This window comes from Vibrio sp. B1FIG11 (assembly GCF_905175335.1).
Lineage (GTDB): Bacteria > Pseudomonadota > Gammaproteobacteria > Enterobacterales > Vibrionaceae > Vibrio > Vibrio campbellii.
Map to the genome: position 1 here is coordinate 2,189,336 of NZ_HG992751.1, position 57,671 is coordinate 2,247,006.

Sequence of the window (57,671 nt, forward strand, 5' to 3'; positions counted from 1 at the left end):
TGACGGAAAATACTGGTACTTCCCTTGGCCAACAGAGGAAAATCCAAATAACGCTGATTGGCAATATCTCGGTCAGTTCTAACTCGTAAAAATGTTCGTAGCATGATCATTTAACGTTAACGCCCTACCTAAGCTCAGACTTGTGTAGGGCGTCTTTCTATTTTATTGCTGCGGTCTTTTTGGCGTTGCCCTCAAACCGAGTTACACTACGCCCTCTTTTCCTTTTCTAACGCATTCCCATGACTGACGCTGATATCGAGCTGCAACACCTTTGGTTAGAAGTCCAAGCTGAGCGCTGGCAGAACCTGTCACGCTTTTTGTTTAGCTATTACTGCTACAAACACAACCTCGTGAGTAAAACCAATAAAGTGTGTTGGGAAACTGCCCGTGCTTCACTACCTTGTTCTAAGAGAATTACCGAGCGCAAACATGCGGTTATCGAACCATTGATACCGGAAGATACGGTCGTTGGACTATTAAAAACCATCAGTAAAGATGGCGACATGAGCTTTGAAATAATGACGAGCACACTCGACACGTTTTTGCGCTATGTTGTGATCAGTAAACAAGAAAAAGCCCAGCTTAAACCCAACATGCCAGCAAGTTGGTATCAGCAAGAGAGCAAGCCATTAATGGCACGTTTTGAGCTCGCAGGTATTGTCATTTAAGGTACGTCGATGCAATTACAAACCCTAGGTAAAGGACGCTTTGAGGCGCAATGGAGTGAAGATAAACATCTCATCGAAAAAACGATCCGAGATTGCATCTGTACGCGCCGAATTTTTGATGAAAACGAAAAGCTCCTTACCCAAGGTGAGCATGTCGAAAACTTATATCTGGTCGATTCCGGTCGCATTTCCATGGGCGTCACGGCGAGAAACGGCAAAACCTTTCTGCTTGGCACGCTTGAGTGCGAACAACAAGTCTTTGGTGAAATGGAGTTCTTTACCGGCTATCGTTGCCAAATGGATATTATCCCAGTTGAGCCAGTTGAAGTTGCGATTATTGACGCGCAAAAGCTGCAAAAGTGCCTGTTAGAGCAGCCTCGACTGTCGCTTTACTTTGCCAGTGCTATCGCGATTGATTACCAAGATACGGTGGAAATTCTCTCTCGTCGGTTACTCTACCCGATCACCTATAACGTGGCGTACGACATTTATCATCAGTATTTAAATGATCTGCCAGTGGATGGGTTCCAGAAGAACTATTTGGAAGCGGAGCGATTTGCCACCTCTGACCGTGTTTACCGTCGCGCTGTGAAAGAGCTTGAAAACAAGGGTTTTATCGCCAAAGAAAAGAAAGGATTACGTATTCTCGACTTGGACGGACTGCGTAATCTTGTTGAAGAATAGTTTAATTCTTCACTTATAAACGAGAAAAGGTCTGCATGGCGCAGACCTTTTTAGTTCGCTCGCTTTCATTAAGCGGTTTGTATTTGGTTAGCTGTCTTCAGCTTCATAGACGCGAGCAGCATAACGACGACCACTGCGTAGATAACAGGAATAGCGTACATCACGGTTTGCAGACCAACCACGCTTTCCATTACCGAACTGATGGCTGGGCTAAACATCGCACCTGCACTACCGCTGATTAAGATGTAAGACACGTTCTTACTGGTTGCATTACGCACAAAGGATACACCATAAGCGATGAAAGCATTGTAAAGCGCAGCACAAGCAAAGCCGTAACCGTAAGTCAGGTATGACAGCCATTCAAGTTTATCCGTGGTGACGATAACACTGGTGATCACCATAGCAACAGAGATGATAGTCAGTAGGAAAGTTTGAATCTTCATGCGCGAAACAATCACGGTAGAAACCAATGCACCGACCAGAGCTGCAGACCAGTATTGAGTGATGATGTTGCCCGCTTGCTCAAATGGGATATCAAACTTCTCTTTCACGAACATTGGTGCCCAAGTTAAGAAGGTGTAAAGCGCCAGCATACCTAGGAACAAACCTACGCCACCGCTGATGATGCCGAAGTTCCATTCAGATTTTGCTTCTTGCTCAGAGCCGCTTTCACCACCGCATTGGTTAAAGTTAGTCAGCAAAGCAACAAACATGGTTGCCAACGCCACAACGCCCACGCTTAGGTAACTGATGCTCCAGTTCATTGCGTTAGTTAGCGCGTAAGTGGTGATCAATGGGAAGACGACGCCAGCAATGTTAAAGGTCGCGTCTTGAACCACCAGCATGGTGCTTTGAATTTTGTCTTTCCACACCGATACCACGATAGTACCCGCAATACAAAGACCGACACCGCCGCAGAAACCAATCACAGTCATGCCAAGCATCACTATAAACAGAGATGGTGCGACGTATAGACTCAGTGCAGCGGCGGCAATCGCGCCGTAACACAATACGGTCATGCGTTTGATGCCGACTTTTTCAATCAAAAAGAAAGCCGCGATAGTACCAGCAAGTGCGCCGCCGTTTAACAGCGAGAAAATCGATGCGACTTCGTTAACGTTCGCATCAAAGGTATTGGCTAGCGGTTCAACCAACATACCAAATTGGGTCGCAAAACCCGCCATAATGAAGTTAGCGAGAAAGCTAATTGCGGTGAGTGTTATTTTATTTTTCATAATTCACTCCAAAGGCTCATGAGATAGATGTTCTTAGTATTAGAGAGAGCCAGCGAGCCAGCTCTCAAAGATAACTTAATTGTAGGGTTAAGCTTTAATCGCAGTTTCTAGCGCAATTTCAATCATGTTGTTGAAAGAAAGCTGACGCTCTTCTGCTGTGGTTTCTTCGCCAGTAATGCAGTGATCAGACACGGTCAAAATCGCCAGCGATTCAATGCCGAATTGGTGTGCTAAGCCGTACAAGCCCGCCACCTCCATATCCACACCAAGCACGCCAAAGCGCTCTAGGGCTGGGATCATGTCTTCATCCGGATCGTAGTAAAGATCGCCAGTGAAAATGTTACCCACTTTGACATCAATGCCCTTCTCTTTCGCAGACATGTAAGCATTGTGCAGCAGTTCAAACGTTGCAGACGTTGCCATGTGGTAGCCACTGCTGCGCTTAGCATTCGTCGGTGAATCGGTGCCTGCTGCTTGGGCTAGAATAACGTCACGCATGTGAACGTCTTTTTGCGTCGCGCCGATGCTGCCGATTCGGATGATGCGTTTCACACCAAAGTCATTAATCAGCTCGTGACCGTAAAGCACCATTGATGGAATACCCATGCCGTGCCCCATCACTGAAATACGCTGGCCTTTGTAGTAACCGGTGTAACCCAGCATGTTACGAATGTCCGTAACCAGTTTGGCGTCATCTAGGTAGGTTTCAGCGATGTATTTCGCGCGTAGCGGATCACCCGGCATGATAACAGTTGAAGCAAAATCTTCTGCAGAACCTGCGATATGAGCAGTCATAATGTTTTCCTCGTTTGTTCTGATGGCGCAATCATAATGAGGAAGCAGGACAAAGTTTCAGGACAAAAGTCCGGTTTGAAAGTACGAGCTCTCATAACTGAGTAAACAGTAAATATTTGCACAGTTGTGTGAATAGTGCCTAGCCCATGTGACTGCATTTCGGCACTAACATCTGATGTCGATTTCGAATCGAAGGTAAATGGTGTAACAGGAACAGGGAGCCGCTCACATGATTGCAAGAGATGCTCGCCATTCACGGGATTTTAGACATTGAAATACGTGTAATCGAAAGGATGCAGATTTAAGACATAAAAAAGCCCCTTTCGGGGCTTTAATGTTAAGCAAAATTGGTTCTCTACAAATCTAATTCGCTCAGTTCGACAATGCCATCGATACTACGAGCATCAAGCGCTGAAATTATGTAGATAAGTCGAACAGGCTGCGCATCACCTGCAAACCTCAACGCTAATTTATTCCTCGAGGCCCGTTCTGCCTCTTCAATCACGACATATGTACTGTTAGCGATCACCAATTTCAGCCGGTTTCCTTCGTGTTGAATGACAACTTGGTCACGATCAAAGTCAGATAAGTCAATAAACGAAGCATGGCTGTTATCGTTGATAAACACTTGTTTGTACCGACCAATAGCATCATTTATGTCGTAACCATTACTGCGGCCCGATGTCGAAAGAACAATAGCATCTGCCCCTTCAAGTTTGACCACTTCAATCAGCTCACCACGAGTAGGCTCCGAAATGAGTGACCAAGCATCGCCAGTTCTAAACACATCTTGGTAGCTTCCTAGCGAGATACTACCTTGTTGATCATCGGATTGAATCAGCTCATTGGTTTCTGGTACGAAGAACAGTTCACGCACTACAGGGCCTTCCACCGAGCCAATCCAAATCGCTTGTCCTGATTTGCCAAGACGAATCTCTTTGCCCGTTTCGACCACAAGCCAGCGATCACTGTTTTTGCCTAAGTGAATCACGGCCCCCGTTTCAAAACGTTCTGATAAAGTGTTAAGCATCCCCTCGTTCTCTATCAGCCAATGTTCACTGACTTCGACGAGCTTTGGCGGTTCATTCGCCGTCAACTCAAACACCAATCCGCTCTCTGTTTCTGCTCGATAACCATCACGACTCACATAAACATCAGTCAAAGCCTCGCCAATCAAGTCAGACTCAACGGGCTCAGTCAGTTGTCCGTCGGCAATGAATCGGAAGTCCGGTGTAAAGTTATACATTTGTTCTAAAGAGAAAGAAGGCTGAGCATATAACTTGCCTGTCATTGACTCAAACAACCAAACAGATTGGTCGTCTTTCTTACCAACCAGTTTTAGTTGCTTATCGCTCCATTGGTTTGGTATTAAAACAAACTGCTCACTTGACGGCAGATACCAGGCTTTTAGAGCTTTACCATCAAAATCTGACAATCCAAAAATCATAAGCTGATGTTTGGCGCCGTTAAATTTGGTCACCAACGTATCTTGCCAGTTGTACTGATACTGCTCCATCCATTGCTGGTTAATTGCGATCAGGCTTTTCGTACCTTCAGGCGTTAACACATGAATTTCGCCATTGTCACTCGCGATATAGACATGCTCGTGGGCAGTAACCTTGTCACCTTCTTTTAGAGTAACGTTTTTAATTCGTCCCTCTTTTTGAAGGTAAATAGATTGTTCTTTCTCACTATAGAAATACGCGACATCCTCATCGACAAGCAGCAGCTTTAGCTCTTCCATAGCAGGCAACGTACTCACGACTGTTGCCTTTTCTTTACCAACAATGCTCCATACTGGCGTTTCACCTTCAACGGCAACTTCAACGGTATCAGCCAGTTGTGTTGACATTTTCTCGTAAGCCGAAAGATCAAATGGTGCAAATTCGCTCGAGCTCATGGAATCCGAGATTAAGCGTCTGTGATCCGAATCGACTGGCGCAACAAGAGCTTGGTACAACCGCTCATTGCCATGAATGTCTGTCAGCATTAACCCGCCTTCCGTTAAACGGTACAGGTATTTAATTTGCGACTGATCAGGCATATGATACGTGGCAGCAACATGAACAACGTTCGCCTCCGTCCAAGCATTGAAGCTGACAGAGATAGAAGGCCTAGACGGCTGGAATAACGTGTAAAAGCCCGTCATCTCGCCAGTGGCAATATCAACTTTCCATAATAAGCCATACTGCTGATTAAACAGCCAAGCTTCATCACTGGTTGCCGTTAGCAATTGCGCTTGCTGCGAGAGTTCAACAGAAACATCGCGGCTCACTATCACACGATCATTATTAATGTCGTAATAAGCGGTGCCAAGAGGTTCTCCGGCTTCTTCATAATTATTGATAACAACATAATCACCTAGAAGCTGATGCTTTTCAGCTAACGTTTCAAGGTGCTCAATCACATGAGAGCTGCTCTCTTCTTTTTGAGCGTCTGTTGCGATCAACGACAGTGTTAAGTCTTCCACTTGCCAGATTTCACCTTGGTCTGTAAACACTTCGACAACTGACTCGCTCAACGAGGAGATATCAAGGGTGACGGTGCCAATTTTCAACACACCATTCGTCACTTCAGGTGTGGCTCCCTTAATAGCTCTTGCGTCAACTACCCACTTGATCGATGCTGCAGAGTCTTCTGAAAGCACGAACTTCGCGTGCGGCTGTACAATCAATTCTTGTTTACCCGATTCAGCACTCAGATGGTAAGTCAGCTTTCTCAAGCCAAGCTCTTTAATCTCTGGCGTGACAACAACACGCTCCATAGCTCCCAGCTTTACGGATACCGTGTGCGGAACGAACTGCTCTCGCATAGTGCGTATGACATATTCCGATGGGAAAACGTAAAAGTCGAAGTCGAAATCAAGATGCGTTTCAAGCGATCTTAATATACTAAATCCTTGGTCGTTCCTAGTGGTCGAGCCTGGTAGGATTTCATAGTCATAATCGATGTACGACTTGCCTGTTGCGGGAAGCACTAATGTGGAGCTGTGGGCATCGATACCAGAGTACGAGCCATAACCTAGGCGCTCTCTTAGCGGTAAAGCCTTAGACTTGTCTCTCAATGCTTTTGGTAGATCGCCCGCCCAAAAGAAGTAGTTCAACCAACCGGACCCGGTTTTACCGTGCTTAGAAGAGTAAAGGGCTTGGCTACCAAGCTCTATTTGCCCGTTTGATAAATCAATTTGGTTAATGACCGCGCCAGGAATTGGCAGCAAAACGTTCTTCTCCGCATCATAACGGTATCCACCTTCACGGTAAGCATTGTCGACTTGATAGAAGTAGTGCCCTACTTGTTGCGCATCCATCGCAATATCACCAAACGCTTCAGCTAATGCAGTAAAGCCCACCGCTAAACCACCGACGATGGCTCCAGCTTCTCCCAGTACTAAAGCAGTCGTAGAAGCTCCCGCAATACCAGCGCCCAAAGCGGCCCCGCCGATAGCAGTGCCGACCGCATTGAAACCAAGCTGAGTCCCGAAGATTGCTTGTTGTTGAGCATTTTGCGCATGGGCCAATTCATAAGCGCTCAAACTGACATTCACAGCCCCAAATACCAATCCAACGCCCTGATTCGCAATACCTGATAGGCTGTTTACTGTAGCGTTAACAAGCTCAGCATCGGTAGCAGCGGCAACTTTAAATAAATTCACCATGTGCTGAGCATCCATCAGAAGGCCGTGGGAGATTTGTCCTGCCATGACGTAGCTGTGAACCTCAAGCGCTTTCTGTAAGGCACTGCTTTTCTCGCCCGAGATTTGGCTTCTTTTTTCGTTTTGAAACCAAGTGATAACCGACTGAACCGCAAAACCTGCATTCAAACCATCGAATCCTTGCACGTCTTCAAATTCAAAGGTTGGAACACGTTGGCCAGTACGAAGATCAAAGCGAGCCTTAACGTTGGCATATTGCTCATGGAGATACTCACTCACTTGGACCAACTCTCGCCCTTGAATTTGTACCCTTTGTTCCATTGCCCCATCTGGTGAAACAAAAGTGATAGCGGAATATCCGGGAGATGACTCCTCGATGCTCCCTATCACTGGTAACCACTCTTCTGGCAATCGATACTGAGTTCTCGCACGTTCTACAGCGTTAGATAATAGGCTGGCATGCTCATAAGCTTTAACTTTGGTTAGATTCATTCTCAGAGCGAGATCCTGTTGTACTCTGCTCTCTGAGTTTTCTAAAACGATAATAGACTCATCATCGTCAATCGTCATGATCGATGCATCATCATCAATAGTGACAATGGAATCCTCGTCGCTCACAGTAACGATAGAATCTCCATCTCCCACCGGGCTAAGCGGCTCTGAAGAAGAGAGGTCGAAAACCTGCTGACCGGGTAAAATTTCTACTAGAGACATTTTGGATGTATCAATCGCTAACACATTGAATTCAGGGTTTGCCTTGGTCCCCATTGATAGATAGTACTCCGCCATCTCATGCATCACGAAATGTGCTTCTAACGCTTTTTTGAGAGATTTCAACGAAGAGAATTCAACAACAGCAAAGTTAGGATCGTAAAAGTAAAAGCGCTTCTGTCCCATATCATTGATCGCAGCAACACCAACTGAATGTGTACTCGTATTGACCGCCAGTGAGACCTGTCCTTGCTCAGAAAGCCCACGGTTTACGGCCGCTATAATGCCCGCAATATCGAGTTGGCCGATCATTTGGCTGCTTTCTCTCGCTTCATAATTCGAGTGCAGGTTTCTTAGTGCATCTAATAAGAAATGGCTTTCCGCATCATGTGGGTTTGCTGCACCGATAAACAGCTTGTCAGAAAAGTTTCGGATAGACTCTGTACCCCTAGACATCGCAACAGACATCGCACGCACCAGAGGGTAACAACGACCACTACCATCCCCCATCAGCGTCAGCACAAACCCTTGAGGTAGGCTCGCGACGACTCGGCCACCTAAACGAGACATTTCTCGATTAAACTTTGCAGTAAAATCTAAGTTCTTCGTGATGTTCTCTTTGGTAATCTGATTACTGATTCGTCTGATTAGCGCTCCTTGCTGCCGAGCATCGAGATCATTAGACCCCAATAGCAACAGTTGCTTTTGCGTCAGAGTCATTGACTCGTCGTAATCAGGAAGCCAGATCGCTTCAAAATTATTGTACCCGTCTTCGTAAGCGGCTTTTTTACTGCCTGATAGATCTTTTATTGCTCTCTCTTTTACCAAGAAACGTTGGTGTATTTGGCCCTTATCAAAATTGCCAGTCCTTAGGCTGTTGTCTGTAACAATGAGCTGCCCTAGGCCATTTTCTGACTTTTGTTGTACGTTTAGCCACATCTGATCGACCTGCTCAGACAAGGTAATCAGTGATTGAGCGTTGTTGTCTAGCTCCAACAAGCTGGCACGCAGTAACGATAGCTTCTTCATCGATTGTGCGTTATTTGAGTTACCTGGTAGTTTTAACTTGGCGAGCTCAGTAATTCTTTGTCTAGCAAGCGATTTTCTCTGCGCTGAGATCTTCTTATTCAGTTGAGTTCTCAGCTCATTCCACCGCTTTAAGCTTGAGTGCGTTTCTAACACTTTCGCTTCCATTGGGTCATAAGGTAGGTCTTCAATCTGAGCGGTAGACAAACCAAACCTTTTTGCCAGCTCAAGCACCTCTTTCTGCAAGCTTGTACGATTTTGCTCAAACAGTTGCGTTAAATTTTCACCGACAGTCATAAAAGGCACCGCCGTTGTGGAGCCCGTACGACGCACCTCTAAATCACTAAAACTATTGAATGACTGCTTCTGTACGACGCTTTGCCAACCTTTTTCATTAAAAACAAAGAAGGTGACATCGAGCCCTTTATCAAACTTGGTCACATCTCCAACGCGATACCCTGAACTTAAATCTCGCAATGCAACAACATCATCGTATAAAGCGTAGGCGTGCGGACGCTTGTCGAAGTAAATACGATAATGATCAGCGTCTTGATCGACCACCACAATCGTTCCTCCATTGTTGGAGGCCGCCACTAAAACCTGGCCGACTCTGGCAGACTTCGCGACATCGACAAACGAAGGCATATTGTCTATCAAAGGCTCGCCAATCACTCTTAACTTGTTACTGCGCGATAGTTCATTACTCTCAAAACCTAATTGGAATCCATCTGTGCCGGACTGCATCATTGGTCTCCCTTTGTGCGCTGAGTACTCGCCGATAAGTGGCGTAACGTCTAACGTATGCGCTTTGAGGAAACGTTGCGGATCGCGTATAAAATCTGAAGCCGCACTCGTTGAGTCCATTTGCTCAGATTTATAATCAAAAGCAGGATCAAGCAGAGGAATGCGCGCAGGATCATAACCATGAGCACTGAGTGCCTCAGGTAACAAGATTGCTAAGCTCTCACCGCCAAATAGGTTTTCAAGAATCGCATCGGTCGCAACAACCGATCTTGCACCACCGTGGCTAGAAAAAGCGAAACGAGAACTTTCTGAATAGTTTCGGCCCTTAGCGAGTGAAACCATTCCCAATGGAGTGTGTTCAACCCAAGCTTGTTCCGGGATACGCTGCGCTAAAAAGTCGATGACTCGTTGAGCATTATTGATGTCCGCACCTTCAAGATACAACACAGCTTGGTCCGTCAATGAGCCAAAATATGCCGGCCCCATAATTTTCGCCTGCCTGACAACATCTGCGACTTCACCAGAGTACAAATGGCCGAAAGCGCTGATCACTTGCGGTAAGTACTCTTTGGTAAAATTAAGGGTAATTCGAGAAGTAAAAAGAGACCGAGATTCTGGCTCAGAATAAAACGTTTCTGGAATAAAACGGGCAGAAGTCGCGCTGCTGATAAAGCTTAACTTGGAAACCTCTGAAATTGGGCGATCGCTAAACCCCTGAACGTTGATCGTTAGATCGGAAGAAGACGCATCGAGATGGTGCAACATTTGATAGACAATCTCACTCTCCTCCACATTCAGAGGCACCAAGACTGGAGGTTTCGTTGAAGAGTAAGCATCATAAAAGTCTTGATGTACGTTCGACTTCAACAATATGTATTGCTGGCGAGCTTTAACCGTCCAATGCCCTTCTTTACTCAACGTTGATTTGATATCCGATACCAACCGTCTGTTTGCTGGACTGTTTAAGATTGAATCTCGCGTCCTACGCATAGCGCTTAGGAAGGCGTTAAAACCAACTTGATACTGCCTTTCTTCAAAAGTCGAGGACGAATAAACTGAGTTTGATATATGGATATCTATCCCTTCTTCACTAGATAGCGAGTAAGGGCTAATGAAAGCCGAAGCCAATGCTGTCGTTAATAGTTTTTTTCTCATAATAATTAATTTTATAAAATGCAACTGAGTTTATATAACTAACAGACTATTTACGGCTATTCAATAAATTTAAGAAATATTCAAATATATTAGAAGTTTCAAATTAACAACGGCGCGCCAAGTAGTGATAGATAAAGTAAACATAAGAAAGAATATGAAGTATCGTGACAATTTAATTAGTAAAGCGGCAATACCAGTAATTGCCGCCTATATTTTTATTTAGATAGCATATCGTTAATGCTTTCAGGCATTTCAATAAGCCATTGGTTACCAAGTCTTTGAAGGATAATCACTTCATTAACCGTGATGAGCCGCCCTAACACCCAATCCTTTCTTTGAACATTAATATACTTCTTGTCGTCGAGTTCAAATTCATTGATGATGCGCAGGGATTCAAAGTTGAGGGTGTTTTTCCCACTCACCTTTTTCACTAGGCTCAAAAGTTTATTCATAAACTCATCATTAGACATTAACGCAATATCGAAAAGAGAGGCATCCTCACCAAAAGAGGTATTTTTCAGTGTGATAATATTTTCGTTGTTACTCTCAAGGCCATCGATAATGAGCGATTTAAGTTTCTCTATACCATTTGGATGATAAAAGCTGGCAGATTGGTCGAAACCCACTTTGCTTATAAAATCAAAATAGTGCTGAACAAACAGCGTAGAATTTGTTGGTAATTCGAGCTCTCCATCAACCACCACTCTTACGTCTTCTAGGAAAGAGAACTTTGTGCTGTACGGTGTAAAAGCAATTGCACCGTCGTCTAGCCAGTTTTTGTACACCCACGTTGATTCATCAAAGCAGTGTTCAGAGATACTTTCTAAAGGCGCTCTATCCCCTATTGTTGTGTTATGAATCTTCTCTCCCCGGCTATCCGTTTTGTAGGTGTATAACAAGACACCAGATTGACCATAGCCTTCACTTTTATCGATCTCACTAAATCTATTTTGAATACAAACTCTGTTGATATGGCTTAATGACATAGGAAGCTCAGCAATAGACTCAGCGCGCTGCTCTAGATAGCCTTCGGAGAAATCATAAAAATCAAAAACAGGTGCTTGATATAAATTTGGCTGTTCTAAAACGGTAGGCAGCCCTGTTTTTACTGAGGGAATGATAGAGAACGTCTGGCTACAAACTGGGGATGATAAAATTAATGCTGCTAGGATACTGTATTTATTCATTTAATTCTCCTTTTAAGGGAAGGTGGATTATCTTTTTTATCGCTCACCTTTCAAGGAATAAATCCTAAAATAGAATTGAATATATATAGTTGTGATTGCGCTCAAGAATAAGGATAGTATTAAAATATAAAACAATTTAAAGATAGAAAAGACTATAACTAATAAAATAAATAGCTAACTTATGAGTAAACTCAGGTTCAACACTGGTATTATACCCTGATTAAAAACAAGGAAATAATACCGGATATTGATATAAAAACATTTAGAAGAGACGACTGGCAATTCACATCTATTAAGTCATAGACACTCTGCAACTACCTTATTTCTCCCTGTCAGCTTCGCTTTGTATAGGCATTTATCTACTTTATCTAAAAAGTAACGAATATCCACATTAGCTTCTGATTGCTGGCTATACACACCAATAGAGCTCGTCAAAAAGTGTCTCTGCTCGTGACGGTCACACTGAATTGAAAGCGTAGCAATGGACTCTCTAACTTTCTCTGCACGTCTCACGCAGCGGTGATGCTCTGATCCTACAAGCACAATCAAAAACTCTTCCCCGCCCATACGAAAAGCGATTTCGTCAACACCATTGAATTGCGAAGATAATAACGCCCCAACCTTGGTTATGGCCTCATCGCCCTTTAGGTGGCCAAGCTCATCATTAAGTTGCTTGAAATAGTCTAAATCAATAGAAACAAAGCTGACCGTTTGATTGCCTGCTTGTGCTTTGGAGAGGATATCTGGCGTCATGATGTTAAAATATCGGCGATTATACAGACCCGATAGTTCATCAGTAATAGCAAGTTCTTGAAGCTTCTTATTGAGACATCGCAACTCTTTTTCTGCCACAAAACGACGATGCTTTTCTCTTACCAATTCAATCGATTGAGTCGAGACTTCAAAATACATTTTGAGAACCGTATCAGCAACTAAGCCGTTAATACCCTGTAAGGTATCCACAGCATTCACTTTGGCCATCTCTAAAGAATCGCTCGATTCCAACGCTTTCACTGCAACGCTCATTTTCTTGTCGTCACCGATGATATGGAATACAAGCCAACGAATTAAGAATTGCAGGATATGTTCAATCGATTCTTGCCAGTTAAGGTCTTTGGACTCAGATTGAATTTTAATGACTTCATCAACAAAAGAGGCATGACTCTTTTTATGTTCTTCATTCCAAACATCATCAGAAAAGTGTTCATTCCATACACTTTCTTCATATGAGAAATGGTATTGTGCATAGTCTTTTAATTCACCAAACACGCCATCTACCTCGATTTGGTCATCATAAATCAACGTATTGGCTAATTTGTTCACCAATAAAAATAGATGGTAATGTTGTTCATCAATTTTTGTCATCCCTGTCTCAAAATTGTGATTCCAAGGGAAGATGATCAGTTCGTTATCGGACATCGCTGGGTATATATTAATACTATTTCTTTACTGGATAGTACCCCATGTTATTTTAACTTGATAGCCCTACTATATAATTTGACAGAAAGAGAAAATAAACTTGTTATAGTTATTAAATTAATGAATTTCTTGTTAAAAAATAGCACCAACAAAGTGGTGCTATTTTTTAATTATTTGGTTAGCTTTCTCTAAATAATTACTTTAATTCAATCCACGCTTTGCGCTGAGCTTTGTCCATGTACGACCAAGCCATAAAACGACTGACTTTTTGCCCTTGGCTCATTTCCACTATTCGGATCGCTTTTACACCCAATTTTTCAAGCTGTTTGCGCATCGGGCGTACATTGTCTTTCTTTGAGATTAACGTGGTAAACCAAAGCACTTGTGCACTGCATGCTTGGCTTTCGTTCGCCATCTTGCGGATGAACGCAGCTTCACCACCTTCACACCATAGCTCAGCATTTTGCCCACCAAAGTTAAGCGCGGGTTTATTGGCTTTTACTTGAGCTGTTTTCGCTTGATTAGCTTGAACCTTCACGCCTTTCTTACGCTGATTTGCCTTTAAATTATCCAGCTTACGCTGACTACCCATCGCGGCTTCTTCAGCAGAGCGGTGGAACGGCGGGTTACAAGTTGTAATATCGTAGCGATCGTTTGGCTGGATAATACCGCGGTAAATATTGGACTCACTGGTTTGTTGTACAAGCTCTACCTTACTGTTTAATGAGGCGTTACGCTCTACAATTGTTCGGGCTGATTCAATCGATTTCGGATCAACATCGCTACCCGTGTAATGCCAGCCGTATTGAGTCACACCGACGATTGGGTAAATACAGTTTGCCCCAACACCCACATCAAGCGCTCGCACTTTATGGTGTACGTATTTGCCTTTTACTTCACCATCAAGCAACTCTGCTACGCGATGAACGTAATCCGCACGCCCAGGAATTGGCGGACATAAGTAAGTATCAGGAATATCCCAGTATTCAATATCATAATGCGCCGCCAGCAGTGCTTTGTTGAGCATCTTGACGGCTTTTGGATCGGAGAAGTTGATTGAGTCTTCCCCTTTCGGATTCTTTATCACAAATGATTTGAGCTGAGGCTCTGCTGTGATTAGCTTTTTGAAATCGTAGCGACCTCGATGTGCATTACGTTCATGTAATCCACTTTTAGCAATTTTGATCACTTCCACATCGCTGCTTTTGTTCGCGGCGTTAGTTTTCAGACCTGTGCTTTTTGCAGCTTTTGCTGTCGGTTTATTTTTCACACGCTTTGGTTTGATCTTGGTTGCATCTTTGCCCGGCTTAGACTTGGCCGTTTTTGGCTGAGCTTGTTTCGCGTTGTGATTATTGGTCTTCATTCGAATTCGCTTTTAAATCGAGGTAAATCATAAACAGACGAGCATCAAATTCAAGTTGGTGATACTCAGGTTCCATATAACAGCACAGTTGGTAAAAGGCTTTGTCGTGGTTTTTCTCACGCGTGTGTGCCAGCTCATGTACCACCAGCATGCGCAGTAACGCTTCAGGTGCATCTTTAAACACGTTCGCAATGCGAATCTCATTTTTCGATTTGAGCTTGCCACCATGGTTACGGCTGATCACGCTATGCAAACCAAGTGCATTGTTGACCACGTGAATTTTCTTATCGTAGACCACTTTGCTAATTGGCGCGGCTTTCTTCATGTAGCGGTTTTTGATCGCTATTGCGTATTCGTAGAGTGCCTTTTCGCTTTTTATTTGGTGTCTATCTGGGTAGCGTTTTTCGAACCAAGACACCAGTTTACCACTGTCGATGAGTGAACTTACTTGCTCGACAATGTTCTGCGGATAACCTTGAATGTATCGAAGTGACGGATGCATGCGTATTAAGTCTGCTATGACAAAAGAAAGGCGCTAAATATACCTGAGATAAGGAAGATATTCATCTTAGGTTTTTCTATTAACGTAGACTTTCAACTTATGGCTATCATCCCCCCCCCCTCTCAAGCGACTCATAGTCGTCTCCATGGATATGGCTATTGTGCATATGGCTTTTTCACGAGTAAACGCTTTGTTACATGGACTTTCTTATTCGTGTCAATGACGCACAGTGGGCAGAACGCTGTAACGAAGATTTCATGCGTTATTTTAGTTCGAACGAAACAGCCTAGCTCTGCTTTTTCTAGACAACGAGAATTACAACATTTTATTGCTTGTTGGTTTTGTACCGTTTCCCAATACTCTAACCAAGTTTGGTAGGCACTGGGCAATTCTATTGACTCATCTCTTATACGCTCTACGTCTGGCATATATCCTCCATAAGATGGGGTAGTCATTGTTCATTTCTGCTTGAAAAAAGCGACAAAAATACAGAGGGAGTGATTTCTCACTCCCTCTTGGACAGGTCATTACATCAATGATAACCATCGATTCGATATTTCGACCTTATTAGTATTTAAAACTCGCCTTCGTTAGAAACTACCAAAGTAAAATCTGCTTCATATTCAAGTAGATTCTCGACCACTGTAGGGTCAGTGAGTACATAAACTTTCTCTTCAAAGTTCCATTCTAGAATACCATCAGTCTTTGAATTGTCAGGCCAAGTGAAGTTAGCTTTGTATCTCAGAGAACCTGATATTGGTTCTGCTTTTTTATTGCCAAAGAAAAATTTCTGCTCTTCAATTGGCTTACCATCGATACCTTCAATATAGATATATTGCATAGGGCCATTTAAGTGGTTTGCTCCTGACAGTACCCAGTAGCGCCCCATGATATTTCGACTGTAGCCGATGTAATGAACACGCTCACCCTGAACAACGTTCTCTGATTTTTCAGTAAATACTACTAACGATACTGAGTGTGGTTCAGTGACGGTAAGTAAAGCATGATCTTCTACGGTGTAGCCATCAGATAGTAATCGTGCAGTAATAAATACATCCCCTACGTCAACACCTGTTGCAAGGCCTTTTTCACCCGCACTATTGGATACAGTCGCAATCGTCGGATCATCACTGCTCCAGTAAAGATTATCCGCAGTGGTAACATCAATGCGTGTACCATCTGACATAACTACTTCGGCTTTAAATTGCTTTGTCATTCCAGAAGGAATTTGCGGTGTATCTAAGCTCTCTTGTGGTTTAGGCGTCACATCTAAATGCACCATTACCGCTTCTGTGACAAGCAGTTTCGCAGTGTCCGTGATTTCCTCACCGTTAGCTTCAACAAAGGCCGTAATAGTTACCTCACCCATTGCCACGCCAGTCGCGGTACCCTTATCAACTTCAGAGTTCGAGATGGTTGCAATTTTAGAGTCACTACTACTCCAACTAATCGCACTGTCATTCGTCACATCGATAACTTCTCCACTCGACAATGTTGCAAATGCCTTAAATGGTTTAGCCAGACCTGCTGGCACAGTTTCAGTTTCGGGTGTGACTTCTAAAGAAGTAATAACAGCCCGAATAACTTGTAGGCTAGCACTCGCATTCACGAACTCACCGTTAACTTGTCCAGAAACAGCGATTGTTGTCCATCCGGTATCTACACCAGTCACGAGGCCTTTTGAACCGACTTCATTTGAAACTGTTGCAACATCAGGTTCGCGGCTTGACCAATCAATCGATTTCTCATTAGTCACGTCAAGTTTTGTACCGTCAGACATGGTAACAATCGCAGAAAACTGCTCAGTCAGGCCAACTGACACACTTTGTATTTTTGGCGTGATTTCCAAAGAAACTGCAATTGCCTCAGTCACATTTAGGATGGCGCTATCACTAAAGCGCTCGCCATCAACATCAATGTAAGCTGTGATAGTTGAAGTACCGACTGCCTTTGCTTTTACTTGGCCTTTGTTCTCCTCATCGTTTGAGATGGTCGCAACATAAAAATCGCTACTATCCCAACTTGTCGAACTATCCTGAGTGACATCGATAGCCTGACCGTTAGAAAAGTTTGCCGTTGCTGTATAAGAACGGGTCAAGCCTACTGGAGTTGAAGCGTCTTTTGGTGTCACTGTAATTGATGTCACCACTGCTTCTGTCACTTCGACAATAACCGTATCTTCATACTTTTTACCATTAAATGTACCAATGGCTGTAATTTCGACGATACCCGTTATATCACCAGTGGAAACCAAACCATTTTGGTCAACCGTCGCCACAGACTCATCAGAACTGCGCCATTCAACGTCATCACTAATGGTTACATCTGTTACCTTACCTTTTTTGGATACTTTTTCTGCTTTTAACTGAAGTTGAAAACCAAGGGGTACACTATTTTCTTTTGGTGTAACGACCAGTTCCTTAACTCCGTGATTACATGCACTCAGTCCTACTACTGCCAGCAATGTAAGTATTGTAGACTTTATTGAGGTGCTGATTTTCATAAATTTACTCCTATATCTGCTGAGCAAACAAGAGTCTATCGATATAGAAAACCACTCGATACAGCACGTATGTTTTTATATTTACATAGATGCTTACCTTATTGATTTTACGATGCAAATACATTTAAAAATCACACAAAGATCAACAATAACAAATAGATAAAAAGACAACCAACTCACAAAGGCTCTTTTAAATACATTTATTTATAAATGCCAACTCACATTTCACTTAATTATTATTCAATAAAAATGAATTAATTTAGAACATTAGAATAAGTTAATTTAATCATTCCCATATCCAGCGGTTTAACACATATGGGAAAACTATATACGCACATCAAAACCATGAGACCAAATAATCTTAATAACAGGGAGTATAAGCAGTGTCTAATTCAAATAATTTAAACTTAAAAAAACGAGCACTTTATCTTGCGATGTCGCTGTCAATATCTGCGCCGGCTTTTTCTGGAACCGTCTTTGATCAACCGCATGCTCTTGCGGTAAATGTCTTTGATATAAGAACTGGGGACGCCATTGACGATGGGAGATATTATGTCGAGGTCGATATCATTGACAATGATACCAGCTTGCCTATTGGTACTGAGCAATATCAATGTGACTTCTTTAACGGTATTTGTTCTCTTCCAATTTCTAAACAAAACCTTTCTTCACTTACCGATCTCACAGGTATTTCTTTCTCAGTCAGTATTCCTGACTTACTGGATGAGAACTCTATCTCCTATGATGTTTCCAATGTTTCTGTCGGTGTGCAAACGCAAAACCAAGTTGATAGTACACTTAAGTATGCGGTTCAGCCTGTTTTGTACGCACGAGTTGCGGAAACCGCTACCAATGTGACTGGCGACATTACGCCTGATTCTGTGGACACCAATTCAATCAGCATCAAGGGCAATGAAGTCATCAATGAAAACGGCGAATGGGTTGGCAAGGGAGCAATCGAAGGACCACAAGGCCCTCAAGGTGAAGCTGGACCACAAGGTGTTCAAGGTGAAACTGGCTTGCAAGGACCAAAAGGTGCAACGGGTGCGACAGGTCCTCGTGGTGCGACGGGACCTAAAGGTGCCACTGGGCCTAGAGGCTACACAGGACCAAGAGGCTACACGGGGCCACGCGGGTACACAGGTCCTCGCGGTGCAACTGGCCCTCAAGGACCAAGTGGCGATTCTGGTGTAGTTTGTCAGGTAAACACCTCTAACCGAGCACGATGGGAGGGGTTACCAATTGCCAATAACACAGGCCATGCACCGAAGGCAATGACTGTCGAATTTGTTGGTCGCTCCGCTCACCACGCACATGACTTTTACTTCAAGCTCTTTATGAATGGAAACTATGACCCGAGCAAAGGGATGGATAGTATTCAATTGCTTGAATCATCAATGTCAGGGTTAAAAATTGAAAAGTTTGTTAAGGGGACCACTCCATATATCAAGTTCAATAACTTGGGAGGCTTAAGCTTTAAGTTCTACCCGCATGGTAGTGGTAAGAACAGAACCTATAACATTCAAGGCAATAGCACTGCTTGGATTCAAGGGTGTTTTAAATCCTTCTCGTTTGGTTAATAAACACAAAAGTCAGCCTCAGAGCTACCTGTATTGCAGGTAGCTTTTTCTTTGCTCTCTTATATCAACTAACCTGAAAGAAAAAAGGCCTGAACCGAAGCAAGCAGGCCTTTCTATATTTACTGCTACGGCAGCTTTACAAACGTTATGTTATGCAAAATCTTTGGCAATAATGTTCTCGATGCATCGCTCTGCAAGCGCCGCAATCGTCAGTGATGGATTAGCACAGCCGTTATTACCAGGAATAAGCGATCCATCGATCACATACAGCCCTTCATGGCCATGCACACGACCGTACATATCTGTCGCTTTACCAATTTCCATCCCCCCAACAGGATGAGCACCAGTAAAAATCACATCAGAAAAGCCTTGAGCACCAATCCGTTGCCAATTTGCTTTGGCGACACGATTGTTGATTGCTCGGAGCGCGTCTGTTGCATCTTTCTCCAACGCTTTGGGATATTCAAGCTTTGCATCATCAACTGAGGGATCATAGCTAAAGCTGCCACGGTTTTTAAAATCCGCTGTCACTGATAACATCATGGAAATGCCAACGTCAGCTATCCCCGCATTCGCCCAGTTTTCAGCTGCAATAGGGCTTCTGCCATTTTGCTCAACATAAATCGCAGTGGGCGAAGGCGAACCTTGTGCAACACCGGCCGGCAAACCGAATAACGATTGTCTAAAGCCCATTCGATTACCGTTATCTCCCCAGTTTTGGCCAACGTGTGGGTTTAGATCCGGTAAGTCTCCTCGCCCCTTGGCACGTACTAACATACGTGTGGTGTGATAAGATCCTGCGGACAAAATCAGCTTATCGCATGTAATTGTTTGCTCATGTACAACGTTGCCATACGCATCGATTTCAGCCACATCCAGTTCGTAAATATCGCCATTCATACGGATGTTACGTACATCGTGATTATGGTGGATGGTCACCTTACCCGTCGATTCAGCCAAAGGAATGTAGTTCTGACCTAGGTCATTTTTGCAACCATTACTATTACCAAAGTTAGTTAAACCAATCGTAGCGGAAGGAAGGCTCTTACCATTAAGTTCTCTACGAACCACATCCCAGTTCCAGTTACCTTCAATTTTATAAGGCTGATAACCGGCTTTCTTCACTTCCTTATTCCAATCTCGGCAGTGTTTAAATGGGAGGCTTGCGAAGATGTCATCAGGCATTTCACTATGGTTGAGTACAGATTTAACCCTAGGATAATAGGTCTCTACCATCTCTTTGTATGACAATTCTTGTGGGTAGAGTTTCGTAAAATGCTCTTCTTTAGGAATAACCATCACTCCTGTGTAAATAACCGAACCACCCCCAACGGCAGTTCCAAGCAGTAAATCAGAGCCATCGATATTATTTTCCCCAGATCTATCGACGATATCCAACACCCCGCCAAATTTGTCGATGTCTCTCGGCGTGATAGTTTGCAAGAATGGTAGGTCAAATGTCAGCGCAGGAAACGTCGTCTTATCTCGTTGCCAAAACATACGCTTGTCCGCCACCATATCATGAGCAAATACGGCGCGCTTGGTGTCGACCGGCCAACGATTACCACGTTCAATCACTGAGGTTTCAATCCCTGCCTTCCCAAGCCGGTAGGCGCTGACTGCTCCGCCAAAGCCACTTCCTATAATGATGACTGGAGTATGATGTTTCAGTTGAGGTGGACGCTCAAAAAGTTCAGGCAGGTACTTTTCTAGTAAAGGAGAGCCCTTTACTACATCAAGGTCTGTGTCTTCTTCCTTGGTAAAGAAAAAAGCTTTTGAAGGTGTCGAGGCGACACCTAGGCCAAGCGCAACAGAAGTTGCCGTAAACGATTTGATAAAGCCTCTTCTAGCATTTTGCTTCATAAGAACTCCTTTAAACTAACACTAAACTCATGGCCATTTTGATCGAATAAAGCGCTAAATAAATAGAGCATTTGAGAATGAAGAATCGCTTAAAAGCTCGATTTGTTCGGATAGAGAGTGCTTGCTATTACTGACTCGATGGTTGGGGAAACCAGAGAGAAAAGTGCCTTCATTAAGAACCTACTGATAGCTCAAAAAGACACTTCCCTCCCGTGTAAAAGAGGATGAATTGGATTTAAGACCAATAATCTGAACTAATACAAATGATCGCTGGTATCAAAGTATTCCTCTAATTGAAGGGGGCTCAAAACGCTGCCCCTAGGCTATACCTCTCCCTCGGGAATCCCTCTATTTTGCTTAATAAGTGCTTTAGTCAATGTCTCAGCATTCACAGGACCGCCAAACAAAATGCCTTGCTGCTTAGCTAATCCCTTAGATGCCGCTAACTGGCTAAGAGCAACATCTTCTACCCCATCAAGCATTACACTGAGGTTATTTTGCTTTGAAGCATTAGAAATATTCAGCAGTAGATCTGTGTCGTCATTTAAGCAGAGCTTAGAATTATTGTGAACAGATAGCTTCAGCTCCCGAATAGGAAGCTTGGATGCTGTTAGCACACGCTCTGCGGTTAGCTTGTCAGAGCCTAAAATGATACTGATGCCACTCGACAACAGTGACTCCAACTGTTGAATACGTGTCGCACTATCCGCTTCAATGGCATCATCATGATCTACGTACAAACTAAAGTGATGCTTAGAATTGAACTTAACCAACTCCATCAAACAGCTATAAATAAAACTATCGTCAATAAATTCATGGTGTATATGCAGCGTAAAATACAGCCTGTTGGCAAGCTCCTTAAAGTGCTCCTTGTAGTCTTGCAAAAACTTTCCGATAACGATCTGGTTGAATAGCTTTTTACTCGTCAACGTTCCAATCTCGGGCAGCAAATGTGTATACAACCAATGTCCATCACCGTTATTGAACCAATTACCACTAATATCTACCCCAATGATTTCATTGCTGTTGCTAGAGATTTGGGGCTGATAATAAGCTCCGATAGGGAAATCAAAGATATTCACATCGTGAGCAAATCGCTTAATATGCTCCCTTTCATCATCCTCTTGAGAGAAGACTTCCGCTACGAGCTCAGTGACATTCATGGAGTTAATTGGCTTTTCTAACGCCTTGAAAATATGAAGATCATACAGTTTCCCAATCTGGGGCATTGAATCGATCACGGCGCGATCAAGCGAAGAGATAACAATGATTTTTGTCGAAACTGCGAGTTGAGAGATCATACTCAATAATTCAAAACCATCACCATTTGGCATCATGATGTCCATAATGACCAAATCATACTTCTTACTACGTATTTTATTAATCGCAGAGTACGCATTCTCAACACACGTGATCTTTGCATAATCACTAGCGGCCAAAACTGCACTTTTGATAATTTCCCGCGATAGCTCTACGTCATCAACAACAAGTACTGATTTATACATCATGCTTATCCTTATATTGAGATAATAAGTTCATCCAAACTCTTTGAGACTTCAGTGTCTTGATGTCGATATTCATCAATTTGAATACCACATCTTGCCTCGACACGCTTCGATACTCGAAACTCAATGAGAAAAACAGATTAAAAATCACTGGATTATTCACGTATAAAACCAGTTCTGTATTTGGATCCAAACTATGGATATAGCGATAAACTTCTCGGCTTAATGTTTCGACCAAAGAAGCAATGTGTGAGCAGTTAAATGATAAAATGAAGTGCACATTCTTATCATGAAACAACATGTCTTCACCTAAAAAATCAGTAGCAAGACTGTAACTGACCGAGAATAAATGCCCCAGTATTTGACCATGCTTAACCGCTATTGTGAGTTCACCTCCGTATTGATTGATTATCTTCATCACAATAGACTCTCGTGTTAATCCCTGAGATTCCATCGCTTTTAGCACTGCATTTTCTTCGTACTCAAAGATCGCATCGACAAGGTTCAACACCTTTCCCAGCTTATCTAGGTTAGTCGCATTGAGTACGATCAGTTCGACTTCTTCGACACCACTTTCGTTGAAATAACCGTGGTTGTTTATTCTGTTGGTATAATCAGGCAAGTTGTTGACATCATTGACGGCCGACCATACGTCAAAGATATCGACACCCAACATATCTAGAATCTCGTTTTGCCTGTTTAAATGTGGTTTTGTGGCTCCCCTTTCCCATCGGCTTAATGTGACGACATCTAAATTGTCAAAGTTACTGCTACTTTTTTGTAGTGCGTTAACAAAATTCAATTGCGACAGCCCACTCTGCTTCCTAAATGAGCGAATGATTTCTCCAAACATAGGCGACTACTTATCTATTGCTTTATCAACTAGGGTTAAATTTTGTTGTATGACTGGCCATGAACATAAGAGCACTTTTCAAACTGTTTTTTTTTTATGTGCTCAACCAATGCAACAACACGAGTAATTACAGGTGTTTTTCCCTTTTCTTTCACGGATTAAACGATGGGCATTTATTTATGTAACGTCAGAGATAATGCCGTCATTAGGTCAACTTCGTTTACAGGTTTGGTAATATAATTGTTAAAGTGGTGGCTCATTTTTTCTTCCTCTTGAACTGTTGCTCTCGCTGTAACTGCAATAATTGGTAATGTTGGATCCATAATTTTTGTTCTATTCGCTAGTTCTACACCTCCCATATTTGGCATAGAGACATCCGTTAAAACAACATCAACCACATTACTTTCTAGTTTATTGAGAGCATCGACTCCATCTATTGCAGTAATACACTCTATCCCCAATAGATTAAGGTGGTACTGTAATATTTCTCGATTGAATTCAACATCATCAACAACCAGTGCTTTAATGCCATCAAAGCTTTGTATCTCTATACTTTCATTATCAGCACTCTCATCATGCTCATCACCAACTAAAAGTACATTATGGGTTAGCATAGAGATAGGAAGTGCAATTTTAAATATGCTTCCTTGTTTAATTTTGCTCTCCACTGCTAACACACCACCCATTAAATTTATGATAGCTTTAGTTATTGCGAGCCCTAGTCCAAATCCGAACTGTTTATCTTCCTGATTTGCTTGCTCAAAACTATTAAATATCGTATCAAGATCCTCTTCCCTAATTCCTCTACCAGTATCACGTACAGCAAAAACCACCATTCTTTGATCACCAATCGTATCCATAGAAATGCTGATTTCGATCTTTCCGACGTCAGTAAACTTAATTGCATTTGTAATAATATTTGAAAGTGCTTGTTGAAATCGGAGCTCGTCAACAAATAGTTGATGTGAGCCTCCGATCCCTTCTTTAACAATACTAAGCTTGAGCCCCTTTTGGTTGGCAAGGGGATGAAATGTTTTCTCTAGATCTCGAGTAATCTTATTTATGGGTACATGTTTTGGATGAAGTTTATAGTTAACTGAATCAAGCCGTTCAAAGTCCAATAGATCATTGACAATGTCCAATATCGTATTGCTCGCAGTTCTAATCCCCTCAAGTTCATGGCTACAAGATTCATCACATTTATCGACTCTCAGCATATGTAAGTAGCCGATTATTGCATTGAGTGGTGTACGAATCTCGTGCGAGACGTTCGACAGTAAGGTTGATTTTTTCTTGGTTGCATCAAGTGCTTCCTTCGCTGCCTTTTCATATTGTTCGGTACGTAACTTAACTTCGTCTTCCAGACCTTCGACCAGGAGCTTTATTGTTCTACCAGCCTCACTGAAGGCTCGAGATAACACCTCAATTTCATCACCATGGTGATAGACGATATTTGCTACATTAGAAAAGTCCCTGTCTTTTAAATAGTTAGCCTGATTAATGAGCTCGTTAATCGGGCGAAACGTTTTCATTACCGTGATATAAATCAATACAAGAAAAAGAGTAAACAAAGCGAGAGATGAGAAAAAAATCTTTTCAACCAATAGATTATCTGAGCTCAGTAATAACTCTCGTGTAGATACGTAACTTGAATGAAGATAAGATTCGGGGGTTACGAGAATTACTTTCCACTTCATTGTATCGTTCTTCCGATGAATAATGTTATAGATATTATCTGTCGTTTTTACCGTGAGCGAGCCAGAATCTTCATTTAGTATGAACTCACGTAACGTCTTATAGTCTTTACCTAAAGTTAATTTTGTATTTAACAAAATATTGAAGTTCGAATCTAAATTTGATGCGATAAAGTTCCCATCACCATCTAAAAGTAGAAATCTATACTGATAATCATCAAGTTCATCAGAAGACATGGCACGAAAAAAAAATCCCTAGGTCTAATTCAAACTTTAACAGTACGTTAGGGAAGCCGCTTATAGGCTGTAATATAAAGAATCTCTTCGTCACCTTATCTTCAACTGTTTTATACTTAAATGCACTCTCACTTGCCCACAGAGGAGATTGCTTTGACAAATAACGAACAATTGATGTAGAGCCATTTTCCTCCAGTGATATTTGTATGTTTTTTGACAGGTCAATAAATGCAATATTATTAATATAATCTGTAGCTGTCTCATTAATACAGTTTAGGCTTTCACCAATATGCTCTAGCGTAGGGTAACCATGAACACAAGATGATTGGAAAACTAGCGAAAGGTATTTTATTTCCTCGAGTATGAAATCTGCTTTCTCTTCAAGTAAAGCATTTTGACTTTGTACAAACGTTTCCAGTAGTTTTGTATTTTGCCCTATAATACCTGATTTAATGCTATCTAGTTGATTATCATAGCTACCTTTAATATATTGGGTTGTACCGTAGACGAATAAACCAACAAAAATTAAAAACAGACTCGCATTAATGGTTAATATTTTATATCTAAAAGACATAGCATAGGCTCTTAATTACTTAAGCAGCAGATAGCGTTCAATGTAATGTCCAAGATTATGGTTCTTGATTTGTTTTCACTTATTACACCATCGTATTGTTCAACCTTATTGCATATTATAGCTGGCTCAACTAACCCGCATGCAGAAACTATACCTTTGAGTCTATGGGCTAATGTTTTATGAGGGTAACTTTTTTCAACAATATCAGCCTGAAGTGCTCTCAAACCATTCACTGCAAGCTTTCTAAAATGTTTTCCTTTATTAGATGCGAAATCGACACCTGTACTTTTGTGAAAAAGATCTTTATCAATGTGATATGTAATCAACTTCAACCACCTTACTTTCCAAATACAAACGCGCGTTACAGTGCCTAATTTGCTTTTTGTTTCATATAGCATTTGTATGTGTTACGTCACTAAGATGCTAATCTTTCAGCATAAATCCCCTCCTCATTGCCCTGAGCCAAATAGATTAAATTACAAATAAAAACATATACTTAAAAATACAAAATGAATAATAGTTACACTTCTTATTGTCTGTTACTTAAATTTCTAAAACATGCCCTAACTCACGCAAGGCATTTATAACTTTTTATTTTACAAAGTTTGGAGTTGAACCTCATACTAGTAGGCATACAAAAACTCAACCAAACAAAGGTGCCTATTATGCGTTATTTTGTTATTTCTATACTCAGCGTATTATCTTATCTTCCACTTAGTGCTACAGCTGCAAATGTGACCGTTAAATGGTTTGGAGTCGTTCCTAGTCTTGACTGCGCATCACGCCCTGTCAGTAACCAAGTCGACTTTAAAGCACTGAATAAAGAATGTAACTCTGAGTTCAAAATCGAAAGTCAATCTGAGATTGAACATAAAGGGCAAAGTAAAAAGATCGTGAGCTTTGATGTATAAACGTAAAGGCAACGACGTTACAACATGGCTACTGTTTATTTCTAAACCCATAAATGCCAGTATGAGCATTTTTGATTGGCTAAAATTCAAACAGCTCTTAACTGGGGTTGTATTTGAATAGATGATTAGAGTTATTTTCATAACTTTTAGTCACTACCATGCCTATCAATATCGAGTTTCATGCTGGCTCCCTCTCACTCATTGTAGACAAACGAAGCAACAAAAAGTCTCCTCCTGTAAGACTCCCCCTCACTCGTAGTGAATTCTTAGTGCTAAAAGCGCTTGTTATAAATAGCGGAACACACCTATCTAAAGAACACCTTTTTCGTATTGGTTGGCCGGACAGTTATGTAGGCAGCAACTCTCTTCCCATGGCTATCATGTCATTACGGAAAAAGCTTCACTTGATTGGTGACTTTTGGGAAATCTCGACTATACAACGCCATGGTTACAGTCTAAATATCGCTGTATTTTACCGGACAACTAAAATAAACGTGACATATCAAGGTGAGGCTGACGTCGCTGAGTGAGATCTAGAAAGTCGTCCAGCATAATGTTGTCTGAAATTACGCAAGAGGCACTTCTATAAAGTATGAACATCTTTAAAAAGAAAGGGCATCATTGCGATGCCCTTGTTGTAAATTCCTGCTTATTTGAATTGTTTCTCGCTAAGAAGCTGGCTCCGGTTGAACACAAGTAGCGAGGTAATTACCCTCAGTGTAATCTGAGACAATTCCGGTTTTCATATCAACCGTCTTCATTACTCCTGAATCTTCCGCTATATATTCCGCAGAGACAGGCCAGTTATCTGACGTTTGCACATCGGCACTCAGATTAATGAGTTCTGTTGATGTCGGTAATCGTCCAGCAAAATGACTACATAAGTTTGGAACGGAAGCTGAGTTAAACAAGGCAAGTGATACCGCAGGTGAGAAGAAGGTATCCTCTACAGTACCGCTGTATTCTATTTGTTCCATCAAGGCTTCTGATGTTGTTAATGGCGCAGTAAAAAACAGCGCTAGGCCATGAATCCCATCCCACTGTGCTGCTTTGTTAGGATCGTAGACGGGTACTTCAATTAATCCAAAACCATAAGCGCCATTGTTATCGGAGACCGCGAAAGAAACATAGTGATACCCGACTAGTGATGTTTCAAACGTAAGCTGCGTGTTACCCAAAAAACCAGGGTTTAGTGGCGCCGTGGCAGCGTTAAAAGAGTCTACGTAGATCAACTGAAATACATCATCATCTAATGAAGTGACGAACGGTTTCACATCAATTGTCGTACTCAGCCCTACTGGCACCTTCTCGACACTCCCTCCTTTCTGGACTTCCAGCCCATGGTTGGCTTCAAATGCGACGGCGATATCTAATGTTCCAAGATATACTTCCCCTGTCGAGTCGTTGATATAGCTAAATAAAATACGCTCAATACCCTCAAAACCTGAGTAGGGAGAGTAAGTAATGGTGTTTTTCATCGGGTTTGCGGTTGCATTGATAGGTGCACCAGGAAAAGCGTATGGCAAAGAAACTTCCTCACTAAGCACAAAACCGGTCGGAACTCGGATCGCTGCTTGAAATAAAAGTTCATCCTTAATATCAACCTCGATCGGTGTCTCCACAAATGTCACCGCACTGATTGCAGGCCATTCAACTTCTGAGGCGGCAGTTGCTTCAGCAGTCGTTACCGCTACACGTGTAACTGCGATATCAGTTGGTGTCGTATCCATATTGACTGCAGCCACCGACCTCATCGCAGCAGCCGGAGCGGTATTCGGAGCATCCACAACCGCGACTTTGTATTCATATGTACAAGACTTTGATGTATCAGCAGCAATAGTAAAACTCTGATCCGTTTGCTCTATTGGGTAGCATTCCGCAGCTTGCGTAAGTGGTGTTAGCTCGACAATTTTGAAGCTCTTGCCGTTGCTTACTGCTACTTTGTCGGAGAGATCAACTTTGTATTGAGCATCATGCTGAGTAATAAAAGTCGCATTCTGTGCCACGATATTCGTTGGAGCTACACTTTCAGGCGAACCACTATCTGTTGTGTTCTCACCTTCGCCATTACAACCAGCAAGGGCGAAAACCATCGCACCCACAGCGCATGAGAATTTCCTTTTGCAAAGGTTATGGTACATAGAAGTTTTTCCTATTATTTATTGAACGTAACCATCGTAAGTAGGCCAACCAGATAGAGATAGAGCACCTCTTCATCATTGCCTTATTAAGTGCCAATACACAGGACTGGATGGCGCGTTTGTGTTTGGCTCAACAAGCCACAACTATCCTTTATCTAAGCGAATAGAAGTGACTGTTGATTGCTACTTACAAACCGTACGTGGGTAATTAATGAGTTCCCCTGGATAGACAAGATCCAAATTTCGACCTTTCAACTGGGGATTTAACTGAATGATATCTCTGAGTGTGAGGTTATTGGCTCTTGCAATCTTCAATAAGTAATCTCCCTTGACCAACCGATAAGGGTAGCTCTCCAAATTGCATTCTATATGGTCTGGCACCGTCTCAGCTGGCTCTTCTACAACCAGCGGCTCTGGCAAATCGACCTTCTCTTCTTTTAATGCCTTTGTCTCATTAGAGAAGCGATACAAAAGCGAAACATTGAATGAATATAAGTCGTCATTTAAACCATCTATATCGAAGATTCCTTGATAGCCTACATCGGCATACCAATTGGTTGATAGTTGATATTGGAGACCCAACTGTGCTGTAGGGCTAACATCACTTTCTATATATGCGACCCCAGGACCAGCATAAATTGCAGCAAAATCGCTCACGGGCATCAGCCAGTTTGCTTTAAGCGTAAGCGCGTTCAATTCAATATTGTCATCTCGTAACCAGTCAAAACCCTGATAACCGGCTTCTAGAAAAATGTCATGTTTATAGATAAAGCCCGCCATCACTTCGAAGCCAAAGCCTTCACCATCTTTTTTTCTATCATCCAAGACTGAAGCGTTAAGACCACCTTTGACATAATATGGCGACGCCACTGCTGTTTCTTCTGCTAAGGCTAATGAAGGCGTCTGTGTCATTAAAGCCAATAAATAATACTGTTTCATCTTAAATTCCTGGCCCCACCATTATCGTCACTGTATCTGCGTATTCTCCAGACATTAATGTTTCTCCATCAACGTCATACTTGAAACTCAGATTAAATGGGATGCTTTGCGAGATACCACTTCCAGCCCCAATAGTCGTAACTGGGTTTATTAACACACCATCACTATTAACAAGTTCTGGGCTACTGCATTCGTTACATAAAATGCTATATGGAATCGTAGCTACCTCTGGCGATGCGGTGTGGATGAGCTCATAGTCTTGCGAAGGCATAGTTAAAACAATGCCATCATGGAAAAAGCCCATAGCCTCTAGCTGATAGGAGGTTTCTGAACTAACTCGACGGTCCGAACTATTGTACGTAGGCGTAAAAATGCCATCACCACTTCGTACTTCCAAACCCGTAATTTCTACTGGGTCATAATTGAAATTAAAAATAATCACATCGCTAATATTTCTATATGTCGAAATACCGCTGGTATTCACGTAGTAGTAGCTAATAACGATGGGTACGGACGCTGAATAACTCCCCTCTGACTTACCATAAAGTGCATTGATAATAGCCGTATCGTCTATTTGGAACATTGGTCGAAAAAGAAGAAATGGTGCAGATGCGATGGAAGGCGTCAACGTAGTAGAAGAGATGCAGCCTACTCCCTCACTTTCTAAAGTAATAAGAGGTAGAGCAACCTCATCTTTTGTACATCCTCCTCCTCCAGTATTAACGCTCTCTGTAAAGTCGATACCGGAAGTGTTGTATTGAACCCCCGTAACAGAAATAGGAATGCTGTCCGTTGTCTCAACATCTAATCCACCTTTCAGCGTAATCGAGTTTGGAGGGGCAACAGAAAATGCCCCCGCAGACCAAGACAGCACAGAGCGCAGTGCAGGTGGAACGCCCCATTTACTTGGCACCTTATTATCGCCAATACCGTACGTAACGTTATCCCATCGAATGCTATCGGATTTGACGTCAGCATTAACATAAAAAGCACTATGAGAATAACTCGAGATTAATAATGCACTCGTGGTTATTAATTGATGAAACACCTTATGCATGATTAATTACTCCGTCTTATGATGTCCGACTTGGAATAGCTTCCATCGTGAGAATTAACAATAATATTCAAATTGTCGCGCTGGACCGTATCGATCAGATTAAATGTCTTATCTCGGCCAGCTAAAACCGTCAGTTTCTGCCGACATTGCGCTGTTACACGTGAGTCACAACTATCAATAAAAACATTAATCATTGTATTGCTGTCATTCTTTACTTCTAACGTCTCACCTTTATTAATAATCTCGTAATCGAAAGTAGGTTTGGTCGTTGGAATAATGTAAACAGGAGCGAAGCCATAGTTAATGTCTACACCTGAAGCTTTTCTTTCACCCTCTTCATATTTACTCGGAATAAAAGACAGCATGAACATCAAGTCTTTGGAGTTATCGCAAGTGGTGTTGTGGCAAAGGCTGCGTATACCGATATCTTTTGCTTCACCAGGCTTTAGAATCAACTTTTGATAAGTGAGAGAGATCTTCCAGTCTTCAAGGTTTTCTCGCGAGTAGCTGACCTTGTCAATGTCGACGCCATTGTTAATGTTAACTTCATCTATTTCAGTATTAATGAACAGTGGCACATTTTGATCATTGCTGAGCGTAATAATACCATTACCCTTTTCATCCCCAACGATTACCATTTTGTCTACTTTGAAAGCCAGTGATGGCACAGAGAAAACAGTAAAGGCTAAACTCAACAGTATTACGTTAATATTTTTAGATTTCATGACATGCCTTAATTTACTTTCGCAACTGGGTAACTGATTGAATTAGTTTTATACAAACGTTTTGCTAATAGTTTGATCGTCTCAATTTCTTTTTCATGACTTGCTAACATATCGGCCATATTCGATGCTTTATGTGCGATATAAACGGCCTTCAATGTGCCAATATCCTTTTGTATTACCCGGTATCCCAATCGTTTGAGCTTCTCCACCGAGTTCTGCAATTGCTCAGATTTTTCATAGGACCCCAAGAAAATCGCGCTGAATCGTTCATCATCAATCTCAATTTGTTGAACTTCGTTGCTTTCTGCGATAGGAAGGCAATAGTTTTGACCAAAGTTCAACTGGGTTGTCGATGTGAACTCATAAGGCAACAAACACTCGTTTTGCGCGGATGTTAGCTCGAAGTCTAGTCCTTCCAATACCGTCACACGATAGACACCTTCAGTCATTTCGCTAACTTCAAGACACCCAATCCCCTCACATTTGATATCCGTGATTGGCTTGTCTGATATATCGCTAAATGCGGTAACAAAAGAGACAACACGACTCACTTTGGGAGAAAGATACGAGACCGTACCAGGGTGGGTATAGAACGTTTTTTTACTCTCACCTGAGTTGTATAAGTTCACGCTTTGAGAATCAAAATTTGTATCGTATTCATGATAGTTACGAAGCGGAACGACTTGTTCATTGTCATACACAATAAACTTACTATTGGTTTTTCCATCACGAGCTAGAGTCAGATAGCCTTTTTCAATAATTTCGTCATCATTTTCAGAACTGCGAACATTTTCGATTTCAACGAGCGAATAAGCTTGCGATCTGTCTTTGGTGATATAAGCACCTTCCGCTGTGACGATCTGAGTACTTGATAAACCCGCGTTGATCCCTCTAGTGCTGTCTTGTGAAGAGACATAAGCTAACGCATTCATTCTCGCGTAGTCGTTATACCCATCTGCACTTAAAGAGGCATCCTGATACATATCCTCTAAATCTCGGTTGTAGGTGTTACCAATTTCCAGCGCAGTATTCACCGCCGTTGAGTCAAGTAAATCACTCTTTCTCACCGACGTTCTCAATTGATTTAGCGTTTCCGTATCTGAGGAAATGCTTGAGATAGCTTCCATCGAGTCCGATAGTGGAACACTCCAAAGCACACTGATGTTAGTGCTCTCATCAACATCTGAATAATCGAAGTTCACATTCAATTGAGAATCTAAAATAGCAGGAGCACTGTAACCCACAGAGATAAGATTGGTTTCGCGTTCTAAGCTTCCAATTCCAAATTGATCACCTAAAAATGTTTCATCACTGCGCGTGTATATCGCATAAATCGAACGACCTTGCCCAAAGTTATAGCTGGAATTCAGTGACCATCGAGAATAGTCGGTATAGCCATACATGTGACTCGCAACAGGATCACCTTCGTCATTATCAAGCGCTTCATAAGATACATTGAACCAAGGCAAACCAAGGTTAACATTAGAATGTGCAGCATTATCAAACTGACTGTGCACACCTTCCAACACAAGTCCTGCATCTAACAGATAGTAATTTGCCCCTAAGCTGTACATCGACCCACGGTCTGTCAACAAAGTCCCCGCACCTACCTGCAATGAAGGCAAAACTTGATAGTTAATCAGCGCCCGACCGTACGCGTCATCCTTAATCTCTGAAACGTTGCTATTTTCGTAGTCGTAGTAGCTTTCAGCGAAGAGCCCAGCACTAACTACGTAATCAACACTTCCTTCCGTTAATGTGTCATTAGCGCTGTTGTATACCTGAAAAACTTGAGAGTTTACGACTTGACCGTTCGTCGTAACGTCGACACGAGCTTCATACCGGCCAGCGGGCAACTCACTGTAAGAAATAGAGTTTTGACCTTCAGGCACATTCGCTTGATAAATTATTCGCTCACCACGATAAACCTGAACAAGCCCGCTCGCAGGAACGTAAAAACTTAACACCTTATTGCTATTTTTACCCCCGACCAAAAGCTTTTCTGAAGAGCCAAACGACACTGAGTTTTGTGAGAGACGTGCAGTGTTGTTCAAATAGTCTGTCGAGTTAACCATTGGATCATATTCAAAATGACCCGCTTTCAATGTGTACGCATCAAAATCAAGGTGGTACGCGGCTTCATAGAGTTCTGACCCGCTGTCACCGTTCGTTAGGTTAAAGTCACTTCTTAAATATCCATACGGCAATCCAAGAGTAACGTCATCGTTCAAAGAAACAATTGAGTCTCTTTCATGGTAAGCACTCAAGTAGAGATCAAACGAGTTGATCAAGCCGTTGCTGCTACTCTTGGGATCATGGTACTTGCGACTGTGGCTGGAGTTTGACAAATCGAGCACTTTAGGGGAAACAAACAAGTACACTTCACGATCGTTATAGTTTTGGACTATTTCGAATGTTTCTGGAAAAATTTCACAATCTTCTATTTTTCCGAGGCACTGCGATTTATCGTCAACACCGTTGAGGAGTTGAGCCATTATTTCTTCGTGGTAAGAGGCTTGAATATCGTTGTCATTCAGATACTGCTCGATTCTTTCTAAAGATTCTTTATTGTTCTTGTCTATTTTTAGCGTTTTAAATGAACTCAAGACTGGTGTGAGTTCCGAAAAAGAACCGTCTAAGTTACGGAATTTTACAAATGTCTCCTGAAGCTTAAAGTGTTCTTCAAAACCTTCAGGAATTCCCGTTGCGAAAATATTACTTGAGTACAGTTGGCATGCAATTGCAAATGATACGCTTGCATACTTAAATTTAAATTTCATATATCAACTCCAACTCTAAACTCGATTTCTCCACTGCATTCTTTTAGAGGCCCTACAGATATCACGTCTGAAAATGGACTAAATTTTAGTTCGATACTGTGTTCACTATATTTATGCGTTCCATCGTTGGAGTTGAAGTCATCCAAAGTTTTAGAATTACCAGCAAGAATCAACTCACCATCAAAGTAGACGGACGTAAATTCGGTTTGTGCGCTCACATTGCCGAAATAGTCAGTACAGCTTGCAGTGTTTTTTGTCAGCGTTGAGGTGTAAGCAACGCCAGAAGTACTCATCGGTATATCTGTCGATACTTGCATTGTTGTGACTTCATCTATAAAGCCTGTGCTTTCTTCATTAAGGTCAAGTTGTAAACTCGCTGGATTAAAAACAACTTGAGTAATTGCATCGGTATAAAGTTGATTAATATCTATTGTCGTTGTTACTCTCAGTGTTTTATCTAAAGCGTTCACGTTCATGCTAATGAACATAATTCCAAGTAACATTACTGTCGTTTTTTTCATATCGATTCACTAGCTTAAATTAATAGGGCTTGCTAAAAGCAAGCCCTCACTATAAAACCTTATAGAAAAGGCTTATTAAATTGATGTAGCAAGTAGAGTTACTGAAGCTTGAACATCTTGACCGCTTACGTCAGCCGTTAGCACTTGAGTTTGCGCGATAGTCACGCCAATCGAGTCAGTAGTGCCAGTAAGAGCAGCGTTTACAGCTACAACTTCACCGTTGATCTTAACTTCAGCAACTTGGTCAAGCTGTGGAGAACCCGCGTAAGCGATTTCAGCCGCTTTTAAAGTCCAAGTCGCTGCTTGTAGAGCGCCAACAACTGGCGCTTCTGCAGTACCATCATTAGCGTGTGATTCAAGTAGAAGAGTTGGAGATACGAATGTACCGTCAATATTCGGAGCAAGCGTACCAGTTACAGGGCTTAAATCACCGCCAAGACCAGTAATAAGTAGAGTATCACCAGCGTTGATTGCAGGAACTTTACCTGTCCATACAACCACTGCAGTTGGGTCCGCCGCCTGTGCGCTGCCAATAGCCATACCTGCCAAAACTAGAGAAGTTAGTGCTGCTTTTTTGAAATTGTTCATTTTTTCTTCCTTAGGAAATATAAGTACACAATGTATGTAGTTAATCTGAATCAGTTGGATATGTTTCCTCACTCCTCCATGACCAGATGCGTATATTTTTACAAATCACCCCTTACAAAGGATTGAGCATTTTCAATTATCACTATAATTAACTGCCTATGTAAAAATTAAAAACCAGTTCTATTTTTCACTGTTCTTTATTTCAAAAAATAAAGAACAGTTACATGATTACTCCTATATAATGATGACTATTAGTAAGATGACATCTTATCTATTAGAACATCGAGACCAGATAAAAAGCTTGTAGCACTCAAGAGTAAGAATGCTTCTGTTGTATTTTGATTACAACATCTAACGTAATGTGAACCTATTACTTCTATTTATAGTAGTCTAGTATCCAAGCTTACTTCATAGGGTAATAGAATGTTCTATGCTGCTCTTATTATCTAAAGACTTCAGTAAGCAAATGCTTATGCTTGCTGGGCCTACCACAGACGTTGAAGTTGTTTGTGTTGCACCCTTGCATTAAACTAGGGTTGCACTTCATCTTTCTTTCAATTGCGCTCCGACGATTTTTACGATTACAAATCGGACAACCGGTCTTTTTTATAGCCGAAAGAAAATTTTTTGGTGATATAGAAAAAGGGCCATGTTCCAGACAGATAATTTGGACATGAGTATTTTGATTAAAATACTTTACAAGAGAGTAGTCGTATATATCTCCGTACTTCTCTTTTGATTTAACAATAAACTGCTCCGCACGAGCTATCTGATCTTTCGGCATCTTATTATCACTAATTATTGATTCATCAAGTTTCAGTAAGGTGATAATTTCATAATGACGACTATTACTGGAATAGCTTTCTTGTTTTTATTTTTTCACTCGTGCTAAGAAACAATAAAGCCGTTTAAACCATAAAGGCAACGGCCAGTTATTGTTAGATAATAAGCTGCATTCTACTTTCGGTGGAATGAGTAACAGAAATGTGCACTATTAAAATTATTGGGTAGAAAATGCTATGTAAACTCGCTAGATGGATATTTAGCACTCCTCTGGCAGCACTGTCATGGTGCTCATCTTTAGTCTTGAACTACATAATGCTTTATCATTCCCCCTCCCTATGGAGGGGATTTTTTCAAACCGAAATATCCAGCTCAACGTCAGACGTCCGAGACAACAATGTGTTCTCTGAAGTATTAGCTCTTACTTATCAATCGTAATTTCAATTACGTTAGAAATGAAACCAATAGAAAAGGAGAAACTGAAGAGCAATAAAAATGACAATCCACATTGAGCTATCCCTTTTCGTGCTTTCCCTTTGCTTATCTATTTGTGCCTGAACTTCATCGAGTTTAGTTGAAATTCGATACGCTTCGTCAGCGTACTGGTCAGTTTTTATGTCCAAAACTATTCCTTTATCTGCCTCTTAAAGGCATGAATCAAATTAGTTAACTGACACTTCACCTGTACCAGAAACGTATAAAATGGAGCCAGCATTTAATAGAGCGTACTGACAGGTGGCTCCCATTACTTCCTCTACTTGAGCACTCATACCAAGATATTTCGTCAACAACTCGTCTTTGCTAGCATCTGTTTCAACTGAACGTACGCCATCAACCAACACATTCCAAATGTTCACGCAATCGTTCGTATCTGCAGCAACAGGGAAGTTAAATTTTCCTTCTTCATTAACGAAGCTCAACTCTGTCCCATCGATAGTTAAAGTTGACGGCTCACCCTCTACCATCCATTTTCCAGAGACAATGCCCAGTGAACCTTTGAGCGCTCCAGCGTATCCTTTCAAGACAGCGTCACGCGCATCATCTTGAAGGTTCAAAAATCTCGGCGCTGCGGTTACAGCCAAAATACCGAGCAGCACAATAACCACAACCATCTCAACTAAACTGAAACCTTTATTTTTCATGTCTTTCTCCATTGTTATATCGGCTTCCTGCCTATCTAACTTTCCTTTTTTATTGATGTATAAATGAATAGCGTTCTGTAATTTCTTTAGTGTACTCCATACCATTAATTTATACCAGCATGCGTACCTTTAATTTTCAAAATCAAATCTATGGTGTGGCTAGTCTTACTTTGGTGGGTTGGAGACTTTGGGTTACGGTGTATTCCCGCAAGCTTTCCTTTGTTGCGAAACCTCGCTAAACTTCGCCTCCCGACGATAATGGAGAGAAATTGAATGAAACGTGTCGTTCTTTACGTCAAAGACAAATGCCCGCACTGCAAAGATGCTCAACGTTATCTTGATTCGAAAAATATTACCTACCGCCTATGTAATGCGAAGATGCAGCGCGGACGCAAAGAGCTCGACGCACTGGGTGCTCGCTCTCTACCTGTACTTAAGATTGGTGATCGAGTCATGATTGGCTGGAACCCAAAGAACTTTGAGAAAATGTACAGCAACTAAGTGACGTATTAATCCATTTGCTTGGTTACTACGTTATCTCTACCCTAAAGAGCTTCTCCAAAGAGAGGCTCTTTTTCTATCTGCCCACCCTATTTCTTTGCCTACTCACTCTTGTTCAAACAACGACTCTTTAAAATTATCGAATGTCGTGTAATGGCAATTTTCACTTGCGTACAAGCTGTATTTTAACGCTCAAACGAACCGGTCTCAGTTAAGGGGCGCCCTATCTTGCGTCGATCGTGAACTCTGACCGTCCTTCTCCACCATAAGTGAGTGTGAATATGTCAGAGACAGCAATAAAAAACCAAGCTACCCAGGCCCCGCAACCGGTTAATAAGATCAAGCGTACAACCAATGCACTATTGGCACTCGCCGTGGTGTCTATTGGTACTGCGATTGTGGCAGATCGCATCATTCCGACGACCGATAATGTCCGTGTGGAAGGCAATGTCGTCTCATTGATCCCACAAGTTTCTGGTCAAGTGGACAGCGTCAGCATTAAGCCAAATACCGAAGTCAAAAAAGGCGATGTGCTGCTGCAAATCAATACCATCGATCACCAGATTGCGGTCAAGCAAGCGGAAGCAAAGCTCAAGATCGCAGGACAGAATGTTGGCTCGCAAATGGCAGGTGTAATGTCAGCACAAGCTCAATTGACCACTGCGCTCGTGGCACAAGAAAATGCTAAACGCCAAGGTCAACGAGTTTTAGCCATGGCAGAAAAAGGCGTGGTTTCAAAATCAGATGCAGACACAACTCGCGCAACCATTGATAAAGCGAATGCCGATGTCGTTAATGCCAAAGCGAACCTAGAAAAAGCAAAAGCTCAGGTGGGAGCGGCAGGTGAAGAGAACGCTCAGATCCAATCGGCTTTACTGGAACTGCAACAAGCGCAACTGAACTTATCACGCACGACAATGCGAGCACCTTCTGATGGCGCTGTGACCAATTTTAATTTGTCGCAAGGCGCTTATGCCACAGCAGGTTCTCCTTTGATGACGTTTGTTGAAAGCGACGGTTTATGGCTTGAAGCCTTCTTCCGCGAAAACAGCATGGGCAATATTAATGCCGGAGATAAAGTTGAAATTGCACTCGATTATGCTCCCGGACAAACCTTTTCTGGCACAGTATCTTCCGTAGATTTAGGGGTTGCGTGGGGTGCGAATAATCAGCCGGGCACTTTAGCCACCGTAAAAAATCAAAATGGTTGGCTGCGAGATACACAGCGTATGCCCGTGACCATTAAGCTCGATGATAAACATGCGGCTGACTTCATGCGCATCGGTGGACAAGCAGATGTGGTGATCTACACAGAGAGCAATGCTCTATTTAACTTTTTGGGTAAGATTTGGATCAACCTAGTGAGCGTGTTCTCTTATGTTAGATAACCTGACTCAAGCACAAGAACGTCGAATCCTGCGCTATGTTGTCACTGTAGGTTTGGCTACTTTTATCGCGTTATGGTTTAACTGGCCTTTGGCATTTTGTACGCCTCTGTTGACTGCAAAATTCATCGTCGATAAACCGCAGTTTCATATCCTGCATGTCAAACAACTTGGCTATGCGTTGATCTCCACCGCGGTCATTGGCTTTTTGGTATCGAGCGGCTTGCCAGAGTACAAAATTGCCTTTCTGGCTGTACTGTCGTTGGGCATGTTGTGGAGCTATTACCTATTTACCGATCCAAAATGGGTAATGTTTGCCACTTTCTTGATGATTGCCCTGATTTTGATTCCATCGGTTACCATTATAGACAAGCAAGCCGCGTTAGACGTGGGCATCGGTTTTGCGTTTTCTGGTATCGTCGCCGTAGCGCTTTACGGGGTGTCGCATGTTTACTTCCCAGAAGAGGATGCGACTGAATTTGCTGGCTTCCCTCCCTCCCCTCTAACTCAAGTAGTACGTTGGAATGCTGCGATTCGAGCTTGGATGATGTCGTTTCCCTTGGTTTGTTTTTATTTCTATTTCCAACTGTCACAAATATTACTCACCGTTGCGTTTGTCATGCTGCTTTCTTTGATGGCAACCAGCGACAAAGCGGGCAAAACATCATTGTTTTTTGTTATCAGTAATGTGTTAGGAGGACTACTCGCTTTCGCCGCTTTCGTTACCATTTCTCTGGTGCCAAATATGTACATCTACATGCTTGTGATGTTGGTGGTTATTACGTTACTTGGGACCAAGATTTACACCGAGCCCGCCAAAGCCCCAGTCTACGCCACTGCATTTACTGGCTTTATGGTGTTAATGGGCACCTCAATGAGCAGCGGTGCGCTAGACGATAAGTTTTACGTTCGAATATGGCAGTTAGTGTTGGTCGTTGCCTACATGGTATTTGTCACCTATTTCTTCGAATCTCGCGACAAGAAGACCGCGTAGTCGCATTAAGCTTGGGCACTTTATGCTGCTCAAGCTTTCATCACTATTGTCGCAAACTGGCAATGAATATTTCATTAAATTGGTAATCTCATACCTTCCATATTGTTATTCACTGAAGGATGGGAAATACGCCATGCTCGATTCACTCGCTCAAAAATTCATCCCACCAAAGCCTTACCTTGTGTTGGGCAACCGCATGTTTTTGCTTTCTATCGTGCTGCTTATCATCAGTGCGTATATTTATGATGTCGGAGAAGCTTTTGTGGCGGTGGAAGTGGGAATCATCCACTACCTATACAATCTCAAATTCAGTACGACAAAAGACACCCTACTAGGTAGCCTTCATCCTTTGGTCATGGCATTAGTTGCGGTACCACTTTCCATGGTGCCTATCACTTATGCACCTTTTACTAGTGCGCTGTTTGCCTTCTTACTCGTCATAACAGAGCGCGATAAACACCACCAAGGAGTACCAAAGTACATTCTGCCGCTGACGTTTATGTTGTTATCGATGATGATGCCAGTAGATATCCCTGCCACAGAACTTATGCTTCAACGTTCAGTATCGGTTGTGCTTGGCATCACTGTGGCGATCATTGCTAGTACGTTGGTTTGGAGAAACACCAACGCCCAGAATGGCTCGACGAACACCACACATAAAATAGGTCGCGTTGACCTCAAGTACTCCAGTCGCAAAGCGCTAGGGATTGGCTTGGTGCTGTCGTTAGGTATATGGGGTGGCACAGGAGCCGTTTTAGGTGCTTACCTATTTATGATGATCCACAGCCCGTTCAGCAAAGATTTAGCACCGAAAGCTTGGCAACGTTTGAACGGAACCTTGCTTGGCGCATTAGTTTATTTGCCTGTGGGATTGCTATTGGGCTCGTTCAACTCCGACATCGCAATGACAATAACCATGTGGGTTTTGGTCATCGCTTCGCTTTACGGCATCCTTGTGTATCTCGAACACAACTACACCATTGCCACGGCTTGTATCATGCTGCTTATTCTTACTGTATCTGTAGGTCCTTTTAATCCGGAAATGGCAGAATTGATCTTTTCGCAGCGAGTATTGTTCACCGTAATCGGGGGCGCTGCCATGGTGGCTCTTGGGGTATTGATACCACTTAATGAGAAAGAGGTAACTGCATAAAAAAGAAAAGCCTCCCAATTAAAGGGAGGCTTCCATTGAACAGTTTGGTTTTAATTGGATGCAAATCAAACATACCGCTTCACAAAGTCAATAAAAGTACGGTCGGCAATGGATAGATAGCCTTGTTTTCGCCACGCGAGTGCAAGGTCGAGCTTAACGCTCGGTTCAAATGGAATACCCACCACACCCTGTTCATGTTGTGTCACCAGTTCTAGGAGAGCGGTAATAGCAAATTCTTGTTTAACGATACTCAGAATGAGCGGCAACAAGTTGGTTTCAAATGAGGACTTCATTGTAAAGCCATGCTCTTCGCTGACGTGGTCTAAGAATTCTCGGTGGAAGTAGCCATGTTGGAACATCACCAAATCATGCTCGAAAAACTGATCAAATGTGATGGCGTTGCGCTGAGCTAAATCATGTTCCGGAGCCACTACAGCAACCATTTGGCTAGTAAACAGGTGGTCAGTTTCTAAGTCGTCTGGTACAGCGTCACAGCTAATCACGCCAATATCGAGCTGACCATTAAGTAACATTCGACGGATAGACTGTGTCCCCGCCTCCACCAGCGTTAGCTTTAAATCTGGATACTGGCTCTTAAACGCCATGACAATTCGAGGGAAAAAATAGCTGCCCATCATTGAAGGCGTACCAAGGCGCACTTCCCCTTTGGCTAAACCTTTGAGTTCAGCAATCGCTAGCTGCGCATCGTGTAGTTGCTGAATCACTCGCTTAGCGTGAACCAACAAGGTTTCCCCTTCTTTGGTTAAGCTGATTTTCTTTTCTTCTCGGCGAAATAGCGTCACGCCAAGAGACTGTTCGAACTTCTTAATTGAAATACTTAACGCTGGCTGAGCAATGTGCAAAGCCTTAGCTGCATGAGTAATGTTGCCGTGTTCCGCGACCGCCAAAAAGTGTTTGAGTTGTTTCGATTCCATTAGATCAAAAATATATACCAACCATATTTTTAATATATTTTTTCAATCCACAACTAACTGATAGATTGATCACAGTTTCTTTATATTTGCTCGCTCGCATTAGGCAGGAATCATGGTCAGTTTCGGCACTCCAGAATACAAACGCATTACTTTATCTCTGGCGCTCGGCTCGTTTTTGGTTTTCTCGAACCTTTATCTCCTTCAGCCGATGCTGCCAAGCTTTGCGGTGCACTTTCAGATCTCGGAAACGCAGGTCAACTGGCTATTCGCCGCCACCACACTGGCTCTCTCCTTTAGCTTGGTCCCGATGGCTGTGCTCTCTGAATCGATTGGGCGCAAACCTGTAATGATGTTTGGTCTGTTTTCGATCCCTGCTATCTCCGCATTAATGCTGCTTGGCGATTCGTTTTTGTTCTTAGTGGTTTGTCGCGCTTTGATCGGTGTTGCGCTTGCCGCGTTTGCTGCTGTTGCCGTTGCTTATATGGCGGAAGAGCTAGATAAACACGCATTTTCAATGGCGATTGGTACTTATATCGCAGCCAATTCATTGGGGGGAATCGCAGGACGAATCAGCGGAGGATTGTTGGCAGACAACTTCAGCATCGATGTCGCCATCGAAGTCATGATGCTATTCACCCTTATCGGCGTGGTCAGCGTGCATTACTTACTGCCAAAACAGAAAAACTTCACCCCTTCTTCGAGCAGTTTAAGGCATCACAATCGAGCTATTATCGGACACTTCAAAAATCAACGTGTGTGGTTCGCCATGCTGATTGGCGGTTTGAACTTTGCGTTGTTCGTTAATCTTTATTCGGTAATGGGATTCCGCTTGGTCAGTGCGCCACATAACGTGCCTGTCGGGTTAGCTTCTCTCATCTTTGTTTGCTACCTGGGTGGTACGTTTTCTTCCCGTTGTGCCGGACATTGGAGTAAACGCTTTTCACCGATACTTGGCATGTTTTTGGGCTCTATCGTCAGTATGGCTGGCATGTGGATTGCGGTGATTGAAAGCATACCTGCGATGCTGACAGGCTTGCTGTTGATCAGCTTCGGTGCGTTCTTCACTCACACGCTCGCCTACGGTTGGGTTGGACAAAACGCAACACAAGCAAAAGCGACGGCGACCGCATTGTATCTCGTGCATTACTATATTGGCGGCAGTTTAGGTGGATTCCTATTGCTCTATTGCTGGCAAAACGGCGGTTGGTCGAGTGTACTCATCGGCGGCAGTGCACTGTACATCGCAATGTTCGCTGCTATCGCATTCTTAAAACGCATCACAGAGCGAATCGACGCTGGCGATAACGCAGACATAACGGCTTAGCAAGGCGTTAAGCCCTATTGATTTTATGTTGTGTCGTTGGTCTGCTATGCTTGCGCCACATTCATAAAAGCAAGAAAGTCGTATGCCAACGCGCTCAACACAAGAACCACCAAACACCGATATCAATGCGATCACAGAGCAAGTCGATCAGTGGCTCAATGATGTCGTGATCGGGTTAAATCTCTGCCCGTTCGCCGCTAAGCCACAGCGCAATAAACAAATCAAAATCTTCGTGAGTGAAGCCTCGCAAGAAGAAGCACTACTTGAAGACATTTTGCTGCAACTGATCGAACTCAGTAATACCGAGCCAGAAAAACTGGAGACAACCTTGGTTGTGGTTCCAAACATGCTGAAAGATTTCTGGGATTACAACTTCTTCATTGACTGGGTTGAAGGCTTGATCAAACAGCAAGAGTGGGAAGGCATTTTCCAAGTTGCAACCTTCCATCCTGATTACTGCTTTGGCGGAGCAGAACCAGAAGATGATGAAAACCTGACGAATCGCTCTCCATACCCAGTGTTTCATTTGATCCGTGAAGAGAGCATGGAAAAGGTACTTAAACACTACCCTGATCCAGAGTCCATTCCAGATACCAATATTGCACGTGTCTCAGCGCTTTCAGAGGAAGAACGTCAGAAGCTCTTCCCTTACCTATTCCGCTAAAACTCACTCCCCAAGAGACAGAATTCTAACCAGTTAGAATGGGATCGCTTGGGGATTAAAGTTCGGTTTGATATGATTGCGACTTCAATCGATTCAATGGACATTAGAATGCAACTGTCAAAGCTAACCCAAGAGATTTTTGATCACCTATACCGTGACATCACCGAGTTCCGTAGCACTTTCGACCTACCAGTGGCGGATGTTGCAAGCCTAGACGCACAAGCAGATACGCTACACACTTCTCTTGCGATCGAAGAGCTTACTGAACTAGCGGAAGCGGATTGCAAAACAGAGCAAGCAGACGCAATCATTGACAGCGTTTACGTTCTAATGGGTCGTCTAGTACACCTTGGTGACAGCAAAGTTGAAGATAACCTCGCGATCAGCTACCTGATCGATCTACTGCTTAACGTAGCAGTGAACCGTGGTATCGACTTTATCCCTTGCTGGGACGAAGTTCATTCAAGCAACATGAGCAAAGTGTGCCGTAGCGAGCAAGAATACGCAGAAACAGAAGCGTTCTATGCTGAACAAGGCATCAAGCTGATGGCGGTTCAAAAAGGCGAATACATCATTGCGAAATGCGCAGAAGATTTTGTATCTGAAGGCAAAACGGTACGTAAAGGTAAGGTTCTAAAATCGGTTTACTACCGTCCTGCAGACCTTAAGCCGCTTACACAATAAGTCGTCGATTAGGTACAACAGATAAAATTCAGCGCCCACAATACTCGATATTGTGGGCGTTTTTTTATTCTGAGCGTTCTTGATAAACAATCAACTTCGCAAAGCCCTAGCATTGATGTGTTGACTTAACCGCTGATAAAGTGCGATGGCATCTATTTTGGACGCTATGTTTCCTATTGCAAATTGGTAAGCGAGATCAATATCTTGATGTTGATTTGGGTAGTATTTTCTCGCTACTTCGACACATTCAGGCAAGTTTAAAATGAATGATGCTAGAGAACATCAAAGCGACATGCCAAACATTCGTCACCATCAACGTACTCTGCGAACCAATAATGCCCATCTTCCAATTCTCGATAATTTACCAAAGTATATGATTTGGAAAACCGATACTGCAATACAATGAGCTTATTGCATTTTGGCGGCCAACTCGTTGTTTCAACGATTAAATTGTTGTTTTTCAGCTCAGATTTAAGGATCTCAGTTAGAAGGAGACTTTGGAACATACTATCGGTCCTCAAAAGAAGTGCTAGCTCTCCAACAAGAGAAGAAACTTACAGCTAAATTTACCCGCAAAATGCCCTGCGATCAGGCTCTGAATCACATTTGCCCTCTTTGGCATAAAACACTTCCCATTTACTGCCTGAGTGGGTTAAACAGTATCTCTCATCCGCTATACCGTTTAGCGTGATAGAAGCTATGTTGAGGTTAAGTACGTTGACGCGTTTTAAAAAACGAACCTATCCGCGTTTAAGTAACACTACTCAACATTTGGTTCGGGTAAAACCGGTGGCGTACTATCCATGTAGGTTAAGAAGTTTTGCCAAATTTCGTGAGTTCTTTGTTGAGTTAATTGAGTTTCGCAGGAAATAGCCATCACGCCACGAATTGTCCCTTCACGCCACTGCGTATATACCGAATCACAATGCGACGTCACATACGCTTGCCAATCTTTTTGTGCAACTTGAATCGCTTTAATCAGCTCAGGATCATAAGAATTATGTTCGAAACTCGTTTCCAAATACTTATTTAGTTGCTTTTGAGCAGCCTCTAACTCAATGGCTGCACACTGATTAATCTCGAGGGTACTGACCGCGTTATTACAATCAATCGCTTCTTCTTGAGCAAATGCCATAGACGACAAACTCGTTAGAGCCACAATCACGTATTTTCTCATTCCTTTCTCCAAAAAAGAGCTCAAACCAACGCCATTTGGGGTCATGGTTAAACATTAGTGTCTTGAAGCGTCGCTTTAATATACGCCTCAATCAAAAATCAAATAGGGTCTATCTTCCAATATGACTTTACGAACTTGAGTTTGGAAAACTTCTGCCAAGCCCTCTTCCGTGAGTACTTCATCGGCGTTACCGGAAGAATGCAATACGCCGTTATTGAGCAGCAAGACTTTATCAGCGTGTTTAAGCGTTCGGTTTAGGTCGTGGTTTGCGACCAACACCCCAATACCCTGCGCAGCGACGGCATTAATGAGCTGATATAGCAGTCCTTCTTGGGCAATATCCAGCGGCGCTGCGGGTTCATCCAAAATCAATAGCTGAGAGTAAGGGTTAATTGTGCGCCACACTTGCAAACACACTCCGGCTAAACGGACACGCTGCCATTCACCGCCGGATAATGTCTGAATACTTCGATGAAGCTTGTCTTGCAGTTGTACTAGCTCAATAACAATATTAACGGCATCTCGTACTTTCGCGTCGCTGATATTGGCACCAGTTGGCAATGAAAGTGCTAAGTATTGAAAGACATCAACATTGAATGCAGGTCTTGATTGCTGACACAAATACCCACGGATATACGCTTGTTCTGAAAGTGGCATTGTGAGCAGGTCGTTATTATCGACAAGTACTTCCCCACTCACGCCTTCACGCTGAGTTAAAGTGCCAGATATCGCGCCAAGTAATGTACTCTTTCCTGAGCCGTTTGGACCCACGACATGGACAACCTCACTCGGCTTACATTCAAAGGAGAGCGGTAGCAGTCGACTTCCCACTGCGATGTGCTTAACGTGCATCATGACTTTTCACCAGCATCCAAATGAAGATAGGTGCGCCGATAGAAGTGGTCATCACTCCAAGCGGCAACTCAGCAGAATCGAGCAACAAACGAGCGCCGATATCAGCAAAAACCAATAATGCTGCGCCAGAGATTGCCGACAGAGGCAACAAGTAACGGTTTTCTGTACCAAACGCCAATCGAAGCAGATGCGGCACGACTAAGCCCACAAAGCTAATGATCCCCCCCAATGCAACGGAACCACCAACGAGAATGGAAATTGCCAAAATGAGTTTCCAGCGCATCTGATGAACATCAATGCCCAGTTGAGTGGCATGGATTTCCCCTAGCATCAACTTATCAAGCGGCTTGCCCTTGCAGCAGAGCCAAATCAGCACAGGTAGCATGACCAAAGTAACGGTGTGCTGATACCAACTTGCCCCACCAATGCTGCCCATTAGCCAATACATTAACTGACGCAGGCTCAAGTCATCGCTAAAGTAGAATGCCCACGTCACAATCGCGCTCGACAGAATGCCCAAAGCAACACCAACTAGCAGTAGCCTTGCGGTAGTTAGATGCATTGCCCTTGCGATACCAACCAATATGACGGTAAACAACATCGAACCGGCAATGGCAGCCAACATAAAGATCATCGGTGAAGGTAAAACCGGCAAGGCAAACATGACGAGCACCATTGCCAAACTCGCGCCACCGGAGATCCCGAGAACGCCGGGTTCGGCTAATACGTTGCCAAGCAGAACTTGTAAGGTAGCACCAGAAACTGCCAGAGCAGCACCAATAATAGCGGCAGAAACCAAACGTGGCAGACGTAAATCCAACAAGAGTTTTTGTTCAAATGCAGAAAGAGACTGAAAAGGAGAAAGGAATACCTCTCCGACCATCAAGTGGATAGCAGAGAGCAGTACGAAAATCACTGACATAATCAAAAGATTGCGTTGCCAGCGTCGTTCCTTGTTCAGGATAAGTTGTTGAAAATCCATAGTAGCCGATAAATACAAACGAGGCTTAACCTTACAGTTAAGCCTCGGTAAATTGCAAATGTGTTCTTACGCTTTATTCGCCGAAATTAAAGCGATATGGCATTAATCGTAGACTAACTCGCCATCTTCGTAACGCGTTTTCACTTCACACACCATTAATGCTGCGCGTTGACCAATCGCGACGTGGCGATTTGGGAAAACAACGGCTTCGTTATCGTTCTTCGCCATCAGCGGTTTGTCACCATCGTGACCAAACACTTCGCCGTGAACGAATGATGTGAAGTTCTCGACGTTGTCATCAAACATAAAGTCGAAATCTTCGTGCAAACGCACAATCGTACGACTCACACGGTACTTGATACATGGCTTAGACAAGTGCTCCGCTTTCGCCTCTGCAATTAGGTTACGCAGTGACAAATCGAACGCAGTCAGTTTGTCTAAGTCGTTTTCACCAATACGAGCCACTCGACCAAGCTCCATCGTCAAAGCTTGAGCGCCATAGTTCTCTGCACTGAACCAGCTGAATGTACTGGTTGGCGAGTTAGAAAGCAGCACCGCTTCAATATGTGCACTGTCGAGAAAATCAATCAAAGCTTTGCTACGCACAGGGTGACGCGTTTTCGGACTCACCGCAAAGGTGTAGTGCTTTGAATCACGGATCGCACAGTGCAAATCTAAGTGCCAGCGTGTTTCCGCTGCCGTATCTTGATAGAAATCTCTGACTAACAATTTGAGAGTGTCAGCAATCGCAAGCTCTTTGGTTGGCTCGTGCTCTTTCTCATCAAACAGTCGATTAAGGTTTTCTTCTAAAAATCGCGTGTGCGCCAGAGTCGATTCTGGGTGAGCGATAATGAATAAGCATCGAGACTTGACTTTCTGGAAGCCGGATTCGATGTCTTTGATAATTGAATCCACCAGCTCCATCGGTGCGGTTTCATCCCCGTGGACACCACAAGAGAGGATGACGTTCTTGGTTTCCTGAGTGTATTCATCAGGAATCACTTCTAGCACACCACGCTGATAGAGTTTAAGTTTTACACCATTAGACAGCACCTGCTCCGCTGGCGCGACATCAATATGAACATCTAACGTGTCAGTTAAAAACGATTGGCGAAAGAGAGACTTCGTCATGCGTTACTCCTTAATAGCACGGCGGGTATGTTAATAAATTGTACAAAGGATTTTTGTTGTTGCGATCCCACTTATGAGTAGAAGCCACCAAATTTATTTAAAATCCCATACCTTTTCGCGCCATGCACTCAAATCAAGCATTGAGGCGTTTATTTTTTAAACAATTACAAAGTGTTAGGGCTGTGAACTTTACCACAGCCCTAAAGAAGATCATTATGATTTGATCAACTTTTAGCGTTTATTCACCACGTTGTGCGAGTAAACGTTCAAATTCGTCTACTTTGTCACGAACTAGTTCAACACTCTGCTGCCAGAATTCTGGTTGCGTCAGATCCATTGAAAGATGCTTTTCGACAACCTCTTCAGCCATCATGTTGCCAGTGTCGCGCAATAGATCTACATAATCATCGTAGAAGCGCTCCCCTTTAGCATCACGTTGAGCGTAGATACCTTTACTGAACAAGAAACCGAACAGATATGGGTAGTTGTAGAAGCTCACCCCAGAAATTGAGAAGTGCAGTTTGCTCGCCCAGAAATAAGGGTCAGCTTCGCTCATCACATCGCCATACCAATCTTTCCATGTTTCTGACATCAGCTCACAGAAGTCGTCTGCTGTCAGTTCACCCTCTTGGCGACGCTCGTAGAAGGCTTTTTCGAATTCGTAACGAACTGGAATATTGATCATCAGCGCTAACGCAGAAGAGAGCTCTTCCCACAGCATTTCGAGCTTGTCATCCACACTTTCTGCTTTTGAAATCAGATGATCTCGAACGATGTTTTCAGCGAAAATTGAAGCGGTTTCTGCCAACGTCATCGGGTAGTACGTCTGGCAAAGCGGCAAGTCACGAATCACCCAGTTGTGGAAGGCATGACCAAGCTCATGAGCAAGCGTCATCAGGTCTGAGCGGCTACCACTCCAAGTCATAAACACAAGCGGCGTACGCGTCGCCGGCAGCTTAGTACAGTATGCGCCAAGGCGTTTGTTGGCATTAGGCGCGGCATCAATCCAGCCGTTTTGTACCATCATGCGAACAAACTCGGACATGTCTGGATTCACGGTTTCGAACGCTTCACAGATGACGTCGATTGCTTCATCGAAAGGGTAAACTTTCGCTTCACCACTCAAAGCAGGCATCGCAGCAAGATGATTCCACGGTTTCATCTCATCCAGACCGTGGACCTTCGCCATTAGCAAACCGGCTTTTTGACCAATCTCACGGCTGTCTTTAGCAACTTTCATCATGGCATCCAACGTTTCCGCTTTAATTCGGCTGCCATGCAAACTTGGATCAAGGAAATGGACATCACGTTTGGTAGAACGCTTTTTGTTCTCTGTTAAACGCCAACCTGAAAGCGCGTTAAGGATAGAGGCAAAAGACTCTTGATGTGTTGCCATCGCCTTTTGAACACCACGCCACGCAGCTTCTTGGCGATCAAATTCAGAGCCATAAAGAATGCTTGCTGCTTGCGAGAAGCCAAGCTCTTCACTTTCACCATCAGCGTAGTCAAGCTTCACTTTCAAAGAGCCCGTGAGGTTGTTGTATAACTTACCCCACGCTGATTTTCCATCCACGCTCATTGCCGCTAATAGCTTTTCTTCTTCGGTGCTTAAGCGTGTGTCAGCCAGTTTGCGAGAGTTTAGGATTGAAAACGCCTGACCACTGATGTCTGGGTTTTCATGATCCAAAACGCGAGTAATGAACTCTTCATCAGCGTGAGTCAATTTAAGCTCAAACGCACTGTAAGCTTGAGAAAGCTCAGAGAAAATACGCGTCATACGACCCAGCAGTGCTTTCGCCTCTGCATTTGTCGCATCCACTGACGCGTAACAGTTAGCGAAGTTCGCAATAGTGCCAGCCAAACGGCTTGCCGCCTCGCTGGTTAAGATTGCGTTTTGCATCACTTCAACAGAGTTACAATCGGCAGACTGTTTATTGAGTAGGTCAATGCATTGCTCTACTAGGGCAATGTCATCTTGAATTCGTGGGTCAGCGAGATCGTTATAAACGATGGATAAATCCCAGCTAGGAGCGGTCATTTATGGTTCCTTTTGATGTAATCGAGCCAGCCCTTTTCTCTCTTAAACTCGGTAGAGATTCAAGCGTTGGCTACTTCCGTGACTAATTTTCAAATAGTGGTACGCCTATCGAACGAACTGAGGCGTAAATCTGATCATCGATGGTAATTGTTATATGTGTTACTGACGCATTTCCTATCGCTAATGTCGAATACCATCGCGGATTACGCCAATCTACACCCAATACATGGGCAAGAATCATTCTAATTACGCCACCATGCGTGACAATTAGCAAGTTGTCATTGATATCGTTGATGATTTGAGACCAAGCACAAGTTACGCGATGGGAGAAATCATCCAAGCTCTCAGCATTCGGTAAGGTGTGTTGTGCCGGTGCTTTCCAAAACGCATCGAGCTTATTCCAGTGCTCAGAAAGCATGTCAAATGGGACGCCGTCGAAATCGCCAAAATCCAATTCTTGAAGTTGTGGTTCCACACTTAAAGGCAAAAGTTGCTGCTCAGCAAGTATCTCAGCAAGATCGTGACAACGTGACAAGGGAGAGCTGATGATCCCTTCTACTTCTCGACCCGTTTGTTGCCAGGCTTGAACAATTTTGCGTTGCTCAGCTTCATCGACTTTTAAATCGGCTTGTCCGTGTAAACCTGGGGCTGCGTTCACTTTCCCGTGTCGCAGTAAATAGATATTCAGCGTTTTCATCTCTTCCCTTCCTATGGTTTGAGCTCAAGCGGCAAGCCTGCTGCGACAAACGTGACTCGCTCACATACGGTCGCCAGTTTTTGATTCATCCGTCCCGCATTATCAACAAAGTAACGACTGACGGCGCCAAGCGGCACAATGCCCATCCCGACTTCGTTAGATACAAAAATCAGCGTCGCTTCTGATTGTGCTGCCGCATTCATCAACTGCTCAATTTTTTCCTCTAATCGCTCATTACAGCAGTCATCATCGAGCTCAAAGATCCAGTTGTTGAGCCAAAGCGTAAGGCAGTCAACTAACACGACATCTTGAGACGAAAACTCACAAATTAGCTCAGGCAAGTTAAGCGGACATTCATGTTCAATCCACCCAGCCCCTCGCTGCAGTTTATGATGAGCAATGCGCTGCCTCATCTCGTCATCAAAAGGCAATGCCGTCGCAACATAGTGAAGCGTTCCGTTTTTATTTTGTGCCCATTGTTGCGCCCTGCTCTCTGCTAAGCTCGATTTTCCTGAGCGCGCACCACCTAGAATAAGTTGCTTCATAATGAATGACTAAATGCGATAAGAGTGAGATAAACAAGCAACTCTGCAAGCTGCTGTGCGGCACCAAGGCAATCGCCAGTAAATCCCCCGATACGTTTGGTCAGCCAGCGTTTAAAGCACACACGAAACAGTGTCAGTACCAATAGGATAACCACTGCCTGAGTCACACCCAGTAACAACGCTACAACCCCACCAGTTAAGAGCAGTATCGCGACTTCTAAGCTCGATTGTTTGTTCGCTAACGGTTTACTTTTCGAGGTATCTGCGTCACTAACGTAAGGCATGTCGTATATGAGAGTGGCAGCAAGTGCTCGGCTCACGGTGTACGCCACGACGATCATCAGCCAAAACTGAGGCTCATTGGCTAACTCGCTCCAAAATACAAACTTCGCTAACAGCGCCATCATTAGTGTTGCCGCTCCGTACGTCCCGATGCGGCTGTCTTTCATGATGGTTAAGCGGCGCTCTAACGTCATACCACCGCCGATGCCATCCGCCATATCCGTTAATCCGTCCTCATGAAAAGCGCCGGTAAGCAACAGGCTAAATGCCATGGTTAACACGATGGCAACTGAGTTTGGGAACAACAGGCTCGCCAGTGAAAACGCAGCCGCGCACAGTAGCCCAAGCACCACACCGACCAAAGCAAAGTATCGCCCTGCTTGGTTCATGCGCGTTTCACTGTAAGGTAAATCTGCGGGCACAGGTATACGGCTAAAAAAGCTGACTGCGAGCAGAAAAAGCTCACTCTGATAGCGCAAAGAACGAGTCTCTGAATAGAGTGTATTACCAGAAACAGACACTAAACCGTCACTCCCGCACTCTCAAAGCTCGCCATGTTGTTATAAAACTGAGCCGCAGCTTTTACCAGTGGCAAAGCAAGCGCTGCTCCGGTTCCTTCACCTAGACGCAAACCAAGGTCCAAGAGAGGCTCCGCTTGTAGGCATTCCAGCACAAACTTGTGCCCATTCTCTTCTGAGTTATGAGCAAACAGCATGTAATCTCGCGTCTCTTCATCCAATAAAGTCGCGACGTAAGCGGCAACAGAGACGATAAATCCATCGACTAAAACAGGCGTTTTGTGGCGTTTCGCTTCTAAGAATGCGCCAACCATTTGCACGATTTCAAACCCACCGACTTGAGCCAAAGCGCCTTTGGTATCAAGGTCACGACAGCGATTCACACCTTGTGCGACTAGCTTGATCTTGCGGTTGAGTTGCTCTTGAGTAATACCCGTACCATAGCCAACGCAATGGTCGACTTCCAAAGGACTCAGCGTAGTTAACAATGCCGATGCGGAACTTGTATTGCCAATCCCCATCTCACCAAACATCAACAAGTTCGAGCCATTAAGAATCGCCTGCTGCGCGATCTTTGCACCATATTCCAAACCGAGTGCGACTTGTTCTAACGACATCGCCGTTTGTTTAGCAAAGTTTGCCGTGCCATTTCCCAGACGTTTCTCAATTAAGTTGGGATGATGTTTAAAGTCAGGAACTAAGGTATCGATGGGTGACAACATGCCACAATCAATGACCTTAAAGTCAATTTGGTTGAGGTCACAGAAACAGTTAATGGCGGCACCACCGGCGAGAAAATTCGCCACCATTTGTTGAGTCACAGCACTTGGCGCAATGCTCACCCCTTCTTCGGCGATACCGTGATCACCAGCAAATACCAACATGGTTGGTTTGCGAATTTCTATTGCTTCAACCGCTTGAGGCTTATCTTGGCTCTGAATTAACGCCAGTTCTAGCGCCACTTTTTCGAGCAAACCAAGAGCGCCTAATGGCTTGGTTTTGTTATCAATGCGAGCTTGAATTTCTGAGGCAAAAAAGCGCTCCATGATGATGGTTCCTTATTCTTTATTTTGGTCGAGCAACAGAGAACGTCTTTTCTAGCGTGGCGTACTCATTTCCACCAAGCCTTGCTAATGGGTCAACCGCTAGAGCGTCGACTTTTAAACGATCACCTTCCATGGATACGACCCGCTCATCGACATAAATGTGTTCAATCTCTGCAAAGATTAAACTTTGTGGTGTCTCACCCATTTCAATGACTTCATGTAGCTTACAGCCAAATGCAATTGGTGCGCCCTCTAAGCGTGGTAATTCGAAACCTTGGAAATCGACCGTCTCAAGTTGAGTCGTCTCCAGTTCAGATTCCCCATGTTCTAATGAGGTAGAAGATAAAGTGACTTTATCCGCGAGATCGCTAGGTGCAATATGGATAACCAACTTACCAGTTTCTAATGCATTTCGCGTGGTGTCCTTGATGTCACCATTGGGCTTTTTTCCCACTGAAATCATCAATAAAGGTGGACGGCTGGAGACCGCAGTAAAGTAGGAAAATGGCGCTAAGTTGAAGTTTTGCTCACCTGAGTCTGTGAGCACCCAAGCGATTGGGCGAGGAATGACAGTTTGAGTCATCAAATGGTACACCTGCGTTGGCGCAAGCGTACTGAGATCTATGTTCATACGACGTCCTTGGTCTTAGAAAACCGCGAGAGAAACGAGGCTCCCGACAAATTGAGAGAACAAGTGTACCCCTCTCCCGTGCAATTTCATCTGATTTTCTCTTTTTGAACGTGTCCTTTGTCATTTTGATATTTATATTGACTTAAATGACAGTTCAATTCATTCATTTGATTAGAAAATAAATCTAACACTCGATATTTTGAAGAAATTTCAATCGAACACCAAGAAGTTGCTCGACACAGACCTTGCAAAGAAAAAACCATTAAGAAATTGAATAAATTAAGGTTTTAAAATCGCCCCATATCTTGCTAACAACAACTACGAAGCAAACAAATCCGGACAATGTTGCTCTCTCGATAAAGTTGGCATGCCTGATGCTAAACCTAAATTGTCCCCATTAACTTAAGCGAGAAACCATGTTTGCCAATCAAAGTCGTCGCCCTGCTAAGAAAGGCAAGCCGAAGACGCCGAGCCCAACTCGGCGAACAATTCCCTTATCATTCTCCTAAGAAAAAGGCCCGTATGTCCCACGGGCCTTTCTATTTGCCTCTGACTCGTCCTAAAGCAAACACGCCCTTCATCAAACATTGATAGCATGCCTAATGCTTGGCTCAGCAAATAAGCTACAATAGCCTAAGCAACTGTTCTCTAAGAGGAAGAATACGATGAGTAACGATTCAAATGCATGCGTCATTATCGCAGGCGCGACCGGGTTGGTAGGAAAAGAAGTCATCCATAAACTGATCTCACAGCCTAGTATCGAAACTCTGTATTGTCTTTCTCGACGAGCCCTCACTGACCTCGCCGATCCAAGTAATAAAATTATCCCACTGCTGGATGCAGAACTGTCTATTCATGATTGGGACGAACAACAGCCTATCCCTCGCGTGGGTTTTATTTGTCTCGGTACTACGTTAAAGCAAGCAGGAAGCAAAGACGGTTTAAGGAAGGTAGATGTCGAGTTGGTATGTAAAGTTGCCCAACAAATGAAGCTGATTGGCGTGAAGCGCCTTGCCGTCGTATCGAGTTTAGGTGCGAAAGTGTCTTCATCGTCCCATTACCTTGCTTGCAAAGGCCATATGGAAAAAAACATTGAAAAGATGGGATTTGAAGAAGTGGTATTCGCAAGGCCGGGGCCTTTGGTCGGGCAACGAGAAAATCCTCGTACGGATGAGAAGATTGTTCAAACTCTTTCCAAAGTTATTCGTCCGCTTATGCTGGGAAGACTGGCTAATTTTGTACCCATTCAGGCTCAAGATGTCGCCAAAGCGATGATTTATCAAGTTTTCAGCTACCAAGAAGACTCAGTCGTCTATTTGCATAGAAGGGAAATGCTCGACCTCATTAAGCACTACGACTGAGCCAAATCGCATAAATCTTGTGCTAGCTTGCTGTTTCACGAGATATGAGTCTCATTTTTATATTCATTTTCGATCTATCTAATGCCTGTTTTTCATTTTTAAAGTTATATCCCGAGCGTTATCTTACGCCCACAGTTTATAGCCAAATGTATAAAAACAGTCAGCATTTTGGGCTGATTGATAAGGTCAAATTATGAATTTCGCAGTGGTTGCCTCTCTGGCGGTGTTTATCGCCATATTATTCTTTCTTTTTAATCAGCAACAAAAACAGAACACCTTGTCTCGTCTTGTGTTGATTGGTTTAGTTACTGGTTCACTTTTCGGTCTTGCTCTACAACTGATTCATGGTGAAGGCAGCAATGTGATTGCTCAAACGCTTGAGTGGGTTGGCATCGTCGGCAGTGGTTACGTTGGCCTGTTGAAGATGGTCATCATGCCATTGGTACTGGTCTCCATGATTTCTGCTGTAGTAAAGCTTGAGAAAGGCGGTTCACTAGGCAAAATTTCTGGCATCACAATTTCAGTTTTATTGGTCACGACAGCTATCGCTGCCATCATTGGTATCCTAGTAACAACGACATTTGGCCTTTCTGCTGAAGGTCTTACTGAGGGTGCGCGTGAAACGGCTCGTATTGCTGTATTAGAGAGTCGTGCAGGCTCAGTGAGTGATCTAACGATTCCTCAAATGTTGGTCAGCTTTATCCCAACCAATCCATTTGCTGATCTGACTGGCGCTCGTTCGACTTCAATTATTGCTGTGGTCATTTTTGGTGTTTTGGTTGGTATCGCTGCACGTAAAGTGATGGCGGAAAAAGAAGAGCTAGAATCACCAATCCGCACTTTTGTCGAAGCGGCTCAATCTATCGTTATGCGTCTGGTTAAGATGATCATGGCATTGACGCCTTACGGCATTGCAGCCCTAATGGCGAAAGTTGTGGCGACCTCGAGCGCAGGCGACATTCTTAACCTGCTGGGTTTCATTGTTGCTTCCTATGTAGCGATTGCTCTGATGTTCCTTGTACACGGTCTACTTGTGTCTTTCGTTGGTGTGAGCCCAGCTGAGTACTTTAAAAAGATTTGGCCAGTACTGACGTTTGCCTTCACATCACGCAGCTCAGCGGCAACCATCCCGCTTAACGTAGAAGCACAAATCACAAAGTTAAACGTACCACCAGCAATTGCGAACTTGTCAGCGTCTTTCGGTGCCACTATCGGTCAGAACGGCTGTGCA

The 57,671-nt window shown here is 43.3% G+C and carries 48 protein-coding genes (2 of these 48 running past the window's edge); 15 read left to right on the forward strand and 33 right to left on the reverse strand.

The genetic code is table 11. The features are described from left to right. The 3 genes from KHO06_RS10270 to KHO06_RS10280 all read left to right on the forward strand — a co-directional run. Positions 1 to 82: the 3' portion of a M66 family metalloprotease gene (locus KHO06_RS10270; protein WP_212581506.1), read on the forward strand. Its footprint begins 3,629 nt before the window's first position; the window shows 82 of its 3,711 coding nt (coding positions 3,630-3,711); the start codon falls outside the window, past its left edge; its stop codon occupies positions 80 to 82. 157 nt (positions 83 to 239) lie between these two features. Next, positions 240 to 668: a hypothetical protein gene (locus tag KHO06_RS10275; protein WP_212581507.1), complete on the forward strand. Its 429-nt coding sequence runs from the start codon at positions 240 to 242 to the stop codon at positions 666 to 668. A 9-nt stretch (positions 669 to 677) separates the two neighbouring features. Beyond that, positions 678 to 1,352, forward strand: a complete 675-nt coding sequence (locus tag KHO06_RS10280) for a Crp/Fnr family transcriptional regulator (RefSeq protein ID WP_212581508.1) — start codon at positions 678 to 680, stop codon at positions 1,350 to 1,352. Positions 1,353 to 1,420: 68 nt separating this feature from the next. Here the strand turns inward: KHO06_RS10280 and tsgA are convergent, their stop codons facing one another. From tsgA to KHO06_RS10320, 8 genes are all read right to left on the reverse strand, one after another. Then, the gene (tsgA, locus tag KHO06_RS10285) at positions 1,421 to 2,587 is read right to left on the reverse strand and encodes an MFS transporter TsgA (protein WP_038890380.1); all 1,167 of its coding nucleotides are present in this window, start codon (positions 2,585 to 2,587) and stop codon (positions 1,421 to 1,423) included. A gap of 87 nt (positions 2,588 to 2,674) precedes the next feature. Then, complete coding sequence (gene deoD / locus KHO06_RS10290) at positions 2,675 to 3,382, reverse strand: purine-nucleoside phosphorylase (RefSeq protein ID WP_005439921.1); 708 nt, start codon at positions 3,380 to 3,382, stop codon at positions 2,675 to 2,677. Positions 3,383 to 3,737: 355 nt separating this feature from the next. Beyond that, positions 3,738 to 10,505, reverse strand: coding sequence for a TcdA/TcdB pore-forming domain-containing protein (locus KHO06_RS10295; RefSeq protein ID WP_212582470.1), 6,768 nt, complete (start codon positions 10,503 to 10,505; stop codon positions 3,738 to 3,740). A 380-nt stretch (positions 10,506 to 10,885) separates the two neighbouring features. Continuing rightward, a complete protein-coding gene (locus KHO06_RS10300) occupies positions 10,886 to 11,857 on the reverse strand; it encodes a hypothetical protein (RefSeq protein ID WP_077261534.1) in 972 nt (323 codons plus the stop codon). A gap of 297 nt (positions 11,858 to 12,154) precedes the next feature. Further along, positions 12,155 to 13,276, reverse strand: a complete 1,122-nt coding sequence (locus KHO06_RS10305; RefSeq protein ID WP_212581509.1) for a diguanylate cyclase — start codon at positions 13,274 to 13,276, stop codon at positions 12,155 to 12,157. Positions 13,277 to 13,472: 196 nt separating this feature from the next. Next, on the reverse strand, positions 13,473 to 14,639 hold the full coding sequence (rlmF, locus tag KHO06_RS10310; RefSeq protein WP_212581510.1) for a 23S rRNA (adenine(1618)-N(6))-methyltransferase RlmF: 1,167 nt from the start codon (positions 14,637 to 14,639) through the stop codon (positions 13,473 to 13,475). Next, complete coding sequence (locus KHO06_RS10315; protein WP_212581511.1) at positions 14,626 to 15,141, reverse strand: M48 family metallopeptidase; 516 nt, start codon at positions 15,139 to 15,141, stop codon at positions 14,626 to 14,628. The genes rlmF and KHO06_RS10315 overlap by 14 nt, the downstream gene beginning before the upstream one ends. A gap of 574 nt (positions 15,142 to 15,715) precedes the next feature. Then, on the reverse strand, positions 15,716 to 17,644 hold the full coding sequence (locus KHO06_RS10320; protein ID WP_005427837.1) for an Ig-like domain-containing protein: 1,929 nt from the start codon (positions 17,642 to 17,644) through the stop codon (positions 15,716 to 15,718). Positions 17,645 to 18,027: 383 nt separating this feature from the next. On the opposite strand from KHO06_RS10320, the gene KHO06_RS10325 reads away from it, so the two are divergent. Then, the gene (locus tag KHO06_RS10325; protein ID WP_223975945.1) at positions 18,028 to 19,224 is read left to right on the forward strand and encodes a collagen-like protein; all 1,197 of its coding nucleotides are present in this window, start codon (positions 18,028 to 18,030) and stop codon (positions 19,222 to 19,224) included. Between the two features lie 150 nt (positions 19,225 to 19,374). Here KHO06_RS10325 and KHO06_RS10330 read toward each other — a convergent pair whose 3' ends face one another. The 6 genes from KHO06_RS10330 to KHO06_RS10350 form a co-directional block, all read right to left on the reverse strand. Further along, the gene (locus tag KHO06_RS10330) at positions 19,375 to 21,087 is read right to left on the reverse strand and encodes a GMC oxidoreductase (RefSeq protein WP_212581512.1); all 1,713 of its coding nucleotides are present in this window, start codon (positions 21,085 to 21,087) and stop codon (positions 19,375 to 19,377) included. A gap of 323 nt (positions 21,088 to 21,410) precedes the next feature. After that, the gene (locus tag KHO06_RS10335) at positions 21,411 to 22,595 is read right to left on the reverse strand and encodes a response regulator (protein WP_244858348.1); all 1,185 of its coding nucleotides are present in this window, start codon (positions 22,593 to 22,595) and stop codon (positions 21,411 to 21,413) included. Continuing rightward, entirely contained in the window at positions 22,585 to 23,445 is an 861-nt protein-coding gene (locus KHO06_RS10340; protein WP_212581513.1) for a helix-turn-helix transcriptional regulator, read from the reverse strand. The genes KHO06_RS10335 and KHO06_RS10340 overlap by 11 nt, the downstream gene beginning before the upstream one ends. 173 nt (positions 23,446 to 23,618) lie before the next feature. After that, positions 23,619 to 25,376 (reverse strand): ATP-binding protein, encoded by a 1,758-nt coding sequence (locus tag KHO06_RS10345; RefSeq protein ID WP_244858349.1) that lies wholly within the window; start codon positions 25,374 to 25,376, stop codon positions 23,619 to 23,621. Next, positions 25,366 to 25,950 carry a hypothetical protein gene (locus KHO06_RS26520; RefSeq protein WP_244858350.1) on the reverse strand — a complete coding sequence of 195 codons (585 nt, stop codon included), beginning with the start codon at positions 25,948 to 25,950 and terminating at the stop codon, positions 25,366 to 25,368. Before KHO06_RS26520 ends, KHO06_RS10345 begins: the two co-directional genes overlap by 11 nt. 11 nt (positions 25,951 to 25,961) lie before the next feature. Continuing rightward, positions 25,962 to 26,276 carry an Hpt domain-containing protein gene (locus KHO06_RS10350; protein WP_138058877.1) on the reverse strand — a complete coding sequence of 105 codons (315 nt, stop codon included), beginning with the start codon at positions 26,274 to 26,276 and terminating at the stop codon, positions 25,962 to 25,964. A 339-nt stretch (positions 26,277 to 26,615) separates the two neighbouring features. Between KHO06_RS10350 and KHO06_RS10355 the strand changes: the two genes are divergently transcribed. Further along, entirely contained in the window at positions 26,616 to 26,861 is a 246-nt protein-coding gene (locus KHO06_RS10355) for a hypothetical protein (RefSeq protein ID WP_005427822.1), read from the forward strand. Positions 26,862 to 27,019: 158 nt separating this feature from the next. Beyond that, positions 27,020 to 27,391, forward strand: a complete 372-nt coding sequence (locus KHO06_RS10360; protein WP_212581514.1) for a helix-turn-helix domain-containing protein — start codon at positions 27,020 to 27,022, stop codon at positions 27,389 to 27,391. 138 nt (positions 27,392 to 27,529) lie between these two features. Here KHO06_RS10360 and KHO06_RS10365 read toward each other — a convergent pair whose 3' ends face one another. From KHO06_RS10365 to KHO06_RS10400, 8 genes are all read right to left on the reverse strand, one after another. Beyond that, positions 27,530 to 29,002: a hypothetical protein gene (locus KHO06_RS10365; protein ID WP_212581515.1), complete on the reverse strand. Its 1,473-nt coding sequence runs from the start codon at positions 29,000 to 29,002 to the stop codon at positions 27,530 to 27,532. Positions 29,003 to 29,185: 183 nt separating this feature from the next. Then, positions 29,186 to 29,941: an outer membrane beta-barrel protein gene (locus tag KHO06_RS10370; protein ID WP_212581516.1), complete on the reverse strand. Its 756-nt coding sequence runs from the start codon at positions 29,939 to 29,941 to the stop codon at positions 29,186 to 29,188. 1 nt (position 29,942) lies between these two features. Further along, the gene (locus tag KHO06_RS10375; RefSeq protein WP_045380947.1) at positions 29,943 to 30,998 is read right to left on the reverse strand and encodes a hypothetical protein; all 1,056 of its coding nucleotides are present in this window, start codon (positions 30,996 to 30,998) and stop codon (positions 29,943 to 29,945) included. A gap of 2 nt (positions 30,999 to 31,000) precedes the next feature. Continuing rightward, positions 31,001 to 31,723, reverse strand: a complete 723-nt coding sequence (locus tag KHO06_RS10380) for a hypothetical protein (RefSeq protein WP_005427857.1) — start codon at positions 31,721 to 31,723, stop codon at positions 31,001 to 31,003. 8 nt (positions 31,724 to 31,731) lie between these two features. Further along, the gene (locus tag KHO06_RS10385; protein WP_212581517.1) at positions 31,732 to 34,503 is read right to left on the reverse strand and encodes a TcfC E-set like domain-containing protein; all 2,772 of its coding nucleotides are present in this window, start codon (positions 34,501 to 34,503) and stop codon (positions 31,732 to 31,734) included. After that, positions 34,500 to 35,024, reverse strand: a complete 525-nt coding sequence (locus KHO06_RS10390) for a hypothetical protein (protein WP_045368900.1) — start codon at positions 35,022 to 35,024, stop codon at positions 34,500 to 34,502. Before KHO06_RS10390 ends, KHO06_RS10385 begins: the two co-directional genes overlap by 4 nt. Before the next feature lie 75 nt (positions 35,025 to 35,099). After that, the gene (locus KHO06_RS10395; protein ID WP_212581518.1) at positions 35,100 to 35,612 is read right to left on the reverse strand and encodes a hypothetical protein; all 513 of its coding nucleotides are present in this window, start codon (positions 35,610 to 35,612) and stop codon (positions 35,100 to 35,102) included. A gap of 1,445 nt (positions 35,613 to 37,057) precedes the next feature. Further along, on the reverse strand, positions 37,058 to 37,537 hold the full coding sequence (locus KHO06_RS10400; protein WP_045369000.1) for a prepilin-type N-terminal cleavage/methylation domain-containing protein: 480 nt from the start codon (positions 37,535 to 37,537) through the stop codon (positions 37,058 to 37,060). Positions 37,538 to 37,810: 273 nt separating this feature from the next. On the opposite strand from KHO06_RS10400, the gene KHO06_RS10405 reads away from it, so the two are divergent. The 4 genes from KHO06_RS10405 to KHO06_RS10420 all read left to right on the forward strand — a co-directional run bounded on the left by KHO06_RS10405 (position 37,811) and on the right by KHO06_RS10420 (position 41,570). Beyond that, on the forward strand, positions 37,811 to 38,038 hold the full coding sequence (locus tag KHO06_RS10405) for a glutaredoxin family protein (RefSeq protein WP_010647589.1): 228 nt from the start codon (positions 37,811 to 37,813) through the stop codon (positions 38,036 to 38,038). Between the two features lie 281 nt (positions 38,039 to 38,319). Beyond that, positions 38,320 to 39,426, forward strand: a complete 1,107-nt coding sequence (locus tag KHO06_RS10410; protein WP_212581519.1) for an HlyD family secretion protein — start codon at positions 38,320 to 38,322, stop codon at positions 39,424 to 39,426. Further along, the gene (locus KHO06_RS10415) at positions 39,416 to 40,417 is read left to right on the forward strand and encodes a DUF2955 domain-containing protein (protein ID WP_212581520.1); all 1,002 of its coding nucleotides are present in this window, start codon (positions 39,416 to 39,418) and stop codon (positions 40,415 to 40,417) included. The genes KHO06_RS10410 and KHO06_RS10415 overlap by 11 nt, the downstream gene beginning before the upstream one ends. Positions 40,418 to 40,550: 133 nt before the next feature. Continuing rightward, entirely contained in the window at positions 40,551 to 41,570 is a 1,020-nt protein-coding gene (locus KHO06_RS10420) for an FUSC family protein (RefSeq protein WP_212581521.1), read from the forward strand. 65 nt (positions 41,571 to 41,635) lie between these two features. Here the strand turns inward: KHO06_RS10420 and KHO06_RS10425 are convergent, their stop codons facing one another. After that, on the reverse strand, positions 41,636 to 42,505 hold the full coding sequence (locus tag KHO06_RS10425; RefSeq protein ID WP_212581522.1) for a LysR family transcriptional regulator: 870 nt from the start codon (positions 42,503 to 42,505) through the stop codon (positions 41,636 to 41,638). Between the two features lie 112 nt (positions 42,506 to 42,617). On the opposite strand from KHO06_RS10425, the gene KHO06_RS10430 reads away from it, so the two are divergent. From KHO06_RS10430 to KHO06_RS10440, 3 genes are all read left to right on the forward strand, one after another. Continuing rightward, complete coding sequence (locus KHO06_RS10430) at positions 42,618 to 43,829, forward strand: MFS transporter (RefSeq protein WP_212581523.1); 1,212 nt, start codon at positions 42,618 to 42,620, stop codon at positions 43,827 to 43,829. Positions 43,830 to 43,911: 82 nt separating this feature from the next. Further along, positions 43,912 to 44,493 carry a DUF1415 domain-containing protein gene (locus KHO06_RS10435; protein ID WP_212581524.1) on the forward strand — a complete coding sequence of 194 codons (582 nt, stop codon included), beginning with the start codon at positions 43,912 to 43,914 and terminating at the stop codon, positions 44,491 to 44,493. Positions 44,494 to 44,601: 108 nt separating this feature from the next. Then, complete coding sequence (locus tag KHO06_RS10440) at positions 44,602 to 45,177, forward strand: nucleoside triphosphate pyrophosphohydrolase family protein (protein WP_212581525.1); 576 nt, start codon at positions 44,602 to 44,604, stop codon at positions 45,175 to 45,177. A 760-nt stretch (positions 45,178 to 45,937) separates the two neighbouring features. Here KHO06_RS10440 and KHO06_RS10445 read toward each other — a convergent pair. The 10 genes from KHO06_RS10445 to KHO06_RS10490 form a co-directional block, all read right to left on the reverse strand. Then, complete coding sequence (locus KHO06_RS10445) at positions 45,938 to 46,354, reverse strand: lysozyme inhibitor LprI family protein (RefSeq protein ID WP_212581526.1); 417 nt, start codon at positions 46,352 to 46,354, stop codon at positions 45,938 to 45,940. An 87-nt stretch (positions 46,355 to 46,441) separates the two neighbouring features. Then, positions 46,442 to 47,209: a vitamin B12 ABC transporter ATP-binding protein BtuD gene (gene btuD / locus KHO06_RS10450; protein WP_212581527.1), complete on the reverse strand. Its 768-nt coding sequence runs from the start codon at positions 47,207 to 47,209 to the stop codon at positions 46,442 to 46,444. After that, positions 47,196 to 48,191 (reverse strand): vitamin B12 ABC transporter permease BtuC, encoded by a 996-nt coding sequence (gene btuC, locus KHO06_RS10455; RefSeq protein WP_181144065.1) that lies wholly within the window; start codon positions 48,189 to 48,191, stop codon positions 47,196 to 47,198. Before btuC ends, btuD begins: the two co-directional genes overlap by 14 nt. Before the next feature lie 102 nt (positions 48,192 to 48,293). Continuing rightward, positions 48,294 to 49,322 (reverse strand): succinylglutamate desuccinylase, encoded by a 1,029-nt coding sequence (locus tag KHO06_RS10460; protein ID WP_212581528.1) that lies wholly within the window; start codon positions 49,320 to 49,322, stop codon positions 48,294 to 48,296. A gap of 238 nt (positions 49,323 to 49,560) precedes the next feature. Further along, positions 49,561 to 51,360: a M3 family oligoendopeptidase gene (locus KHO06_RS10465; RefSeq protein WP_212581529.1), complete on the reverse strand. Its 1,800-nt coding sequence runs from the start codon at positions 51,358 to 51,360 to the stop codon at positions 49,561 to 49,563. An 82-nt stretch (positions 51,361 to 51,442) separates the two neighbouring features. Next, on the reverse strand, positions 51,443 to 52,057 hold the full coding sequence (cobC, locus tag KHO06_RS10470; protein WP_050906797.1) for an alpha-ribazole phosphatase family protein: 615 nt from the start codon (positions 52,055 to 52,057) through the stop codon (positions 51,443 to 51,445). Between the two features lie 11 nt (positions 52,058 to 52,068). Beyond that, the gene (gene cobU, locus KHO06_RS10475; protein ID WP_212581530.1) at positions 52,069 to 52,602 is read right to left on the reverse strand and encodes a bifunctional adenosylcobinamide kinase/adenosylcobinamide-phosphate guanylyltransferase; all 534 of its coding nucleotides are present in this window, start codon (positions 52,600 to 52,602) and stop codon (positions 52,069 to 52,071) included. Next, positions 52,599 to 53,405: an adenosylcobinamide-GDP ribazoletransferase gene (locus KHO06_RS10480; RefSeq protein WP_050569165.1), complete on the reverse strand. Its 807-nt coding sequence runs from the start codon at positions 53,403 to 53,405 to the stop codon at positions 52,599 to 52,601. The genes cobU and KHO06_RS10480 overlap by 4 nt, the downstream gene beginning before the upstream one ends. After that, the gene (gene cobT, locus KHO06_RS10485) at positions 53,405 to 54,448 is read right to left on the reverse strand and encodes a nicotinate-nucleotide--dimethylbenzimidazole phosphoribosyltransferase (protein ID WP_212581531.1); all 1,044 of its coding nucleotides are present in this window, start codon (positions 54,446 to 54,448) and stop codon (positions 53,405 to 53,407) included. Before cobT ends, KHO06_RS10480 begins: the two co-directional genes overlap by 1 nt. A 19-nt stretch (positions 54,449 to 54,467) precedes the next feature. Next, positions 54,468 to 55,079: a flavin reductase family protein gene (locus KHO06_RS10490; RefSeq protein WP_212581532.1), complete on the reverse strand. Its 612-nt coding sequence runs from the start codon at positions 55,077 to 55,079 to the stop codon at positions 54,468 to 54,470. A 665-nt stretch (positions 55,080 to 55,744) separates the two neighbouring features. On the opposite strand from KHO06_RS10490, the gene KHO06_RS10495 reads away from it, so the two are divergent. Continuing rightward, a complete protein-coding gene (locus KHO06_RS10495) occupies positions 55,745 to 56,440 on the forward strand; it encodes an NAD(P)H-binding protein (protein ID WP_212581533.1) in 696 nt (231 codons plus the stop codon). A gap of 193 nt (positions 56,441 to 56,633) precedes the next feature. Beyond that, positions 56,634 to 57,671, forward strand: partial view of an L-cystine transporter gene (locus KHO06_RS10500; protein WP_045378534.1) — the 5' portion only. Its footprint extends 336 nt past the window's final position; 1,038 of the gene's 1,374 nt are visible here — the first part of the coding sequence; it begins with the start codon at positions 56,634 to 56,636; its stop codon lies beyond the right edge, outside the window.

Coding starts and splice junctions, on each gene's coding strand:
- KHO06_RS10275 (WP_212581507.1), top strand. CDS start 240: ATGACTGACGCTGATATCGAGCTGCAACACCTTTGGTTAGAAGTCCAA.
- KHO06_RS10280 (WP_212581508.1), top strand. CDS start 678: ATGCAATTACAAACCCTAGGTAAAGGACGCTTTGAGGCGCAATGGAGT.
- tsgA (WP_038890380.1), bottom strand. CDS start 2,587: ATGAAAAATAAAATAACACTCACCGCAATTAGCTTTCTCGCTAACTTC.
- deoD (WP_005439921.1), bottom strand. CDS start 3,382: ATGACTGCTCATATCGCAGGTTCTGCAGAAGATTTTGCTTCAACTGTT.
- KHO06_RS10295 (WP_212582470.1), bottom strand. CDS start 10,505: ATGCGTAGGACGCGAGATTCAATCTTAAACAGTCCAGCAAACAGACGG.
- KHO06_RS10300 (WP_077261534.1), bottom strand. CDS start 11,857: ATGAATAAATACAGTATCCTAGCAGCATTAATTTTATCATCCCCAGTT.
- KHO06_RS10305 (WP_212581509.1), bottom strand. CDS start 13,276: ATGTCCGATAACGAACTGATCATCTTCCCTTGGAATCACAATTTTGAG.
- rlmF (WP_212581510.1), bottom strand. CDS start 14,639: ATGAAGACCAATAATCACAACGCGAAACAAGCTCAGCCAAAAACGGCC.
- KHO06_RS10315 (WP_212581511.1), bottom strand. CDS start 15,141: ATGCATCCGTCACTTCGATACATTCAAGGTTATCCGCAGAACATTGTC.
- KHO06_RS10320 (WP_005427837.1), bottom strand. CDS start 17,644: ATGAAAATCAGCACCTCAATAAAGTCTACAATACTTACATTGCTGGCA.
- KHO06_RS10330 (WP_212581512.1), bottom strand. CDS start 21,087: ATGAAGCAAAATGCTAGAAGAGGCTTTATCAAATCGTTTACGGCAACT.
- KHO06_RS10335 (WP_244858348.1), bottom strand. CDS start 22,595: ATGATGTATAAATCAGTACTTGTTGTTGATGACGTAGAGCTATCGCGG.
- KHO06_RS10340 (WP_212581513.1), bottom strand. CDS start 23,445: ATGTTTGGAGAAATCATTCGCTCATTTAGGAAGCAGAGTGGGCTGTCG.
- KHO06_RS10345 (WP_244858349.1), bottom strand. CDS start 25,376: ATGTCTTCTGATGAACTTGATGATTATCAGTATAGATTTCTACTTTTA.
- KHO06_RS26520 (WP_244858350.1), bottom strand. CDS start 25,950: ATGTCTTTTAGATATAAAATATTAACCATTAATGCGAGTCTGTTTTTA.
- KHO06_RS10355 (WP_005427822.1), top strand. CDS start 26,616: ATGCGTTATTTTGTTATTTCTATACTCAGCGTATTATCTTATCTTCCA.
- KHO06_RS10360 (WP_212581514.1), top strand. CDS start 27,020: ATGCCTATCAATATCGAGTTTCATGCTGGCTCCCTCTCACTCATTGTA.
- KHO06_RS10365 (WP_212581515.1), bottom strand. CDS start 29,002: ATGTACCATAACCTTTGCAAAAGGAAATTCTCATGCGCTGTGGGTGCG.
- KHO06_RS10370 (WP_212581516.1), bottom strand. CDS start 29,941: ATGAAACAGTATTATTTATTGGCTTTAATGACACAGACGCCTTCATTA.
- KHO06_RS10375 (WP_045380947.1), bottom strand. CDS start 30,998: ATGCATAAGGTGTTTCATCAATTAATAACCACGAGTGCATTATTAATC.
- KHO06_RS10380 (WP_005427857.1), bottom strand. CDS start 31,723: ATGAAATCTAAAAATATTAACGTAATACTGTTGAGTTTAGCCTTTACT.
- KHO06_RS10385 (WP_212581517.1), bottom strand. CDS start 34,503: ATGAAATTTAAATTTAAGTATGCAAGCGTATCATTTGCAATTGCATGC.
- KHO06_RS10390 (WP_045368900.1), bottom strand. CDS start 35,024: ATGAAAAAAACGACAGTAATGTTACTTGGAATTATGTTCATTAGCATG.
- KHO06_RS10395 (WP_212581518.1), bottom strand. CDS start 35,612: ATGAACAATTTCAAAAAAGCAGCACTAACTTCTCTAGTTTTGGCAGGT.
- KHO06_RS10400 (WP_045369000.1), bottom strand. CDS start 37,537: ATGAAAAATAAAGGTTTCAGTTTAGTTGAGATGGTTGTGGTTATTGTG.
- KHO06_RS10405 (WP_010647589.1), top strand. CDS start 37,811: ATGAAACGTGTCGTTCTTTACGTCAAAGACAAATGCCCGCACTGCAAA.
- KHO06_RS10410 (WP_212581519.1), top strand. CDS start 38,320: ATGTCAGAGACAGCAATAAAAAACCAAGCTACCCAGGCCCCGCAACCG.
- KHO06_RS10415 (WP_212581520.1), top strand. CDS start 39,416: ATGTTAGATAACCTGACTCAAGCACAAGAACGTCGAATCCTGCGCTAT.
- KHO06_RS10420 (WP_212581521.1), top strand. CDS start 40,551: ATGCTCGATTCACTCGCTCAAAAATTCATCCCACCAAAGCCTTACCTT.
- KHO06_RS10425 (WP_212581522.1), bottom strand. CDS start 42,505: ATGGAATCGAAACAACTCAAACACTTTTTGGCGGTCGCGGAACACGGC.
- KHO06_RS10430 (WP_212581523.1), top strand. CDS start 42,618: ATGGTCAGTTTCGGCACTCCAGAATACAAACGCATTACTTTATCTCTG.
- KHO06_RS10435 (WP_212581524.1), top strand. CDS start 43,912: ATGCCAACGCGCTCAACACAAGAACCACCAAACACCGATATCAATGCG.
- KHO06_RS10440 (WP_212581525.1), top strand. CDS start 44,602: ATGCAACTGTCAAAGCTAACCCAAGAGATTTTTGATCACCTATACCGT.
- KHO06_RS10445 (WP_212581526.1), bottom strand. CDS start 46,354: ATGAGAAAATACGTGATTGTGGCTCTAACGAGTTTGTCGTCTATGGCA.
- btuD (WP_212581527.1), bottom strand. CDS start 47,209: ATGATGCACGTTAAGCACATCGCAGTGGGAAGTCGACTGCTACCGCTC.
- btuC (WP_181144065.1), bottom strand. CDS start 48,191: ATGGATTTTCAACAACTTATCCTGAACAAGGAACGACGCTGGCAACGC.
- KHO06_RS10460 (WP_212581528.1), bottom strand. CDS start 49,322: ATGACGAAGTCTCTCTTTCGCCAATCGTTTTTAACTGACACGTTAGAT.
- KHO06_RS10465 (WP_212581529.1), bottom strand. CDS start 51,360: ATGACCGCTCCTAGCTGGGATTTATCCATCGTTTATAACGATCTCGCT.
- cobC (WP_050906797.1), bottom strand. CDS start 52,057: ATGAAAACGCTGAATATCTATTTACTGCGACACGGGAAAGTGAACGCA.
- cobU (WP_212581530.1), bottom strand. CDS start 52,602: ATGAAGCAACTTATTCTAGGTGGTGCGCGCTCAGGAAAATCGAGCTTA.
- cobT (WP_212581531.1), bottom strand. CDS start 54,448: ATGGAGCGCTTTTTTGCCTCAGAAATTCAAGCTCGCATTGATAACAAA.
- KHO06_RS10490 (WP_212581532.1), bottom strand. CDS start 55,079: ATGAACATAGATCTCAGTACGCTTGCGCCAACGCAGGTGTACCATTTG.
- KHO06_RS10495 (WP_212581533.1), top strand. CDS start 55,745: ATGAGTAACGATTCAAATGCATGCGTCATTATCGCAGGCGCGACCGGG.